Origin of the sequence: Olleya sediminilitoris (genome assembly GCF_016785945.1) — a bacterium.
GTDB classification, from domain to species: Bacteria; Bacteroidota; Bacteroidia; order Flavobacteriales; family Flavobacteriaceae; genus Olleya; species Olleya sediminilitoris.
Window position 1 is genome coordinate 1 of sequence record NZ_JAEMEF010000015.1, and the last position, 57,671, is coordinate 57,671.

General features: G+C 30.3%; 57 protein-coding genes (1 of these 57 running past the window's edge). 31 read left to right on the forward strand and 26 right to left on the reverse strand.

Features of this window, described 5'->3' with window-relative positions; genetic code table 11:
- Nucleotides 1-168: 168 nt before the first annotated feature.
- From JAO71_RS13860 to JAO71_RS13890, 7 genes are all read left to right on the forward strand, one after another.
- The gene (locus JAO71_RS13860) at nt 169-1,245 is read left to right on the forward strand and encodes a DUF5050 domain-containing protein (RefSeq protein ID WP_203001399.1); all 1,077 of its coding nucleotides are present in this window, start codon (nt 169-171) and stop codon (nt 1,243-1,245) included.
- 143 nt (nt 1,246-1,388) lie between these two features.
- A complete protein-coding gene (locus JAO71_RS13865; protein ID WP_116823265.1) occupies nt 1,389-1,904 on the forward strand; it encodes a hypothetical protein in 516 nt (171 codons plus the stop codon).
- Between the two features lie 199 nt (nt 1,905-2,103).
- A complete protein-coding gene (locus tag JAO71_RS13870; protein ID WP_116823266.1) occupies nt 2,104-2,520 on the forward strand; it encodes a hypothetical protein in 417 nt (138 codons plus the stop codon).
- Between the two features lie 199 nt (nt 2,521-2,719).
- Nucleotides 2,720-3,097 (forward strand): hypothetical protein, encoded by a 378-nt coding sequence (locus JAO71_RS13875; protein WP_203001400.1) that lies wholly within the window; start codon nt 2,720-2,722, stop codon nt 3,095-3,097.
- A gap of 27 nt (nt 3,098-3,124) precedes the next feature.
- Entirely contained in the window at nt 3,125-3,277 is a 153-nt protein-coding gene (locus JAO71_RS13880; RefSeq protein WP_162874855.1) for a hypothetical protein, read from the forward strand.
- Between the two features lie 852 nt (nt 3,278-4,129).
- Nucleotides 4,130-4,939 carry an AraC family transcriptional regulator gene (locus tag JAO71_RS13885; protein ID WP_203001401.1) on the forward strand — a complete coding sequence of 270 codons (810 nt, stop codon included), beginning with the start codon at nt 4,130-4,132 and terminating at the stop codon, nt 4,937-4,939.
- A gap of 63 nt (nt 4,940-5,002) precedes the next feature.
- Nucleotides 5,003-6,817, forward strand: coding sequence for a S41 family peptidase (locus JAO71_RS13890; RefSeq protein WP_203001402.1), 1,815 nt, complete (start codon nt 5,003-5,005; stop codon nt 6,815-6,817).
- A 121-nt stretch (nt 6,818-6,938) separates the two neighbouring features.
- Here the strand turns inward: JAO71_RS13890 and JAO71_RS13895 are convergent, their stop codons facing one another.
- Nucleotides 6,939-8,399 carry an aminoacyl-histidine dipeptidase gene (locus JAO71_RS13895; RefSeq protein ID WP_054851593.1) on the reverse strand — a complete coding sequence of 487 codons (1,461 nt, stop codon included), beginning with the start codon at nt 8,397-8,399 and terminating at the stop codon, nt 6,939-6,941.
- 343 nt (nt 8,400-8,742) lie between these two features.
- Between JAO71_RS13895 and JAO71_RS13900 the strand changes: the two genes are divergently transcribed.
- From JAO71_RS13900 to JAO71_RS13915, 4 genes are read left to right on the forward strand one after another with little or no spacing between them, the layout of a single operon-like run.
- Nucleotides 8,743-8,889 (forward strand): PAAR domain-containing protein, encoded by a 147-nt coding sequence (locus tag JAO71_RS13900; protein WP_203001403.1) that lies wholly within the window; start codon nt 8,743-8,745, stop codon nt 8,887-8,889.
- Nucleotides 8,890-8,915: 26 nt separating this feature from the next.
- Entirely contained in the window at nt 8,916-9,272 is a 357-nt protein-coding gene (locus tag JAO71_RS13905; protein ID WP_203001405.1) for a LysM peptidoglycan-binding domain-containing protein, read from the forward strand.
- Nucleotides 9,273-9,274: 2 nt separating this feature from the next.
- The gene (locus JAO71_RS13910; protein ID WP_203001407.1) at nt 9,275-9,958 is read left to right on the forward strand and encodes a DUF7738 domain-containing protein; all 684 of its coding nucleotides are present in this window, start codon (nt 9,275-9,277) and stop codon (nt 9,956-9,958) included.
- Nucleotides 9,959-9,995: 37 nt separating this feature from the next.
- Nucleotides 9,996-10,667 (forward strand): DUF7738 domain-containing protein, encoded by a 672-nt coding sequence (locus JAO71_RS13915; RefSeq protein WP_203001409.1) that lies wholly within the window; start codon nt 9,996-9,998, stop codon nt 10,665-10,667.
- A 255-nt stretch (nt 10,668-10,922) separates the two neighbouring features.
- Here JAO71_RS13915 and JAO71_RS13920 read toward each other — a convergent pair whose 3' ends face one another.
- Nucleotides 10,923-12,074 (reverse strand): AbiH family protein, encoded by a 1,152-nt coding sequence (locus JAO71_RS13920; RefSeq protein WP_203001411.1) that lies wholly within the window; start codon nt 12,072-12,074, stop codon nt 10,923-10,925.
- 320 nt (nt 12,075-12,394) lie between these two features.
- Between JAO71_RS13920 and JAO71_RS13925 the strand changes: the two genes are divergently transcribed.
- From JAO71_RS13925 to JAO71_RS13935, 3 genes are all read left to right on the forward strand, one after another.
- The gene (locus JAO71_RS13925) at nt 12,395-13,462 is read left to right on the forward strand and encodes a DUF3810 domain-containing protein (RefSeq protein WP_203001413.1); all 1,068 of its coding nucleotides are present in this window, start codon (nt 12,395-12,397) and stop codon (nt 13,460-13,462) included.
- Between the two features lie 85 nt (nt 13,463-13,547).
- Nucleotides 13,548-16,538, forward strand: coding sequence for an amidohydrolase family protein (locus JAO71_RS13930; protein WP_203001415.1), 2,991 nt, complete (start codon nt 13,548-13,550; stop codon nt 16,536-16,538).
- A gap of 61 nt (nt 16,539-16,599) precedes the next feature.
- On the forward strand, nt 16,600-17,895 hold the full coding sequence (locus JAO71_RS13935) for an amidohydrolase family protein (protein ID WP_203001417.1): 1,296 nt from the start codon (nt 16,600-16,602) through the stop codon (nt 17,893-17,895).
- Nucleotides 17,896-17,992: 97 nt separating this feature from the next.
- On the opposite strand, the gene JAO71_RS13940 is transcribed toward JAO71_RS13935, so the two are convergent.
- Nucleotides 17,993-18,796, reverse strand: a complete 804-nt coding sequence (locus JAO71_RS13940; RefSeq protein ID WP_203001419.1) for a DUF6503 family protein — start codon at nt 18,794-18,796, stop codon at nt 17,993-17,995.
- A 109-nt stretch (nt 18,797-18,905) separates the two neighbouring features.
- Nucleotides 18,906-19,724, reverse strand: a complete 819-nt coding sequence (locus JAO71_RS13945; RefSeq protein ID WP_203001421.1) for a DUF6503 family protein — start codon at nt 19,722-19,724, stop codon at nt 18,906-18,908.
- 238 nt (nt 19,725-19,962) lie between these two features.
- On the opposite strand from JAO71_RS13945, the gene JAO71_RS13950 reads away from it, so the two are divergent.
- The 4 genes from JAO71_RS13950 (at nt 19,963) to JAO71_RS13965 (ending at nt 25,670) form a co-directional block, all read left to right on the forward strand.
- The gene (locus tag JAO71_RS13950) at nt 19,963-20,760 is read left to right on the forward strand and encodes a TrmH family RNA methyltransferase (RefSeq protein ID WP_203001423.1); all 798 of its coding nucleotides are present in this window, start codon (nt 19,963-19,965) and stop codon (nt 20,758-20,760) included.
- Between the two features lie 4 nt (nt 20,761-20,764).
- Nucleotides 20,765-21,997 (forward strand): M48 family metallopeptidase, encoded by a 1,233-nt coding sequence (locus JAO71_RS13955; RefSeq protein WP_203001425.1) that lies wholly within the window; start codon nt 20,765-20,767, stop codon nt 21,995-21,997.
- Nucleotides 21,998-22,109: 112 nt separating this feature from the next.
- Nucleotides 22,110-24,479, forward strand: coding sequence for a TonB-dependent receptor (locus JAO71_RS13960; protein WP_203001427.1), 2,370 nt, complete (start codon nt 22,110-22,112; stop codon nt 24,477-24,479).
- Nucleotides 24,480-24,542: 63 nt separating this feature from the next.
- Nucleotides 24,543-25,670 carry a PepSY-associated TM helix domain-containing protein gene (locus tag JAO71_RS13965; RefSeq protein WP_203001429.1) on the forward strand — a complete coding sequence of 376 codons (1,128 nt, stop codon included), beginning with the start codon at nt 24,543-24,545 and terminating at the stop codon, nt 25,668-25,670.
- A 3-nt stretch (nt 25,671-25,673) separates the two neighbouring features.
- On the opposite strand, the gene JAO71_RS13970 is transcribed toward JAO71_RS13965, so the two are convergent.
- The 4 genes from JAO71_RS13970 to JAO71_RS13985 form a co-directional block, all read right to left on the reverse strand.
- Nucleotides 25,674-26,576 carry a TIGR01777 family oxidoreductase gene (locus JAO71_RS13970; protein WP_116823280.1) on the reverse strand — a complete coding sequence of 301 codons (903 nt, stop codon included), beginning with the start codon at nt 26,574-26,576 and terminating at the stop codon, nt 25,674-25,676.
- Nucleotides 26,577-26,671: 95 nt separating this feature from the next.
- A complete protein-coding gene (gene mnmD / locus JAO71_RS13975) occupies nt 26,672-27,361 on the reverse strand; it encodes a tRNA (5-methylaminomethyl-2-thiouridine)(34)-methyltransferase MnmD (RefSeq protein WP_203001431.1) in 690 nt (229 codons plus the stop codon).
- Nucleotides 27,362-27,366: 5 nt separating this feature from the next.
- Nucleotides 27,367-27,795 carry a hypothetical protein gene (locus JAO71_RS13980; RefSeq protein WP_116823282.1) on the reverse strand — a complete coding sequence of 143 codons (429 nt, stop codon included), beginning with the start codon at nt 27,793-27,795 and terminating at the stop codon, nt 27,367-27,369.
- Nucleotide 27,796: 1 nt separating this feature from the next.
- Entirely contained in the window at nt 27,797-28,324 is a 528-nt protein-coding gene (locus JAO71_RS13985; RefSeq protein WP_116823283.1) for a DUF4920 domain-containing protein, read from the reverse strand.
- A 107-nt stretch (nt 28,325-28,431) separates the two neighbouring features.
- Here JAO71_RS13985 and JAO71_RS13990 point away from each other — a divergent pair, with 107 nt between their 5' ends.
- A complete protein-coding gene (locus tag JAO71_RS13990; protein ID WP_028290113.1) occupies nt 28,432-29,499 on the forward strand; it encodes a branched-chain amino acid aminotransferase in 1,068 nt (355 codons plus the stop codon).
- A gap of 82 nt (nt 29,500-29,581) precedes the next feature.
- Here JAO71_RS13990 and JAO71_RS13995 read toward each other — a convergent pair whose 3' ends face one another.
- Nucleotides 29,582-29,968, reverse strand: coding sequence for a pyrophosphohydrolase domain-containing protein (locus tag JAO71_RS13995; protein WP_203001433.1), 387 nt, complete (start codon nt 29,966-29,968; stop codon nt 29,582-29,584).
- Between the two features lie 63 nt (nt 29,969-30,031).
- Here JAO71_RS13995 and JAO71_RS14000 point away from each other — a divergent pair, with 63 nt between their 5' ends.
- The gene (locus tag JAO71_RS14000; RefSeq protein WP_203001435.1) at nt 30,032-30,217 is read left to right on the forward strand and encodes a hypothetical protein; all 186 of its coding nucleotides are present in this window, start codon (nt 30,032-30,034) and stop codon (nt 30,215-30,217) included.
- 61 nt (nt 30,218-30,278) lie between these two features.
- Nucleotides 30,279-31,607 (forward strand): DUF5723 family protein, encoded by a 1,329-nt coding sequence (locus tag JAO71_RS14005; RefSeq protein ID WP_203001437.1) that lies wholly within the window; start codon nt 30,279-30,281, stop codon nt 31,605-31,607.
- A gap of 70 nt (nt 31,608-31,677) precedes the next feature.
- On the opposite strand, the gene JAO71_RS14010 is transcribed toward JAO71_RS14005, so the two are convergent.
- Nucleotides 31,678-33,726, reverse strand: a complete 2,049-nt coding sequence (locus JAO71_RS14010; protein WP_203001439.1) for a dipeptidyl-peptidase 3 family protein — start codon at nt 33,724-33,726, stop codon at nt 31,678-31,680.
- 98 nt (nt 33,727-33,824) lie between these two features.
- Between JAO71_RS14010 and JAO71_RS14015 the strand changes: the two genes are divergently transcribed.
- Complete coding sequence (locus JAO71_RS14015) at nt 33,825-34,874, forward strand: SRPBCC family protein (RefSeq protein WP_036598802.1); 1,050 nt, start codon at nt 33,825-33,827, stop codon at nt 34,872-34,874.
- 2 nt (nt 34,875-34,876) lie between these two features.
- A complete protein-coding gene (gene crcB / locus JAO71_RS14020) occupies nt 34,877-35,248 on the forward strand; it encodes a fluoride efflux transporter CrcB (RefSeq protein ID WP_028290109.1) in 372 nt (123 codons plus the stop codon).
- Here the strand turns inward: crcB and JAO71_RS14025 are convergent.
- Nucleotides 35,245-35,856 (reverse strand): DUF1684 domain-containing protein, encoded by a 612-nt coding sequence (locus JAO71_RS14025; RefSeq protein ID WP_203001441.1) that lies wholly within the window; start codon nt 35,854-35,856, stop codon nt 35,245-35,247. The two genes, crcB and JAO71_RS14025, sit on opposite strands and share 4 nt — an antisense overlap.
- A gap of 249 nt (nt 35,857-36,105) precedes the next feature.
- Here JAO71_RS14025 and JAO71_RS14030 point away from each other — a divergent pair, with 249 nt between their 5' ends.
- From JAO71_RS14030 to JAO71_RS14040, 3 genes are read left to right on the forward strand one after another with little or no spacing between them, the layout of a single operon-like run.
- A complete protein-coding gene (locus JAO71_RS14030; RefSeq protein WP_028290107.1) occupies nt 36,106-37,317 on the forward strand; it encodes an MFS transporter in 1,212 nt (403 codons plus the stop codon).
- The gene (locus tag JAO71_RS14035) at nt 37,314-37,691 is read left to right on the forward strand and encodes a VOC family protein (protein ID WP_028607627.1); all 378 of its coding nucleotides are present in this window, start codon (nt 37,314-37,316) and stop codon (nt 37,689-37,691) included. Before JAO71_RS14030 ends, JAO71_RS14035 begins: the two co-directional genes overlap by 4 nt.
- A 3-nt stretch (nt 37,692-37,694) precedes the next feature.
- Complete coding sequence (locus JAO71_RS14040) at nt 37,695-38,450, forward strand: DJ-1/PfpI family protein (protein ID WP_203001443.1); 756 nt, start codon at nt 37,695-37,697, stop codon at nt 38,448-38,450.
- Here JAO71_RS14040 and JAO71_RS14045 read toward each other — a convergent pair whose 3' ends face one another.
- Entirely contained in the window at nt 38,451-38,891 is a 441-nt protein-coding gene (locus tag JAO71_RS14045; RefSeq protein ID WP_028607629.1) for an Lrp/AsnC family transcriptional regulator, read from the reverse strand. It lies immediately after the preceding gene.
- A 115-nt stretch (nt 38,892-39,006) separates the two neighbouring features.
- On the opposite strand from JAO71_RS14045, the gene JAO71_RS14050 reads away from it, so the two are divergent.
- Nucleotides 39,007-39,402: a hypothetical protein gene (locus JAO71_RS14050; protein WP_028290103.1), complete on the forward strand. Its 396-nt coding sequence runs from the start codon at nt 39,007-39,009 to the stop codon at nt 39,400-39,402.
- A 9-nt stretch (nt 39,403-39,411) separates the two neighbouring features.
- Here JAO71_RS14050 and JAO71_RS14055 read toward each other — a convergent pair whose 3' ends face one another.
- From JAO71_RS14055 to JAO71_RS14070, 4 genes are all read right to left on the reverse strand, one after another.
- The gene (locus JAO71_RS14055; RefSeq protein WP_028607632.1) at nt 39,412-40,026 is read right to left on the reverse strand and encodes a DEAD/DEAH box helicase; all 615 of its coding nucleotides are present in this window, start codon (nt 40,024-40,026) and stop codon (nt 39,412-39,414) included.
- A gap of 58 nt (nt 40,027-40,084) precedes the next feature.
- Nucleotides 40,085-40,624, reverse strand: coding sequence for a sigma-70 family RNA polymerase sigma factor (locus JAO71_RS14060; RefSeq protein ID WP_028290101.1), 540 nt, complete (start codon nt 40,622-40,624; stop codon nt 40,085-40,087).
- Between the two features lie 263 nt (nt 40,625-40,887).
- A complete protein-coding gene (locus JAO71_RS14065; protein ID WP_203001445.1) occupies nt 40,888-41,361 on the reverse strand; it encodes an OsmC family protein in 474 nt (157 codons plus the stop codon).
- 169 nt (nt 41,362-41,530) lie between these two features.
- Nucleotides 41,531-44,968, reverse strand: coding sequence for a methylmalonyl-CoA mutase family protein (locus JAO71_RS14070; RefSeq protein ID WP_203001447.1), 3,438 nt, complete (start codon nt 44,966-44,968; stop codon nt 41,531-41,533).
- 143 nt (nt 44,969-45,111) lie between these two features.
- Between JAO71_RS14070 and purU the strand changes: the two genes are divergently transcribed.
- The 3 genes from purU to JAO71_RS14085 all read left to right on the forward strand — a co-directional run bounded on the left by purU (nt 45,112) and on the right by JAO71_RS14085 (nt 47,236).
- Entirely contained in the window at nt 45,112-45,966 is an 855-nt protein-coding gene (gene purU, locus JAO71_RS14075) for a formyltetrahydrofolate deformylase (RefSeq protein WP_203001450.1), read from the forward strand.
- A 125-nt stretch (nt 45,967-46,091) separates the two neighbouring features.
- The gene (locus JAO71_RS14080; protein WP_054851620.1) at nt 46,092-46,793 is read left to right on the forward strand and encodes a DUF4197 domain-containing protein; all 702 of its coding nucleotides are present in this window, start codon (nt 46,092-46,094) and stop codon (nt 46,791-46,793) included.
- A 245-nt stretch (nt 46,794-47,038) separates the two neighbouring features.
- Nucleotides 47,039-47,236: a Lacal_2735 family protein gene (locus JAO71_RS14085; RefSeq protein WP_028290096.1), complete on the forward strand. Its 198-nt coding sequence runs from the start codon at nt 47,039-47,041 to the stop codon at nt 47,234-47,236.
- Here JAO71_RS14085 and JAO71_RS14090 read toward each other — a convergent pair.
- The 5 genes from JAO71_RS14090 to JAO71_RS14110 form a co-directional block, all read right to left on the reverse strand.
- The gene (locus JAO71_RS14090) at nt 47,219-47,998 is read right to left on the reverse strand and encodes an ABC transporter substrate-binding protein (RefSeq protein ID WP_116823297.1); all 780 of its coding nucleotides are present in this window, start codon (nt 47,996-47,998) and stop codon (nt 47,219-47,221) included. The genes JAO71_RS14085 and JAO71_RS14090 overlap by 18 nt on opposite strands.
- A gap of 79 nt (nt 47,999-48,077) precedes the next feature.
- Entirely contained in the window at nt 48,078-48,896 is an 819-nt protein-coding gene (gene pyrF / locus JAO71_RS14095; protein ID WP_203001452.1) for an orotidine-5'-phosphate decarboxylase, read from the reverse strand.
- Nucleotides 48,897-48,899: 3 nt separating this feature from the next.
- Nucleotides 48,900-49,454 (reverse strand): hypothetical protein, encoded by a 555-nt coding sequence (locus tag JAO71_RS14100; RefSeq protein ID WP_203001454.1) that lies wholly within the window; start codon nt 49,452-49,454, stop codon nt 48,900-48,902.
- A 58-nt stretch (nt 49,455-49,512) separates the two neighbouring features.
- Nucleotides 49,513-50,589 (reverse strand): peptide chain release factor 1, encoded by a 1,077-nt coding sequence (gene prfA / locus JAO71_RS14105; protein WP_028290093.1) that lies wholly within the window; start codon nt 50,587-50,589, stop codon nt 49,513-49,515.
- A 106-nt stretch (nt 50,590-50,695) separates the two neighbouring features.
- The gene (locus JAO71_RS14110) at nt 50,696-51,166 is read right to left on the reverse strand and encodes a hypothetical protein (RefSeq protein WP_148638398.1); all 471 of its coding nucleotides are present in this window, start codon (nt 51,164-51,166) and stop codon (nt 50,696-50,698) included.
- A 620-nt stretch (nt 51,167-51,786) separates the two neighbouring features.
- Between JAO71_RS14110 and JAO71_RS14115 the strand changes: the two genes are divergently transcribed.
- On the forward strand, nt 51,787-52,446 hold the full coding sequence (locus JAO71_RS14115) for an ATP-binding cassette domain-containing protein (protein ID WP_203001456.1): 660 nt from the start codon (nt 51,787-51,789) through the stop codon (nt 52,444-52,446).
- A 1-nt stretch (nt 52,447) separates the two neighbouring features.
- Here the strand turns inward: JAO71_RS14115 and JAO71_RS14120 are convergent, their stop codons facing one another.
- The 5 genes from JAO71_RS14120 to JAO71_RS14135 all read right to left on the reverse strand — a co-directional run.
- Nucleotides 52,448-53,005: a hypothetical protein gene (locus tag JAO71_RS14120; RefSeq protein ID WP_116823301.1), complete on the reverse strand. Its 558-nt coding sequence runs from the start codon at nt 53,003-53,005 to the stop codon at nt 52,448-52,450.
- 163 nt (nt 53,006-53,168) lie between these two features.
- The gene (locus tag JAO71_RS14125) at nt 53,169-54,113 is read right to left on the reverse strand and encodes a DUF3078 domain-containing protein (RefSeq protein ID WP_028290089.1); all 945 of its coding nucleotides are present in this window, start codon (nt 54,111-54,113) and stop codon (nt 53,169-53,171) included.
- A gap of 22 nt (nt 54,114-54,135) precedes the next feature.
- A complete protein-coding gene (locus JAO71_RS14130; protein ID WP_028607645.1) occupies nt 54,136-55,314 on the reverse strand; it encodes an AIR synthase related protein in 1,179 nt (392 codons plus the stop codon).
- A gap of 90 nt (nt 55,315-55,404) precedes the next feature.
- Nucleotides 55,405-55,530: a hypothetical protein gene (locus JAO71_RS15920; RefSeq protein ID WP_262510787.1), complete on the reverse strand. Its 126-nt coding sequence runs from the start codon at nt 55,528-55,530 to the stop codon at nt 55,405-55,407.
- 94 nt (nt 55,531-55,624) lie between these two features.
- Nucleotides 55,625-57,671 carry the 3' portion of a glutamine synthetase III family protein gene (locus JAO71_RS14135; protein WP_028290087.1) on the reverse strand. Its footprint extends 140 nt past the window's final position, so 2,047 of the gene's 2,187 nt are visible here — the last part of the coding sequence; its start codon lies beyond the right edge, outside the window — the gene reads right to left on this strand; the stop codon is at nt 55,625-55,627.

The window sequence follows — 57,671 nt, forward strand, 5'->3', positions numbered from 1 at the left end:
AAAATAATGTAAATTTACCTGAACTTACAATTTAAGAACAAACCTAGTTCAAACTTTTTTTTGCATTCTAAACGGCTAAAAAAAAACTTTTGAACGTCTAAATATTAACTAAAAAGAGTCAACCTATATCAGTATAATACACTCAAGACTTAATAAAGATAATAAATTATGAGAAAATCTATTTTTTTAATTTTAACCCTTTGGGTATTTCAAATCAAAGCACAAGATAATCCTAGATTATTAATAAATCATTTTGGCGGTGCTGGTGGAGTTTATGCTTACAACTTAAGAATTAACCAATCTATATTATTTCATCATTTTAACGATACAGATACTTACATTGATATTATTGGTCTAGATGTTACAGAACAGAATCCAACATCTATGATTATAGCGCAAAATGATAATTATGGAACTTCAGGTATATATGATGTAAATAATGATTATATTTTTATTTCTCAGCTTGCATATGATAAAATAGTGAAGAAAAATCGAGTATCAGGTAGCATTAGTGATGTTTGTTTATTATCTAAAGCACGTTGGATGAGACAACATAACGATTACATATTCTTCATAGATGCAGATAATAACTTTTACAAAACCAACTATACAGATGCCAACTTAAATGATAAAGAATTAGTCTTAAATAATACCGTGAGTGAAATTGAGTTATTAACGTTTTATGGAGATGAGCTTTTTTTCTTGAATAAATCAACTAATAAAATTTCTAAAATTGACATTAATAGCACGATGCCTCAAATTGAAGATGTTATTTCTTTTTCAATTAATGGAACCTTTAGCATAAGTGAAAACTATCTATATTATTGTGATTTAATAAATAATAATTATTCATTATTGAGAATAAACTTACTTACCAATGCCCCACCTATTGTTTTGTCCACCAATTTTATAGCTAGTAGTATTGTTGTGGAAGGAGGTTATATCTATTACATAAAACAAAATGGAACAGGTCAATCTATTTATGAATCTAATTTAGGATATCTTTTGTCAACTGAAGAATATGAAAATAATAATGAAATTACATTAGAAACTACAGGAATAAATTTTATAAAAATAAATAACTTAAAAACATCCGAAAAATATATCATTTATGATTTGTCAGGTAGAGAGGTAATAAAAGGTATGATATTTCCAAAAGAAGAAATTAATATTAGAAATATATCATCTGGCTTATGGATTTTAAAATTAGAAAATGGTAGTACTTTTAAATTTTTAAAAAAATAAACGATTTGCCAACAGTGTATAAAAATAATAGCGGTTTAATAGCTAAAACGAAAGTAAGTTAATATAAAAAAGGTCTGTGTTTAACCAAAAAGTTAAAGCTTAAAATTCGTCACTATTCTTATACAACAACGTTGGCAATAATTATGAAAAAACCGTATCTAAAGAAAATATTAGTTCTGATAATGATGTTGATTTCTTTCAACTCATTTGCTTGCGACTGTGATTGCAATGGAGATTGTTCATTTAGTGTCATTTCGAATCGGAATGAATTAGTTGCTCTTGTAAAAGTTATTGAATATTCTGATTTTCTAGATTATAAAATTGACGGATATGATAAAAAAATGCCTTTTTCAATGACAGTTGAAATAATTAAAAAACACAAAGGAACTGAATCAAAAAAGCAAATTAAAATTTGGGGCGACAACGGAATTTTATGTAGACCATATATCTCGAATTTTGAGGTTGGAAAATATTACTTAATCTCACCTTTACAAATTAAAAACAGCTCTGATGAAGGAAATAAGGGAGATTATGATTTTTTCGCTTGTTGGACTGATTATCTGACTGTTGATTTTGAAAATGGAATTGCTCACGGAGAATACACAAAAAAGAAAAATAAAATATCGCTGAAAGAATTTGAAAACGGAATAAAAAAATAACTATTGCCAACACTGTGTATATTTTATTGTTAGTTCTAGCCTACTTAAGAAAGTCCTCGCGGACTTTCTATCTGTGATTTATTTGCTAAATTTGGTGCTAAAACAACGCAACTAATCTTATACAAACACTTTGGCAGTAATTTGACGCAACCATTTCGGAATTTTCACATCTATAAAGTATAATCTAAAAACGGAAAATATGAAAATTGGAAAATTAAGTCTATTAATGGTTTTGAGTTTAGTCTTTTTGACAAGCTGTAACAATGACGATGATTCAACTCAACCAGAAACATTAAACGGAATTTGGAATTTGAGCAAAGTTTGGGGCGGATTACAGGGAATAAATATTGATTATAATCAGGGTGAAGTTAAATGGGATTTTAACTTGAACAATAATACTTTGACTGTCGAGAATAATTTAGTAACAACAGGCCCTGAGTATATTTATGCTGGACTTGAAAGCGGTACATATGATATTGAAATTATACAAAGTGGAGAAACTGAAACACTCTATATTGATAATAATGAAAGAGGAGTTTTAATTTTAACGGAAAATAATTTAAAAATAGATGACGGATTGGCCGCAGATGGATTTATAAGAGAACTTAAAAGATAAAAACTACTTCCAACACCGTGTATGATTAATTGCTTGGTTCTAGACTGCTTACGAAAATTCCGCTGAAATTTTCTATTTGTGATTAGTTTGCTTACTTAGTTGCTTAACCACACAACTAATCATACACAAACTCGTTGTGGTACATTTACCAAAACGAACGCTGGAATCAAAAACTGACTTAAACCGAACTGAAATTTTAATGAATTTTTCACGACATTGTGATTTATGCGAAAACCAAATAACGAGTCTTGAAAAAGGATTGACTTGTAATTTGACCAATAAAAAACCTGATTTTAATAATACTTGCTCAAAAATTATACTTGATAAAAAATTTCAAGAAAAAATAGAAATTGCTAATCTCGAATTGGAAATAATACGCAGAAACCAAAAGTCAACACATCTGACTTTCTATGGCACAATATTTATTGGTTTTCTTTTAATACTTCTTGGGTCCTTTTTATCTGACTGGAAAATATTTAGCTTGTATATATGGTACGTGAAAATTGGAATGATTGGAGCTGGATTTTCATTTCTGGCAGCTGCTTATTCTAAACTGAATAAATATAGAAGAGAATAAAAAAAAGCGGAACTGGAAAAGAATAAAATGGATGAAGTCCTAAATAAATATGGAATTTCATATCAAGAAAACTTTGAGTTTAAAGAAAAAATTCACGGAACTCGAGAAGTAAATGTGAATATCGAATTTAAAAATTGGACAAAAATAAAAACAACAAACTCTTATAAATTTGACTATTAAAAGTAAAAAAAACGACACCAGAACAAAGTACTGTCGTAAAAAAACAAGTAAAATCTTATTAATTTTTCAATAAAACACTTCTGTAATTAGTATCATAACTTAAACCTAATTTTGCAATAGTAAAAACCCTTTTAATAGCGTATTACAGATGCTATGATCCCTTTTTGTACTTTCTTGTGACTATTAACCGATTGTAAATTGCTTTGGAAGACTTGTTGTATTTACAAGCAATAGACTTTCATTCAGACAATTAAATTTAATACCGTTTAAAACTCCTAGAAAAAGGAATAATTTCCGTCTGTTTTGACACAACATCACATCCAGTATAAACACATGTAAAACAGAGGTATAACAAATGTTTTAATACAGGTTATAGCGTGGTTATAACATGGTTATAGCGTAGTTATAGTATACTTATAGCATAAATAAAAGTAGGCGGTAAGATGTAATCTTAATAAACAAAGTCACAATTAAAGTATATAACGTTAAGAGGCATATATCTAATTTAATCGGTAATAGCCTAGTCTTAATATACCATCAAATGGTATATTAGGTTAGCAAGAACTAACTGTAATGCTTAAATCATCTAACAAACAATAAACAACCCACTATCCAGATAGAGTATAACAAAAAAAGCATAAACTTAAAACTGTGCTTTTTGTAGCATCTAATTTTAAACAAAAAACTTTTATTTTTTTACAAATATTTAAATTCAACATTAAAAATTGTACTTTTCTAAATCATTTTTAATTATTCAAACTTCAAATTAACAAACAATATGACTGTATTACTTTTTTCAATTAACTTCATTTAATTTCTAATAATTTATTAAAACATAATCATTTTCATTACATGTTGAATAAGATTAAAGAACAATCAAAAAAAGAAATGATTTTCGATACTATAGAAAGTATCACTATAGAAAACCAAACAACTGAATTCCCAAAGCATTATCACGAGACTTTTTGTTTTTCTCTTGTTTACAAAGGAGTTAATCAAATAGATTTTAAAAATCAAAGTGTTTTTAGTGAAGCTGGAAGTCTATCAATTGTTAATCCTTATCAAATACATTCAAATCCAATAATAGATAATGTATCTCATATAAAGTTTGACACAATTTATGTTCCAAAAGAAGTGCTAAAGTTTATAATGAAAGGTAAAAACATCAAGTTTACAGAACAGAGTATTAAAAGCAAAAAAGTGAAACATTTATTTTTGTCATTAAAAAGTGCCTTGCAGAAAAAAAATAACAAACTTATTGAAATTCATTTATCCAAATTCATAAATTCCTTAAAATTCTGTACTATAGAAAATGAACAAGAATATTTAGGATTAAATTTTGATAATTTTAAACAAATTAACCAATATATTGAAGCTAACATTCAAGATAAATTTTGCTTAAATCAACTATCATCACAAGCAAACATAAATAAGTTTGGTTTTAGTAAAAAATTTAAACTAACTACTGGTATGACACCTATGAATTATATTTTAATGAGAAAAGTTTTTTCAAGCAAAAAATTAATTCATACAAATTTAGAACTAACCGAAATTGCATATCTGTATAATTTTACAGACTTAGCACATTTCTCTAAAACTTTTAAACGGTTTATTGGTATTTCTCCTAAAAAGTATAAGGAAAGTATCTCAAAAAAAGCATAACGACCAAGATTATACAAATGCTTATCAAATAATAAATTTAGATTTGAAAAAAATAATTTTCAAATGAAAAAAGCAAATAACTACAAGTCTTACAAGTATAAAATACCACTACTTATTACTTCACTTATACTTTTGTTTTGTTCCTGTAAAAACAATAACAATATAATATCTATTGATGCACCTAGTCAGGAATTTAATATTTCAAATAAAGACTCAATCACCCATGATTTAAAATTAATAAAAGATAAATTTTACTCTTTTACAATATATCAAAAAGGAATAGATGTAGTCGTTTACTTAATGAATAGTAAAAATGAAATTTTACAAGAAAAAGATAGTCCAAATGGCTCTTATGGATCTGAACAATTTTATTTTTATTGTGAAAATCAAGATGAATACAAACTTTTAATTAAACCACTTAACGAAAATAAAAATACTTTAAAAGGAAAGTACACTTTAGCTGTATCTGAAGTTTCTAAAGACACTAAAATCACTTTAGACAAATCAGATTATTTAAAAGATTTTAACACTTTCAAAGCTATTTTTGAAAAAGCAAACTCTGGACTATATAGATACTATTCAAAACAAGAAGTAGATAGTGTATTTTCTGTTAACAAAAACAAGATAAATAATAAAACTACATATCAAGAATTTTACAATTTAGTATGGAATGTAATAGACTATACTGGAAGTTGTCATAATAATTTAAGGCTTCCCAAATATTTAAAAACACTATTGTATAGAAAGGATATTTTTTTTCCTATTCCTATAAAATACATCGACGGAAAACTATATTCAAATATTAATTATAATAACATTCCTGCTGGAGCAGAAATTTTAAGTGTAAATGGAATAAAAGCAACAGATTTTTCAAATCAGATTTCTAAATATAGAAGTACAGATGGTATAAATCAAACCTCCAAATATAATTTTATTCAAACCAATTGGGCGCCTTTATACATTTATCATGCTTATGGTGAAAAAAATGAATTTAATATAATCTATAAATATAATACCGAAACTACATCTGTAGTCTTAAAAAGTATCAATTTTAATAATTACTTGAAAAATTATAATAAAAGACACTCTAAAGTATATGACACAAAAGTAAATGATGCTTATCAATATCGATATATTGACAGTTTACACGTTGGAGTATTATCTATCAAATCTTTTGATCTAGGAGAAAAAGGGAATGAAAGTTTTAAAAAGTACGAATCATTTCTAGACTCTGTTTTTATCTCCCTAAAAGACAAAAAAAACTTAATTGTAGATATTCGTGGAAATGGAGGAGGCAGTGGTGATGCCCTTATGTTACTTACTAGTTATTTAAGTAATAGAAGTGTAAAAGAAAACATAGGTGCATACACTTTGTTTAACAAAATACCTTTTCCTGAGTTTTATATAGGATCAGTTCAAAACAATGAAAAAATTTTAAATGACTATGTTGATGACTTTAAAAATGGAAAATATTACCAAAATAGTAAATTCAATCCGCTTTGGAAACCAAATAAAAACAACTATAAGAAACATTTTATTTTACTAATAGATCCATTTGTTGCTTCTGCTGCTTCTCACTTTGCAGCACATATTAAAAGTGATAAAAGGGCTACTATTATTGGAGAGGAAACTGGAGGAGCATATTATGGGCATACTGGACATTTCCCAGTGTTATATATATTGCCAAACTCTAAACTTGAATTAAGTTTTTCTGTGGTAAATTTAGAGCAAGATGTCATTAAGATAGCAGAAGAAAAATTTGGAAATGGTGTTATGCCTGATATTGAAATAGTGCAAAATCACGAAGATTTTATGGAGAATAAAGACACACAGTTAAACTTTGCTTTTGATTTTGTAAAAAAGAAAACACAAAAATAAAAACGTTGCCTAACAATATATATTATCTTAGGGTAGTTACTGTTTTATAATAAAAGTTAAATAAAAAAAGCACAATCCTAAGATTGTGCTTTTTTATGTTATGTAACAGGACTTAAAAAGATTACTTTTTTGGTATCTCTTTTAATATCTCTAAAACAAACTTCCAGTATTTTTGAGCAGACGATATTTGTGCACGCTCATCAGGACTGTGTGCGCCTTTAATGTTTGGCCCAAAACTAATCATTTCCATATCTGGATAATTTTGTCCTAAAATACCACATTCTAATCCTGCGTGACAGGCAGCAATATGTGCTTTTTCTCCGTTTAGTTTTTGATATAAATTATCTAACACTTTTAATATAGAACTATCCATATTTGGTGTCCAACCTGGATAATCTCCAGAAAGCTCAACCTCACAACCTGTAAGCTCAAATGCTGCACGTAATGTATTTGCTAAATCCATTTTACTACTTTCTACAGAGCTACGCGTTAAACATCCTATTTTTACATGTCCATCTTTAACAATTACGCGTGCAATATTATTAGAAGTCTCTACCAATTCAGGAATATCTGCACTCATACGATACACGCCATTTAATGCAGCATAAATTGCACGTGTTAATCCTTCTTGTACACCAAGATCCATGATAAACTCTGGAGTTTCAGTTTTTAATACCTCAACAACCAAATCAGGTTCCATGGTTTTAAGTTCGGTTTTAATACTATCTGCTAATAGTTGCATATCATTTACAAAAGCTGCTTCATGTACTGCATCAATAGCAACTACTGCTCTACTCTCTCTTGGTATAGCATTACGTAAGCTTCCTCCATCAATCTCAGAGATACGTAAACCAAAATTTTCAAAACCATCAAATAATAAACGGTTCATTATTTTATTAGCATTACCTAAGCCTTCGTGAATTTGCATACCAGAATGACCTCCTTGTAAGCCTTTTACTTTTACTTCAAAACCTATTTTAAATTCAGGTGTTTCTTCTTGCTCATAAGTTCTTGTTGCAGTTACGTCAATACCTCCTGCGCAACCAACACCAATCTCGTCATCTTCTTCTGTATCCAAGTTTAATAAGATTCCGCCAGTTAACAAACCACCTTTTAATCCCATTGCACCTGTCATACCAGTTTCTTCATCAATAGTAAATAAAGCTTCAATAGCTGGATGTGGTATGTCTGTACTTTCTAAAAGTGCCATTATTGTTGCAACACCTAATCCGTTATCTGCACCAAGCGTTGTTCCTTTTGCTTTTACCCAGTCACCTTCAACAACCATTTGGATGCCTTGTGTGTCAAAATCAAAATCGGTATCTGCATTTTTTTGGTGTACCATATCTAAATGCGATTGCATTACAATAGTCACACGATCTTCCATACCTGCAGTTGCTGGCTTTTTAATGATGACGTTTCCTACCTCATCTTCTATAACTTCTAAACCTAAATTAGTCCCAAAGTCTTTCATAAATTTAATAACGCGCTCTTCCTTTTTTGAAGGTCTTGGTACTGCGTTTAAATCTGCGAATTTATTCCATAATGCTTTTGGCTCTAAAGCCCTAACGTCTTGACTCATTTGTGTTGTTTTTATTGAAGTACAAAAATACAAATTGCAGAGGTATTTAGAAACCTTTTCAGCTTAGAAATAATATTGGTATTGACTCAAATATCTGGTATATACGTTATGGACGCTCTGACGAAAAACTTAGTATAGATGGAGATTATAATTGTGATTTAGAGGATGTGTTTAGAAGTTTATAGCTAAAAACTTTATCCAAACCTAATATGCTGTTTTTAGAAGAAAACATTATAAGAGCTAATCAGTCAAACAATATCATTTTTTTGTTTTTTTTTAAACCAACCAAGCACTTATATCAGGAAATCCAGCTGCAACTATAGGGAGTAATCACCAATGTCCGATGTGCAGTGGCACTACACCTCATGTAGGAGGTCCCATATTAAATGGATCTCCAAATGTTATTATCAATGGAAAACTCGCAGCCCGAATGGGAGATATGTCTGCCTGTTCAGGATTGACAGAACATTTCATGCCATCGAACACATAGATGAAGCTTTACATAAAATTGATGCAATGCTTGTAAACGCTGATATTATTGAAAATATAGCTGCTTTATTCGAAAGTAAAACTGCTGCTGAAAAGGATGCCACTGCAGTAAAAAGAGGTATAAAATCAGCAATTTCAAAAAGTCGAATTCAAACTGCAAGAGTTAAAGCAATACAAGAAAAATGGGACAAAAAATTTGCAAAACCGACCAGTTGTATAAAACAAACCTACAACTACACCATTAAAAATGGTGATCAATTAGAAATAATTGCAAAAAAAGCAAATACGACTATTTCAACAATAAAAAGATTAAATCCCATGATTACAGATGAAGAAACTATCTTTACGGGAACAATAATTAAATTACCTAACCCTATAAAATAATTATGAGAGTATTTTATTCTATTATTTTAAGCTGTTTTATTCTAACATCCTGTAAAGGACAAAAAGACAATATGAAAGCAAAAAACACTCCTGAAGTCACTCAAATGTTAGAATCATATAACAAACAAGAGCATCGTATTGCTATTAATGGATGTGAAATGACGTATAATGAAAAAGCTTTTACTTTAGGTATGACCGTTAAAGAACTTATTAAGGTCTTTGGAGAATATGATGAATTTACTAGAGGTTTTTTTATTTGGAAAGATGCAGGTTTTACAGCCTCTATTAATAGTGAAATGTTAGGTGAAAAATTAAATATAAATAAAGAAACAACATATCTATACATATACTTAAATACGAAAGTTAGCGAAAAATACAAACATAGTTTAGCTCATGAGTTAAATCATAAAAAAGATTATTTTTTGCTTGAAGGTATGCCTGTAATATACAATATGAAGATTAAAGATTTTATATCTAATTCTAAATTTAATTTGGGTGATTTCGGTGTATCTAATTCTGGTTATGAATTAGACTACACTTGCAATGGAAAAAAAATTGGTTATCGCTTAAAAGCTGATAATTTATGGCTAAGTAAAGGGACTGGTCATTTAAAATTAAAAGACAAACCTAATCCTGAAAACAATACACCTTTCGAATTGATATATATCACAGAAATCAGTGAATAATATCATATCAACAATTACCCAAATTATTGAAATAATTATGAGAGTCTTTTATTTTATTATTATAAGTTTTTTTATTCAAACATCCTGTAAAGAACAGAAAGACAATATAAAAATAAAAAACACACCTCAAGTCTCTCAAATGTTAGAATCATATAACAAACAAAAACATCGTCTAGCTTTTAATGGATGTGAAATGACATATAATGAAAAGCCTTTTTCATTAGGCATGTCACTTAAAGATCTTAATAATGTATTTGGTGAATACGAAACTACTGATTTAGGTGCTATAATATTTAAAGATATCGGGATTGTTTTTGCTGGAAATGACAAAAATGTAAAACCTTCTTCAACCATAAACATTATATACTTATATATGAATACTGAAGTCAGTAAAGGCTACGAAGAAAGTTTAAGACATAAACTAAACCATATAAACAACTATTTTCTAATAGAGGGCATGCCTTTAGATAAGAATATGTTTGTTATGGATTTTATAGCTAATTCTGAATTTAAACTCAATGACTTTGCAATTTCTAATCAAGGTTATGAAATTGAATATAACTGTAACAATAAAAAAATGGGATATTTTTTAGATGCAGATGGCACATGGCTTCGAAAAGGATCTGGTCATTTAACATTTAAAGACAAACCTAATCCTGAAAATAAGAATCCTTTTGAGATGATATATATCACAGAAATTAGTGAATAGTTAAATCTCTATTTTCTTTAATTTCTTTAATTTCTTTGCTCATGACTTTGTGATTTTGGTACTTATTCGTGATGATTTTTAAATTAACCCATAAAACTCAAAACCATATACATTGCAAAACTTAGAAACATCAACACGACTAATAGTAATATAAATAGGTTTATATTTTTAAGATAAAACAATACTTTTTTCTGTAAGTAGAAGCGTTAATTCTTTTCGTTTTTTCTAGATATGTGTTCATATAGTTTGTCTAAATTAAACGGATTGTGGCATTATGTCATCCTCATTAAATTCTACAATTTTCTTTCTCATCATTTGATTATTTGTAAAATGTCTAGAAATATCCATTGTCTTATTTACAAATTCATTTTTATTATAATAATGGATTTTTATGGACTTGCAATTTTCATGTTCAAAAATTTCATTTAACATTACTCGATCTGATAAACCACAAGAATGTCCATAAATTACAACTTGATAATCTTCTGAATTTAAAAACCTTAACAAGTCTCTATACCTTCCATTTTCCGCATACTTAAAAGACTTAATTCCTTTAAAAAATTCATTATCATTTAATTCTTCTATTTTTTTATATTCTTCATTCATTTCATCTCCATACCCAAAAACTAAAGACTCTTCTTCTAAACTATTGTGGATATGGTTTACGATAATATTTTTAGAGCTCCTTAAGTTTTTGATTTTAGATGCGTTTATAACATTGTCTACTGTTTTAGTATAATTAAAATTCAAGAAAAATATAACATCAGTTTTTATATTTTGCCCTTTCCTTAATTTATCAATTATATCAGTTTCTCTTATATTTGAAGTTAATTGATTAATATATTTTTTTGATAATTCAAAGTCAAGCGATTTAGTATAGTCTAACTGGTTTAGATATTGATGAAGTAGTTTTTCTAATTGATTCAACTCTTTGTTTAATATTTTAATGTTTGTTTTCCCTTTTAAACAATCTTTCAATAATTCAAAATATGCATTTTCAATATCAACCCAACTATCTATTGAATCTTTAAAAATTTTTTCTAATAATTTTGATTTAAATTCGTAATTAAATTTGTGAGGACCACTTAAAATGTAATCTTTAATTTTTTGATAACTATCCATGTCATGAGTAAATGAAAGTATGTTTTTATCTTCAAACGAATAATTCCTTTTATTGTAAAAAGTAAATAATTCATCATCATTAAAACTAAACAACAAGTCTCCTTTTTTATTTCTCAAATTACCTCTTTTCTTTAAACTCTTAATTATAAAACTCTTAAAATACCAGAGTAAAAAATCTTCATATCGTGTTTTTAAACCCAATGACAAATCAAAGCCATTACCAACTAATACTAATTTATTAACGACTTTCTTTTTAGGTTGAAACTCTAATTTTGATTCTCTCATAAATCTAATTATTCTTTGTAATTTTATTTGTACTTAAAGTCATACTTATAAACAACTCTAAACAATGACTATAGTAATTATTCATATAATCAATAAATGTATAAATATAAATTGATTCTGCTTTACTATTCAGCTCAATAATATCTGATTTTCAAATCTTTAAACTAATTAGCATACCATTACAAATACAAAACAACCTTAGTCGCTACTCCTGATGGTAGTGGCATCCTTTTTTGCAAAAAAAGATATAACGGACAGCAGGTAGAAACCTTTTAAATAAACCTAAGTGATTGGTCCTAATTTTTAATTATTTTTGAGTTATGATTAAAAACAAAAAACTTTGGGTTGTCTTACTAATAATACCAATGTACATTGTTGTAAAATTAGCGACTAATTATCCTGAAACAGTCGAAGTTATTTACAGTAAAGGCATCTATCCTTACATTGCTAAATTGTTTAGATATACCTTAGGATGGATACCCTTTAGTATTGGTGATGTTTTTTTAGGTTTTTCTATTATTTATGCAATACGTTGGTTAATTCTAAATTTTAAACGCATCTGGAAAGACACTGTCAACTGGTTATTGGATGTAGGTGCTACTGTTAGTATTATTTTTATTGCTTTTCAGTTACTTTGGGGTTTAAATTATCATAGAGTTGCTTTACATAAAACTTTAGATCTTGAAGACGACTACTCTACACAACAACTAATAGAGGTTACCAAACAACTTATTAAAAAATCAAACGCTTTACATTTAGATATTGTTAAAAATGATAGTATTAAAGTGGTGTTACCATTTACTAGATCGGAAATTTTAGAGTTAACGCCAACAAGTTACGATGTTTTAAAAAATGATTTTCCAGAATTAGCTTATCATCCTAAGAGTTTAAAAAAATCACTATTTAGTTATCCTCAAGCTTATATGGGTTTTGCTGGTTATTTTAATCCTTTAACACATGAAGCTCAGGTTAATTACCTTATTCCTGTATACAAATACCCAACGACTTCTGCTCATGAAGTAGCACATCAATTAGGCTATGCAAAAGAAAACGAAGCTAATTTTATCGCTTTTTTAGCGACTATTAGTAATCAAAACATGTATTATAAGTATTCTGGTTACACTTTTGGATTAAGACATTGTTTGGGTGAAGTCTACAGACGTGATCCTGATTTGTATGATATATTATTAGCTGATATAAATAAAGGGATTATAAAAAACTTTCAGGAAAGTAGACAGTTTTGGCTAAAGTATATGAATCCGTTAGAACCTTTTTTTAGATCTACCTATACCACTTACCTAAAAGCTAACAATCAATCTAAAGGAATGGATAGTTATAGCTATGTGGTGGCTTTATTAGTTAATTATTTAGAAAATAAAACCTTATAGAAACGTTAAAATAGCTTTTAGCGTTTGTTTAGCATATTGGCTATTGCGTATATTTAAGGTTTAAACAACCTTAAACTATCAACCAATGATTAAAAAATGGGCAATATTAAGCCTACTACTGTGTGGTTATTTTTCTTTTGCACAGGAGTATGTACCTAAAAATGATGGTGTTAAAACTAACACTTCTAATTACACTGCATTTACAAATGCTAAAATTTATGTTACTGCAAATCAAGTTATTGAAAACGGAACGTTATTAATAAAAGACGGTAAAGTTGTCTCTAGCGGAAACAATGTTACTATCCCTAAAAACACTGTTGTTGTTGATATTTCTGGTAAAACTATCTACCCTTCTTTTATTGATATTTATTCTGATTTTGGTGTTAAAAAACCAAGCAGTACTCCTGGTAACAGAAGAAACCCTCAGTATGATGCTGGTCGTGAAGGTTATTATTGGAATGACCACATTAGACCTGACCAAAACGCTGTAGATCATTTTAAGTTTGACAGCAAAAAAGCAGAGGCTTTACGTAAAGCTGGTTTTGGTGTTGTAACCTCACATATTGATGATGGTATTATCCAAGGGACTGGAGTTTTAGTTACTCTTGCTGCTAATGGTAATGATGCTACAAGACTACTTGACCAAAAAGTGGGACAGTTTTCTAGTACTTCAAAAAGTAGAACCTCAAGACAAGCTTACCCAACGTCTTTAATGGGTACTATGGCTTTATTACGTCAAGTCAATCATGATGCCGATTGGTATGCTAAAGGTAATATTAAAGAAAAAGATAGAGCTTTAGAGGCTTATATAGCTAACAAAAATCTGGTTCAGTTTTTTGATGCTGGAAAAAAAGTCAACGCATTACGTTTTGACAAATTAGGCGACCAATTTGGTATACAATATGTATTTGTTGGTGGTGGAGATGAGTATGAACTTATTAAAGACATCAAAAATACAAATGCAAAATTTGTACTTCCTATAAATTTTCCGGTTGCTTATGATATGGAAGATCCATTATTAGCACAATCTGTTAGTTTGGAAGATTTAAAAGCATGGAACCAAAGTCCTGCTAATCCTAAAATTTTAGCAGAAAACAATATCACATTTGCTTTAACAACTCATAAGTTAAAAGACGCAAAACAATTAATGCCTAATCTATTAAAAGCTATAAAATATGGTTTAGATAAAACTACTGCATTACAAGCATTAACTTCTGTTCCTGCAAGTATAATAGGAAAATCTAAAGAATTAGGACATCTTAAATCTGGTGCTTATGCTAACTTTTTAATTACCTCAGGAGATATTTTTGATAAAGAAACTACTATTTATGAAAACTGGATTACAGGTATTAAAGACCAACTAACAGACATGAATACCACAGATTTACGTGGTAATTATACTTTTAATTTAGACAATACAGACTACCAATTAGAAATTACTGGTGATATTGAAAAACTTAAATCTAAGGTTAAAACCGAAACTAAAGCGTACGACGGAAAAATTAGTTTTGATAAAAACTGGATGCAACTAACATTTGCAACACAGGACACAACAAAAAAAGAGTTTTTTAGAGTTGTAAGTCACGTTACTAATACCAACACTTTAAATGGTAAAGTCTATTATCCAAACGGAAACGAAACAACCTTTTTTGCTACCAAACAAAACAAAGAAGATAAAAAAGGTAGTAAAAAAGATAAAAAGAATAAGAAAACAGACGCACCAAAAATATATCCTGTTACCTACCCTAACATGGCTTATGGTACAGAAAACCTTCCTAAACAAGAAACGTTATTGTTTAAAAATGTAACGGTTTGGACCAATGAAAAGGATGGCATTATAAAAAATACTGATGTTTTAATTAAAAACGGAAAAATTGCTAAAATAGGTATAAATCTAAGTGCTAGTAATGCAACTGTTATTGACGGAACAGGTAAACACTTAACAGCTGGAATTATTGATGAGCATTCGCATATTGCTACAGAAAGTGTAAACGAAGCTGGACACAACAGTACTGCAGAGGTTACTATTGAAGATGTTATTGATGCAGAAGATGTAGACATTTACCGTAACCTTGCTGGAGGTGTAACAAGTATTCAGATTTTACATGGATCTGCTAATCCAATTGGTGGACGCTCAGCAATTATTAAATTAAAATGGGGAGAAAAAGCCGATAACTTAGTGTACACAAACAGTCCTAAATTTATAAAATTTGCTTTAGGAGAAAATGTAAAACAATCAAATTGGGGAGACAATGCTAAAACACGTTTTCCGCAAACCAGAATGGGTGTAGAACAAGTTTTTACAGACTACTTCCAGCGTGCAAAAGAATATGACGCACTTAAAAAAAGCGGTAAACCTTACCGTAAAGATTTAGAACTTGAAACTATTGCAGAGATTTTAAACAAAGAACGTTTTATTTCTTGTCACTCTTACGTACAAAGCGAAATTAATATGTTAATGAAGGTGTGTGAAGCATTTGGATTTAACGTCAACACCTTTACACATATTTTAGAAGGTTATAAAGTCGCAGACAAAATGGTACAACATGGTGCTGGAGGCTCTACATTTTCTGACTGGTGGGCTTACAAATATGAAGTTAATGATGCTATCCCTTTTAATGCACCAATCATGCATAATGCAGGTGTTTTAGTAGCCATTAATAGTGATGATGCAGAGATGTCAAGACGTCTAAATCAAGAAGCTGCAAAATCTGTAAAATATGGTGACATTAGTGAAGAAGATGCTTGGAAGTTTGTCACATTAAATCCTGCAAAACTATTACATATTGACAATCGTGTTGGTAGTATTAAAGTTGGTAAAGATGCAGATGTAGTGTTGTGGACCGATAACCCTTTATCTATTTACGCTAAAGCGGAAAAAACAATCATTGAAGGTGCTGTTTATTTTGATTTAAAACGTGATGCAGAACTTAGAGAGGCTATCAAAAAAGAGAAAAACGAATTAACAATGTTAATGCTTGATGCTAAAAACAAAGGTTTAAAAACAAAACCAATTGAAAAGAAGGAGAAAGAATTACTGCATTGTGACTCTATTGATCACCAACACATCCATTAGTAAACAGAAAAACACACTCATAAATTTTCGCTTTAAGCGGAAATAAAAACGATAATAAATCATGAGAAAACTTAATATATTAATCCTTGCGTTGTTGATTTCGGTAATTAGTTTTGCCCAGCAAACACCAGGAGACAAACAATCTCAAGCCATTACAATTGAAGGTGCAACAGCACACATAGGTAATGGTCAAGTTATTGAAAATTCATTAATAATATTTGAAAACGGAAAACTAACCTTTGTTGGAAGTGCCAATACAAAAATTGCAAGAAAAGGTAATGTGATCACTGCATCAGGTAAACATGTATATCCTGGTTTTATTGCACCAAACTCGACATTAGGTTTGGTAGAAGTCGATGCTGTTAGAGCAAGTGATGACGAGGACGAAGTTGGTGCAATGAATCCACACATACGAAGCTTAATTGCTTATAATACAGAGTCAAAAATAGTTGAATCTATGAGACCAAACGGAGTCTTGATGGCACAAATTACTCCTAGAGGTGGACGCATTTCTGGTACGTCAAGTGTTGTACAACTAGATGCTTGGAACTGGGAAGATGCTGTTATTAAAGAAGACGATGCAATACATTTAAATTGGCCAAGAAATTACTCTAGAGGTCGTTGGTGGTTAGGAGAACCTAATGTTTTAAAAGAAAACAAAAACTACTCAAAAGAAGTTGAAGAACTATCCAATTACTTTGCACAAAGTAAAGCATACAATGCCAACAAAACCAGTCCTAAAGACTTACCTTTTGAAGCTTTACATGGTTTAATTGATGGTAGTAAAAAACTATTTGTACATGTAGATTATGAAAAAGGAATTACAGACGCTGTTAATTTTGCTAAAACGCAAAACGTAAAATACCTTGTAATAGTTGGTGGATATGAAGCTAATAATGTTAGTGATTTATTAAAACAACACAATGTGCCTGTATTATTACAACGTGTACACTCTAGACCTAATGGAGATGATCATGATTATGATTTACCTTATAAACTAGCAACACAATTAGTAAATAGTGGTGTTTTAGTTGGTCTAGAAAACGCTGGAGACATGGAACGTATGAATACTAGAAACTTACCATTTTTAGCTGGTACAACTGTTGCACATGGTTTAACCAAAGCGCAAGCATTAAGTTTAATTACATTAAATACTGCCAAAATTTTAGGTGTTGATGATAGTGTTGGATCATTAGAAGTTGGTAAAGATGCAACCCTTTTTATAAGTGAAGGTGATGCTTTAGATATGAGAACCAACAAACTTGACAAAGCGTTTATACAAGGTCGTGATGTAAGTTTAGAAACGCATCAAACAGAATTATACAAACGTTACTCTAACAAGTACAAGAAGCAATAAAATAGCTATTTCAATTGTATTAATTGACATAACTAATTCATAGTTAAAAAAAAAGGCGACCCATTGGGTCGCCTTTTTTTTATTACTTGTAGTAAAACTACTCTACGACTTCAGCAGTTTCTGGTTTTGCAAATGTGCTTACAGGAAGTGCTGTTTTAAATAATTTAACATCAGTAAAAGGTAAATCGTTACGCTTTTTAACAGGTAAATTATCTTCAACTACATACCATGTTAATGTATCTGGTATAACTACACCTTCAATGGTTTGCCATTTTCCGTATTTAATAAACGACCATTTTTCACTTTTAGCTTTTGTATTAAAAGTAACAGTATAAGCTAACCATTCCATTTTAAATGTTTCAGGATTGTAGTAAACAATGTACTCATCGTCAGAAGACGATCCAATACCATTATCATAACTAATTCTAATTCCTGGATACGTAACACCTTCAAATACTAATGGTTTAGCTTCTCCATAATTAATTCCGTTATCAGCTAAAACAAAAGGCATTGCATTAAAGTAAAACATTAAATTGTAGTAAAACTTAGGATTACCTTTGTACGCTTCTTCATTTTTACTGTTTAGCCAAACATTGTTACCATCAAAACCTAAAGTATGATTTGGCATAGTAATTACAGATTGTCTTGTTTTTAGGTTAACAGTTGTTACTTCTTTACCTGTTGGTTTTGTAATTGTAAATTCTAAAGCCTGTAATGCATTCCAGTTATCAATACCTCCATGAGCATCAAATACTTTAGTAATATTTTCTGGATAAGTTTTAGTCGCTACTGTTTTAGTAACCTCTTTTGGCATTAGTGAGTCTTTAGGTGTTGATTGTGTCTCATTTTTACATGATACAACAAGCAATGCAATACATAATGTGTAAAGTAAGTGTTTCATTTAATTTATTGTTTTTATAATTCTGATTATAGTCGAAATTACCTCAGATACTTTACAAAAAAAGCTTCAGTATTTAACTGAAGCTTTTAAGTATATTAATTATTGATTTTTAATCAACAAATTTTGCTTTTTCTGGTTTAACAAACATAGCTGCATCAGGAGCTGTTTTTGATAATTTTACATCAGTAAAAACGTTAGGCTTTTTTGGAGTTGTAGGTTGGTCGTTTTTAAAACCATAACCTGTAATTGTATTTGGTAAAAGTAAACCGTTTACTTCTTGCCAATCTCCATAACGTCTAAAGTGTAACTCTTTAGTATCAATTCCTGGTACAAAATTAACTGTATAACCTAACCATTCCATTGTATAAGTTTCAGCGTTATAATATAATATATAAATATCTTCAGGTGTTGCTCCTACACCACTATCATAAGAAATTTTAATTCCTGGATAAGTTACACCTTTAAAAGTTAATGCTTCAGCTTCAGAAAATGTAATTCCGTCGTCAGACAAAATAAAAGGCATTGCATAAAAATAGAACATTAAATTATATCCAAATTTAGGATCGTAACCTTTATATTCTTCATCTGTTTTATTTAATAACCAAGGTTTATCTCCATCAAAACCAATTGCGTGTTTTGGAGAGTCTAATAACGCTTTTCTGTTGTATAAATCTGTTGTAGTAACTAATTTACCATCTGGTTTTTCTTCAGTATACTCTAAAGTTCTCATAGACTTCCATACATCCAATCCTCCATGTGCATCAAAAATCTTAACCAAGTTTTCTGGATATTTTTTAGTCTCTTTAACTACTTTTTTAGTTTCTGATTTAGTCATTTCTTCAGCAACTGTAGTTGTTTCTTTTTTTGTTTCTGTTTTACAAGAAAACAATAATAACCCTAATGATAAGGTGTAAAATAAATGTTTCATTTTAAAATAAATTGGTTTAGTACTTTATACTCAGTCTAAATTAATCACAATAACTTACATAAAAAAGCTTAAAAAGTTATAATTAAATTCAGTAATCAATTATTACAAATTTCTCATTTTTCTACGCTTTTATTGATGATAACTCAGTGTAATGGAGTTCAGTTTTTAATCCAAAAAAGTGATACTATGTATACTGCAAGATTTAGCTTAAATTTGCAGTCTTCATTACAATTAATAGATGGTAAATAAACAAATAAGCAGTACACAAAATCAATTAATAAAGCATATAGTTTTGTTAAAAGAAAAATCTCGTGAACGTAAAAAAACAAAGACTTTTGTTATTGAAGGCGAACGCGAAATACAATTAGCCATTAATGGACTGTATACTATTGAAACCGTTTTATATTTTCCGGAAATTTATGATACTAATAAACTAAGTGCGCTTCCTGAAAATATAAATTGTATTGAAGTTACAAAAGAAGTCTATCAAAAAATTGCTTATCGTGCTACAACTGAAGGCATTGTAGCAATTGTAAAAAGCAGACCTCACCAATTAGACAGTATTAGTTTTACTAACAAAACACCTTTAATATTAATTGCTGAAGCACCAGAAAAACCTGGTAATATTGGAGCCATTTTACGTACTGCAGATGCAGCAAACGTAGATGCTGTAATTATTGCAAACCCTAAAACCGATTTATACAATCCAAATATAGTACGCTCTAGCGTTGGTTGTGTTTTTACCAACCAGATTGCAACAGGAAGCACCACTGATATTATTACTTTTTTAAACCAAAATAACATCCATATTTATAGTGCTATTTTACAGGAAGCTGAAGAGTATCACACACAAGATTTTACTCAAGCATCAGCCATAGTTGTTGGCACAGAAGCTATTGGATTGAGCGACGCATGGAGAGACGCCTCCAAACAAAATATAAAAATACCAATGCAAGGCGCAATTGACTCTATGAACGTGTCTGTTGCAGCAGGAATTTTGATTTTTGAAGCTAAACGTCAACGTAATTTTAAATAATATTATGACAACAAACACTCTATTTTACATCATCGTAGCCATAATAATTATTAGTTTTTTAATTGATAAAGTTTTAGATGCACTTAACGCTAAACATTACAATAACATACTTCCAACAGAATTAGAAGATGTTTACGATACTGAAGAATATAAAAAATCACAACAATACAAAGCCACAAACTATAAGTTTGGCCTGTTAACTTCTGGGTTTTCAATTATACTAACGCTTAGTTTTTTCTTTTTAGATGGTTTTGCTTTTGTAGACCAAATAGCACGTCAACTAACAAATAACTCCATTTTAGTTACTCTTATATTTTTTGGTATTATAATGTTGGGTAGTGATATTTTAACAACTCCGTTTTCTTATTACAAAACCTTTGTTATTGAAGCAGAATTTGGTTTTAATAAAACCACAAAACAAACCTTTATTTTAGATAAAATTAAAGGTTGGATAATGACCATAATTGTAGGAGGAGTAATTTTAGCTGCATTAACATGGTTTTATCAAACTACAGGATCTAATTTTTGGTTATATGCTTGGCTACTAATAACAGTATTTACGGTATTTATTAATTTATTTTACTCTAAATTAATTGTACCTATTTTTAATAAACAAAGTCCTTTAGAAGACGGTAGTCTACGTACTGCAATATCTGACTATGCTAAAACTGTTGGTTTTAATCTAGATAAAATTTTTGTTATTGATGGCTCTAAAAGAAGTACCAAAGCCAATGCCTATTTTTCTGGTTTTGGAAGCGAAAAACGTGTCACACTATACGATACTTTAATTAATGATTTAAATGAAGATGAAATTGTTGCTGTATTAGCTCATGAAGTTGGTCATTATAAAAAGAAACACATCATTTTTAATCTAGTAACTTCTGTATTACTTACTGGATTTACATTATACATTTTATCTTTATTAGTAGGAAATCCAATGTTAAGCGAAGCATTAGGTGTTTCTACACCAAGTTTTCATATAGGATTGATAGCTTTTGGTATTTTGTATTCACCTTTATCAGAAATAACAGGTTTATTAATGAATTGGTTTTCGCGTAAATTTGAATATCAAGCTGATAATTATGCTAAAAACACCTATAAGCGAGAACCTTTAATTACCTCTCTTAAAAAATTATCAAAAAACAGTTTAAGCAATCTAACACCACATCCAGCTTACGTTTTTATGCATTATTCTCATCCTACTTTATTACAACGTATCTCAAAATTAAAGGGTTAGATTAAAATCTAAAAATATTATTTAGAATTATTATAAATAATTTGGTTAATCCAAAGTACATAGATATTTTTGCACAAAATCAACTATTTATATTAAGTCTAAATAAAGATAAATGAAAAATTTATTACTATTACTAACCCTATTTTTAGTTTCATTTGTATCAATTGCACAAAGTACAGCAATCGAAGGAACTATATTGGATAATAATCAATCACCTATAATTGGTGTTAATGTGTTAATTAAAAACACAACAAAAGGTTCAACATCTGATGTAGATGGAAACTTTGAAATAAAAAATATAACCAATGGAGACTATGTAATCTCTGTTTCTTACTTGGGATATAAAACTAAAGAAATAGAAGTTTCAATTATTAATAATGAAAGCGTAGCCTTAGGAAACATAACCATGTACGAAGGAAACGAAATACTAAATGAGGTAGTTATAGATATTGACAGAAAAAATAAGTTTTCAAGAAAACAGAGTGCTTATGTTTCTAAATTACCATTAAAAAACATTGACAACTCACAAGTATATAACACAATTACAAACCAATTACTAATATCACAGTCTGTAAATACTTTTGAAGATGCTTTAAAAAATGCGGCTGGTATAACAAAATTATGGTCATCAACTGGTCGTAGTGGTGATGGTGCTGGTTATTATTCTAGTCGTGGTTTTGCAGTACAACCTCAATTGGTAAATGGTGTTGCTGGTATTACTAATGGTTTTATAAATCCTTCTAACGTTGAGCGTGTAGAGGTTATTAAAGGACCTGCTGGAACATTATTTGGAAGTTCTGTTTCTTCATACGGAGGATTAATTAATATTATTACTAAAAAGCCATACAATAAAACTGGTGGAGAAATAACTGTTTCTGGTGGATCTTTTGATTTTGCTAAGTTTAATGCAGATGTTAATGTTAGTCCAAGCGATAAATTATCGTTTAGAATAAACACAGGTTTTCAACAAGAACATAGTTTTCAAGATGCTGGATTTAAAAAATCTGTATTTGTAGCGCCTTCAATTTCTTATAAGTTAAACAATAACTTGACTTTTAACTTTTCTTATGAAGCCTCAGATAACGAACAAACAAATGAAACATTTTTATTTTTAAACAGATATGCACCTTTAGCGTTTAGCTCGATTGACGAGTTAAATTATAATACAGACTTATCTTTTACAAATGATGATATTAGTATTAAAAATATTACTCAGAATTATCGTGGTGAAATCGCTTGGAAAATATCTGACCAATGGTCTTCTCAAACATTAATTTCTGGTGGATTAGCTAAATCTTTAGGGTATTACACCTATTTATGGAATGGATCTGAAGCATTATTTAACTTATATGCTCAAGATACAGATGCAAGAACTAAAACTAGAAATTTACAACAAAACTTTACTGGTACTTTTAAGATTGGTGATATTGAAAACAAATTGTTAGTTGGAGCAGATTATCTAGATTATAATACCATTGATAATAGTTCAAATTGGGGATATTTACACACCATAAATATTGATGGAGATTTAGTTTATGGCGAGCCAGAAATTAACGAAGAAAACTTAAGCGCAGCATTAACTGGTATTGGTTATTTAGATAGTGACATACGCCAAAATATATTAGGCTTTTATGTGTCTGATGTAGTTAAGGTCTTACCTAGCTTATCTGTAATGGCTAGCTTACGTTACGACAGATTTGACTACCAAGGAGACAGACAAACAAATGCTGATGATGATACGGAATATACGGAGTCTACTTTTTCTCCAAAATTTGGTGTTGTGTACCAACCTATAGTTGATCAGTTATCAATATTTGCTAACTACCAAAATGGTTTCTCTTATGTTAACCCTCAATATATAACAGATTTTGATACTGGTATTGTAACATTACAAAGCTATGACGTAGAGCAAGCAAACCAATATGAATTTGGAGTGAAAACAAACCTATTTAATAACAAATTAGAAACGACTTTAAGTTATTACAACATAAACGTAGACAACAAATACTATTGGGCAACTCAAACTCAAGATTTAGCTATTAATAGTCAAGGTATAGAATTAGAAGTAAATGCTAATCCTATTGATGGATTAAACATCCATACTGGATTTAGTTATAATGATTCTGAAATTACAGACTCTCCTTCTGCAAGATTTTTAGAAGGCAATCGTTATGGAGAATCTGGAGCAGATATAACCTACAACTTCTGGGCAGACTATAAGTTTTTTGAAAACTTTGGTGCTGGTGTAGGATTTAATGGTCAATCAGAATATGATACAATGGTAGATTACAAATCTGTTACAGGTAGTTTTGATATACCTGCTTACACAATATTTAATGCCTCTTTATATTATGAAACTAATACATTTAGAGCTAGTATAAAAGCTAACAATATTACAGATAAAACTTATTTCTCTGGATGGAGTACGGTAACACCACAGAGACCAAGAACAATTCTGGGAAGTGTTACATTTAAATTTTAAGTTCAATTAGTCTAACTTAAAAGGACAACTTTTACTAGTTGTCCTTTTGGTATTTAAAAAAATATGTCCTTTAAAAAAATCATTTTTCAATTACATAAAATTTTAGGTTTAGCAACAGGTTTAGTTGTGTTTATAGTTGCTATAACAGGTTGTTGTTGGGCTTTCAAAGAAGAAATTGAAAGCCTATACAACGACTATAAAAAGGTAGAACCACAAGACAAGCCAATCTTAACACCTACACAAGCTAAAGACTTTGCCAAAGCGGTATTACCAGATCACCATATACATGGTACATTGTTTAAAAAAGCTGATGATGCTATTGAAGTTATATTTTATGATGCAGAACCAGAATTTTATCAGAGTGTTTTTTTAAATCCTTACTCAGGTAAAGTCATACAGGTAGACGACCATATGTCTGGTTTTTTTGCCTTTACACTCAAAGGGCATATGCGTTTATGGCTACCAAAAGCTATAGGCGAACAAGTTGTAGCTGCTTCAATTTTAATTTTTATCTTAATTATTATTTCAGGATTTGTTTTATGGATTCCTAAAAAGCGTAAAAACTTAAAACAACGATTAAAATTTGATTGGAAAAAAACGACCAGATGGAAACGTAAAAACTTTGATTTACATACGGTTATTGGATTTTACATTTGCTCCTTTGCATTAATATTAGCATTTACAGGATCTGTAATATCTTATAATTGGTTAAAATATGTAGTGTATGTATCTACTGGTGGAGATAAAGTACCTGCTTTTATTATTCCTAAAAACAATAGTGAAATTACTAAAAACGACAGCATTAAACCTATGGATTACTTAATTGAAAAACTATTGAAGGAGTCTCCTGATGCAGAAAGTTATGAACTACATTATCCTACCAATGATGAAGAAAGTATTTATGTTGAAGTCTCAAATAGTAAAGGCTTGTATTATGATTCTGATTACAGATTTTTTGATCAAAACACATTAGAAGAAATAGAAACTCCTGCCATATACGGTAAATACAAAGACGCTAAATTTGCAGATAAAATACTGCGTATGAATTATGATATACACATTGGTGCAATTGGTGGTATAGCAGGAAAAATTCTTGCGTTCTTAATTAGTTTACTTACAGCAACTTTACCTATAACAGGTATATTATTATGGTATGGAAGAACTTACAAGAAAAAGAAACCTAAAGTATAAAGTTTAATACTCTTCCTCTAAAGCGCTTTGCACATTATAGTGTTTAAAATGAAACCCTGTATCTTCTATTTTTTTAGAACTTACACGTTGACTTTCGAATAGTAAAATGTGCATTTCGCCTAAAACCAATCGCATCGCAAATCTAGGAATATTTGGTAAAATTAAAGGTCGTTTTAACTGTTTTGCTATAGCTTTTGTTAACTCTTTATTAGTTTCTGGATTTGGTGCTACACCATTATAAATACCTTCTAATCTATTGGTCAATACGTGTAAAAACAGACTTGAAAGATCCTGTACATGAATCCATGATTGCCATTGTTTACCAGAGCCAAAAGCTGCTCCAGCTCCAAATTTAATAGGTTTAGCCATTTCTGGTAAAGCGCCTCCTTTGGAAGACAATACCAAGCCTATTCTTATTTTTGAAACTGCAATATCTAAAACAGAAAAAGCATTTACTGCTTGTTCCCATTGTTTAACCACTTGTCCTAAAAATGAAGTACTAACTTTATTAAAATCTTCTGTATAATAATTGGTCAAAGAGTGAGGATAAATACCAATTGCACTTGCTGAGACAATATGCTTAACTTGATGTGCTGTATTTTTTAAGGTATTAAATAATAACTGAGAGGTTTGAATACGACTTAAAACAATTGTTTTTTTATAAGCTTCTGTCCAACGCTTAGAAATACTTGCTCCTACTAAATGTATAATTGCTTCAACATCTTTTAAACACTCTTCATCAATTTCATTTTTAGAGGGATTCCATAAAAACCCTTTATAATGATCTGCATTTGATAACTTAGATTTACTTGTTGTAAGATAGTTTACATCAATGTTTTGGTTATGACATTGCTTGACTATTTCAGTTCCAATTAATCCTGTTGCACCAGTTATAAGTATACGCATTCTTTTTTTATTAAAAATACAATTTTAAACACGCATTATGTAGGTGTTTAAGTAAGGTTTAACGTTTATTTAAAATCAGAAAAAGAAACAAGTAATTAACAACTTTTAATGGCTCTTAAAATATGACGTTTACTTGGTGGTCCTGGTAATCTGGTTACTGTAAAACCAGCACTTTGCATAGCTCGTCTGGCTGCACCTTGTGCGCAATACGTCATTAAAACGCCATTAGGTTGTAATGCCTCAAACATTCTTTTGAAAACAGATTCTGTCCAAAGTTCTGGCTGTTCAGCAGGTCCAAAAGCATCAAAATAAATAACATTATATTCATTTTTAACCTTTAAATCCATGATGTCTTGCTTGCGTTTTTCTAATACAAATTGTTTAGTAATCTGATTGGGTTGCTCCCAAATAGTTTGGTGCATCGTTTTAAAAACTTCAGTTTTATGACTTGCTAAGAGTTGTTCTGGATAATTTAATTGCGATATAATATCCATTGGTACAGGATCTGTTTCTATACCTAAATAATGGATGTTTAACGGTAAATCTTCCGTTTTTAAAAGTGTATTAAAAGCATTAAGTCCTGTACCAAAACCTAATTCTAAAACAGAACAGGACTGTTTTAAATTCTGCCCACTTTCAGTTGACAAAAAATATAACAATCCTGTGTTTATATAAACAAAATCTGACTCTTCGATTGCTCCAAAAGTGGAATGATAATGTGCATTATATTTGTGATGCACTAAGGTGGAAGAACCGTCTTTTGTAATTTCTATTTTTGGTTTCAACGTTATTATTTAATTAAAAGTTTTTTTATTTTGGGTATTGGACCTGTACATATTTTACTGTGACAAGCAATACATGTATTGATCGTGTTGTTAAATCTATCTTTTAAATTTAAAGTAGATGTTGTATTGTAAATCTCCTTTTGAGCTGTTATAAATAGATTTGAAAAACTTTTAAATTGTTGATCTCTAATTTGAAAATCTGACAACTGAGCTGAATGAATATTTAAGAAATGGTTTGGAAATTGTGTTGGGCTTTGGCCATTAATAATTTGCTGTTTAAGCTCTAAATTATGCGTATACATGTCCAACATTAATTTTGACATTTCTGAAGGCACATACATATCATACACCTTTTTAGCTTTAACTGGAGTTTCTGTTTTAGAATTGCATGACGTTAAAACCACAAATAAAATTATCCAAACACGTTGTTTCATTTTATTGTTTTTCAACTAATAAAACACCATCTGCTTGAAATGAGAATGTACGTTTAGGTTCTGTTATTTTTTCAATATCGGCTTTAGCTGCACCTTTATCTTCAAGATAATGACGTTGGTCATCTACAGATACTTCTTCTATATATGCTAAACCATTTACAATCACCTCTTCTCCTGCTATATTTTTAGGCATAAAAAAACCATAGTCTTTAAACTTAACCATAACTTCTTTACCATCTCCTAAATCTGCTGTCATCCAACATCCTTTAGCTTGGCATACTTCTTTTACTTTTAAAGTGACTTTAGCTGGAATACTATCTCCTGCTTTTAAACTCATGTAATGGTCTACCATTGATGCAGATGCTATAGCGTCATCAGATATAATTTCTTTTCCAAAAGTTTTATAAGTTACAGCTTCTGTTTTAGCAGTAACATCTTCTTTTTTAACAGTTTCTGTTTCGGTTTTAGTTTCGGTTTTACAAGCAACTATTGTGATCAATAATGCTATAAGTATTACATAATTTTTCATGTTATAATTTGTTAGATTCGTATTTCCAAAGATAGTATTTTAAGGTTAATTGCTTACTTTCTAAGTAATAATTCTGTATTTTTGTAAAAGAAATTCAACCACAATATATGGCTACTTTAACCAAAAACGATATAAAAATTACTAGAACAGAAACGTCTAAAATAAGCTCGATTGATTTTAACAATTTAGCGTTTGGACAAGTGTTTTCTGATCATATGTTAACCTGCGATTATAAAGATGGCAAATGGCATAAGCCAGAAGTTGTGCCTTATGGTCCAATTACATTAGACCCATCGTCTAAGATTTTTCATTATGGACAATCTATTTTTGAAGGTATGAAAGCCTACAAAGACAACAATGGTGACCGTTTTTTATTTAGACCAATGGACAATGTTAAGCGATTAAACTTGTCTGCAAAGCGTCTAGCTATTCCAGAATTACCTGAAGATTATTTTATGGAAGGTTTAAAAGCCTTGTTAGATGTAGACCAAGATTGGATACCTACAAACGAAGGTAGCTCGTTATACATTAGACCATATGTTTTTGCAACAGGTAACGGATTTCATGCTTCACCTGCAGATGCTTATAAATTTATTATTGCTACAGCACCTTCTGGAGCTTATTTTTCTGGAAAAGTTAATGTTTTAATAGAAGAACAATACTCACGTAGTGCTAATGGTGGTGTTGGTTTTGCTAAAGCTGGTGGTAATTATGCTGGACAATTTTATCCAACACAATTAGCTAAAGATAAAGGTTACCAACAAGTTATTTGGACAGATGATACCACACATGAATATATTGAAGAAGCTGGAGCGATGAATGTATTTGTACGTATTAATGATACCCTTTTAACGTCTCCTGTTAGTGACCGTATTTTAGATGGAATTACAAGAAAAAGTATTTTACAATTAGCGGAAGCTGAAGGTATAAAAACTGAAGTTAGAAAAGTTAAAGTAAGTGAATTGGTTGAAGCCTCTAAAAACGGAAGTTTAAAAGAAATGTTTGGAGCTGGTACAGCTGCAGTTATTTCTCCAATTTCTGGTTTTGGTTTTAGAGGAGATGATTTTGAAATCCCTGAACAAGACCAATCTTTTGCTTCACAATTGAAAAATCGTATTGTAGCTATACAAACTAATAAAGCTGAAGATCCTTTTGGATGGAGAGTTAAGCTTTAAGTTCAAAACTCTAATTTATATATAAAAAAGCAACCATAATGGTTGCTTTTTTTATGATCCATAATTTTAAAACAGTACTAGACTACTTATCTAAAATAGCTTTGATATCAGGTTTAAAATAATTAGGCCCTTTTAAAACTTTACCATCTTCACGATAAATTGGCTCTCCATTTTCACCCAATTTACTCATGTTACTTTTTTGTATTTCGTTAAAGACTTCTTCTATTTTATGCTGCATACCATGTTCAATAATAGTACCACATAAAATGTAAAGCATATCTCCTAAAGCATCTGCTACTTCTACCAAATCATTATTTTCTGCTGCTTGAAGGTACTCAGCATTTTCTTCGCGCATTAACTCGTGACGAAGCTTGTTTTTTTCCGTACCTAAATTAGCTTTTGGAGTTTCTAAATGTCCAATTTTAAATGCTGTATGAAAGGCTTTTACTGCTTCTATTTTATCTTGCATATTATTATTATTTATTCCTTGACGTTAGTCCTTAGTTTTAGTAATTTTGCTTAAAAATAAATTATGTTTAGTAAAGGACAAATCGTTTTTGGAATTTTATTCGCTATTGCTTTTATTTTAGTTTTAATAAGAATGTACAGAAAAGATTTAAACTTACATAAAGTCCATTACAAAGGTGTATTATGGATATTACTAGCCTTTCTTGGTTTTATAGGTATGATTGTGGCTATAAAAGTTATTTTCAAGTAAAAAATAGTTAGTCAGATTACTTAATATTAGTTTTATTTGCAATAAAACTAATATATTAATCATGAATTATTTTAAGTCACTAACCACGATTACATTTTTCTTATTTTCTTATTTAGGTCTATCTCAAAGTTACGTAGGGCACTCTATTGACAACTATTCTGGAATAATAGGTGTTATAGATAATCCTTCTAACATTGTTGATTCTAGATTTAAAACCGATATAAACCTTATGTCTGCAAGTACCTTTATAGGTAGTGATTATTACGCTATAGATTTTGGAGAATTATTTGGTGAAGATGTAGATATTGATAACACAGCACAAATATCTGCTTCTGAAAAAAACAACTTTTTTTCTAATGCAGATATTATAGGGCCTTCATTTATGTTTAATATTAATGCTAATAACAGTATTGGTGTTATTACTAGATTAAGAGTATTTGCCAACATCAATAATATTAATGGCTCATTATTTGAGAGTTTAAACGAATCGTTTGATGAAACTAATGATTTTGATTTTGATTCTAGTAACTTAGTTTCTACAACTCATGCTTGGGCAGAACTTGGTATAAGTTATGGTCGTATTTTGTATGATGATTATGATCACTTTTTAAAAGGAGGTATTACTTTAAAACTATTACAAGGTGCTGGTGTATCGTTTTTTAATAGTCCAGGATTTTCAGGAAATTATGATGCATCTGCACAAACTATAGCAACTGCTGGTAGTATTAATTATGGGAGTAGAAACGATATTTATGAAGATGATCCTATAGATTTTGAGGACTTAAAAACTGGTTTTGGTGCTGATTTAGGTTTTACATATGAGTGGAGAAGAAATAATACGACGGATGGCAAAGGGCATAATAAATACTTATTAAAAGTAGGATTAGCAGTTACAGATATAGGATCAATTACTTATGATGATGTAACACAATATAACTATGACTTAAACAACCAAACTGAAAGTACCATAAATTATAATGATACTGAAGAGTTTTTAAATGAAAACTATAGTTTTACTGAAATTACAAAAAAAATTAAAGTTAATTTACCCACTGCATTACGTCTTAGTGCGGATTACCATATTGACCGATCTATATATTTAAGCTTACAAGGTGCTTTCTCATTAATTAAAAACAACACTCAATTTACTAACAAAATTAACAATGCGGTTACAATATCACCACGCATTGAGACTAAATGGTTTAGCTTTTACACTCCTGTTAGTTTTAGACAATATGATGATACTGCTTGGGGAGCAGGTTTTAGATTAGGACCTTTAACACTTGGATCTAGTTCTATTTTATCAAATGTTATCTCAGATAATTCAAAATCAACTGACCTTTATGTAGGATTAAAAATACCAATTTACCAAAGTAAAAAATACAATTAATATCAAAAAAAAAGCCTTAATCTAATTGGATTAAGGCTTTTTAATTTCCGCTACAGCGGTATTATTTTTTTTAATTTTCTTCTGGTAAGAAGTTGTAGTTTTTACTGTAAAATAACATTTGACCTTCAAAACTTTCTGGTTGTGTTACTTTAATAGCTTTAATGTTTCCGTCTGCATCAGTTTCTGGTACTAAAACAGGATTAACAAAACCACTGTAAGGAGGAGATTTAAATTGCTTGTTACGCTCTAAAACCTCAGCATGAATTGCTTGATCTACTTTTACACCATAACCTTCTACTAAATCTTCTACAGCCTTATAATCTCCTTCTGACTTAATACGTTGTGTTTCGCGTAATAATTGTCCAAATAAGTCATGTAATTTTTCGTAATCGTTGATGTTAAAATATGTTTTACCATCACGAGTCACTTTTTCAATAACATTGTCTGCTTGTCCTTTTTCAAAAACCCAAGCACTAACCCATTGTCTGTTTCGCATGTGAGCTTCTTCTACGTCATCACCAAGTTTAAGTCTAATTAATTGAGACATTAATCCGTTACGAATGTAGCCATCATAAGCAGCCATACCTACTTTTTTCCAATCTTCAACTAAACCTAATTCTTGTAATTTAGGGTTGTATAAATAATATAATCCAACTAAATCTGCACGACCTTCTTCAAGTGTTGAAGCATAGTTTTTAAGTGTTTCTTTAGTTTCTCCAACACCTGGATTTAATTGTCCTGAAGCATGACCAATAACTTCGTGTAAAGCTGTATGTAATTTATCTGCTAATTGTCCATAATTTTCTTCTAGTTCATACTCTTCATCATCATGTACAAACTCTTTTAAACGACCTGTACTTCCTGCATTATTATAGGCATGAATAATGTTTCCTAAAGACACAGATTTACTTCCAACTGCTGCACGAATCCAGTTAGCATTTGGTAAGTTTACACCAATTGGTGTACTTGGTGAGGCATCTCCAGCTTCTCCTGCCACGTTAACAACTTTGTACGTTACACCAACAACGTTTTCTTTTTTATGTTCTTTCATTAAAGGAGAATTATCTTCAAACCATTGTGCATTTTCAGATAAAACAGCCATTTTTGCTGACATATCAAAATCGTTTATTTGTACAATAGTTTCATAAGACCCTCTATAACCTAATGGGTCATTATAAACTTCAATAAAACTATTTATATAGTCTACATTTCCTGCAGTTGCAGCAGTCCATGCTACATTATAGTCATCCCATGTTTGTAGGTCTCCTGTTTTGTAATATTTAATTAATAAACTTAGGGCATTACCTTGAGCTTCGTTTTCTGCTACTCCTTGAGCTAATTCTAACCATTTTACAATTTCATCAATTGCACTACCATATAAACCTCCTGATTTATAAACACGTTCTTTTAAAGTTCCGTTTTCTTTAACCAACTGAGAGTTTAAACCATAAGACAATGGTTTTTTAGGATCCGGAGATTTCATTTTACCATAAAAAGACTCGACATCTGCATTAGTCACATCAGGACCATAAAAGTTAACAGCACTTTCTAACACATTATCTACACCTTTAGCTTGGTTTACTTTTTTTGTGTCTTGTGTATTAAAAATAACATCAAAAGCTTCACCTTCTAAAACTGTATTAGTCTCAGCTAAAATACTTTTTAAATAATCTTGAGAAAATTCTGGAGTTAATTTATCATTTGAATAATGGTGATGTATCCCATTACTAAACCAAACACGCTTTAAATAAGTAGTAAAAGCAGACCAATTGCCTGAGCTTTTATCTCCTTTAAATTTTGTATAAACATTTTCTAGAGCTGTTCTAATTTTTAAATTATGTCTGTAATTTTGGTCCCACATTATGTCGCGACCAGCTAATCCTGCTTGTGTTAAATAATACACTAGCTTTTGCTCTTTTAAAGTTAGTTTATCCCATCCTGGAATTTGATAACGTAATATTTTAATGTCTGCAAATTCTTCGACATTAAAGTTAAAAGCAGTCTCAACACTCTGCTTTTTTTCTGTTTTAGGTGTTTCCTCCTGTTTGGTCTTTTCGTTTCCGCAAGACACTAAAAGTGTAGCTACAAAAGCTGCACTTAATATTGATTTTAATTTCATGTTAGTTTGTTTTTAATAGTGCCTAAAGATAAGATTATTTGACATATTATAATTTGATTATCTTTGAAATAATAAACCTTTCAATACTCCCAAAACCAATGAAATACTTTAAATACATATTATTTTTATTGCTAATTGCTATCATCGCAATTGCTATTTATGTTGCTGTACAACCAAATGATTACAGTGTTTCAAGAACCAAGACTATACAAGCTCCTACTAGTTTAATTTATAAAGAAGTTATTGATTTTAAAAATTGGGAAGATTGGAATGCTTGGGTTGAAGAAAAACCAGACATGACTATTACATATCCTGATAAAACGGAAGGGATTGATGGCTCATACTCTTGGATTGATAATACAGAAACTGGCACAATGACTACTACAGATACCAATCCAAATAAAACCATAACACAAACTATGCAATTTGGAGAATATCCTAGCTCTGAAGTGACTTGGTTATTTGAAGATAATAAAGATGGTAGTACTGATGTAACTTGGACAATTTCTGGTAATAATCTTCCTTTTGGATTTAAAGCATACAATGCTTTTAATGGTGGAATGGATAAGCAAATTGGACCTTATTATGAGCGTAGTTTAGAGTTATTAGATAAAAAAGTGGTTGAAAGCATGAAACAATACAGCGTAAAAGTAAATGGTGTTACAGAACATGGTGGAGGGTTTTACTTGTACAATACCACATCTGCTAAAATGGATAATTTTAAAGATAAGATAAAAGAAATGTTACCTAAAGTTGGACAGTATTTTACAAAAAACAACATTATTCCATCTGGAGCACCTTTTGTAATTTATCATAAATGGGATTTAGAAAACAACTCAGTCATGTTTTCTTGTGCTATGCCAACTGCTGATAAAGTTATAACTACTGAGGATGATATATTAACAGGTCAACTGCTACCTTTTAAAGCTTTAAAAACCACTTTAAAAGGAAATTACTCAAATCTTGAAGAAGCATGGAACACTGCTATGGCTTATCAAAAAGACAACAATTTAATTACAGATCAAACTGGTGTTGCTTTAGAAGTCTACTTAACAGACCCAACAAATACTGCTAATCCTGCGGAATGGATTACCGAAATTTATTTACCATTAGCACCTAATAATAATAACACACTACAAAGTCATTAAAAATGAAACAACTTGTATTAGTTTTTATTGGTGGTGGATTTGGAAGTGTACTACGTTATATTATTGGAAAGACTTTAAACAACTCGGAAAACGGAATACCATATGGTACCTTTTTAGCCAATATTATAGGGAGTTTATTAATTGGTTTAATTTTAGGTTTAGCGCTTAAAAATAATACACTTAGTAATAATCAAACCTTATTATTAGCTACAGGGTTTTGTGGTGGTTTTACAACGTTTTCAACCTTTGCCTATGAAAATCATATGTTTTTAAAATCTGGAGACTTCACCAGCTTTGCTATATATACCATAGCTAGTTTTATTCTAGGCTTTTTAGCTGTTTTTTTAGGCATTTGGTTAGCCAAGCAGTTTTAAGGAATAACTTTGGTGTATTTTTTTACGCCAGCCTCAATACGAACATATAAAATATTGTCATTGGGTACAATAGGACAAGAATACATACTATTGTATGCGCAATATGGATTGTAAGCTGTATTAAAATCGATAAACATTTGATTATTTTTAGGCAACTTCACATCTATATAACGACCTCCTTTATAAGTTTCGACTCCATTGGTATTATCCATAAACGGTAAAAACAAAGCTTCCTCCTCTCCTAATTCTGCAGCCATTTCAATATCTTGATATACATTTAATTTAAGTGTTTTATTATTTAAATTAAAAGTTACTTCGCCATACTTTTTATAATCCACTACTCTATCTGTAGTCGTTTTCATTTTAAAAGACGGTTGGTTTGGAGTGCTTTTAAAATTAGCAGTAACAACATATAAGCTATCAAATTTAAAAAAATCAAGCGTAGAAAACACTTTACGATCTCTATCTGTTAATGGAGATTTTGCTGCATCTTTAAAATCTGCATTCATTTTACGTTGGAAAGCGGTATCACCTAACAATGGTTTTTTGTCCTGACCACAACCAATAGTAACAAAAACTATTAAAAAGAAAGTTAAATATCGTACCATTACTTTTGAAAAACTATTTTAAAAATTTGTTTCAAAAATACAACTTATTCAAAATTTTGATTAGCTTTGACTTAACAAATTGAAGAAAAATGAATTTAGTCATTACATATTTAAGTAAACAAACCTCTTGTAGAGATACAAGTAGTTGGACTTGCTATATGTTATTATGATATAAATATCAATTAATACAATACAAAAAAGTCCAACCTAACGGTTGGACTTTTTACATTTATAACAACAACCAAACCAATGAAAAAACTATTAAAAAATTACATTAGTACTTTTGACGGACTGTCAAAAGAAGTATGGTGGCTATCTTTAATTACCTTAATTAATAGAGCAGGTACTATGGTTATTCCTTTTTTATCGTTGTACTTAACCGAAGACTTAGGTTTTACATTATCTAACGTTGGGACAATCATGACCGCTTTTGGATTAGGATCTGTGTTAGGGTCTTGGTTAGGCGGAAAACTAACAGACAAAATTGGCTATTACAAAATCATGGTTTTTAGCTTGTTTGTTTCAGGCTTCATGTTTATTGCCTTACAGTTTTTAAAAGATATATTTAGTTTATCTCTAGGTATTTTTATACTAATGATAGTTGCAGATATGTTTAGACCTGCCATGTTTGTAGCCTTAAGTGCTTACAGTAAACCCGAAAACAAAACACGAAGCGTTACTTTAATTAGACTGGCTATTAACCTTGGGTTTTCAGCTGGACCAGCTGTTGGTGGATTAATAATTGTTGGATTGGGTTATGGTGGTTTGTTTTGGGTAGATGGTATTACTTGCATTGCAGCAACATTACTTTTAATTAAAGTTTTAAATCCTAAAAAAACACGCATTCAAGATAACATAATTGTAGACAATCCATACTCTGCTTACAAAGACAAACCGTTTATTATATTCTTGTTTGCATTGTTTTTATTTGGATTTATATTTTTACAGTACTTTTCTACAATGCCTTTATATTATAGAGAAATTCATGTTTTAAGTGAGCTTCAAATAGGATTATTACTTGGTGCCAATGGTTTTTTTATATTCCTTTTAGAAATGCCATTAATTAAATATTTAGAAAGTACTCGTTTTACAAAAACTACTTTAATATTGTTTGGTGCCTACTTAACAGCCATTAGCTTTTTAATATTAAACTTTACTAGTTGGACTGGAATATTAATTTTCGGAATGTTTTTAATGACAGTTGGAGAGATGATTGCCTTCCCTTTTGCCAACGCGTTTGCATTGCAGCAAGCCAAGAAAGGAAATCAAGGCGAATATATGGCTTTGTATTCTATAGCCTTTTCTTTTGCTCATATTTTTGGACATAAATCAGGTATGGAACTAGTGGAAGGCTATGGTTATGACAACACGTGGTACATCATGACAAGTCTAGGTGTATTATGCATGTTATTACTATTTATATTAAAACAATACATGAAAGCAAAACCAAATGTAGCATGAATTTAAACCAAGTGACTGTTTCGTCAAGAAACCTAAAAAAAGCTGTTGCCTTTTACAAACAATTAGGCCTTAAACTTATTGTTGACGCTTTACCACGTTACGCAAGGTTTTTATGTCCTGATGGTGATGCTACATTTTCTATTCATTTAAATGAAAGTATGCAAAATAACGACAATACTACAATTTACTTTGAAGATGATAATTTAGAATCATTAGTTATTCAACTACAACAAAAAGGAATTACTTTTACATCTCAACCTGAAGATAAATCTTGGCTTTGGAAAGAAGCCAAATTATTAGATCCTGACGGAAATCAAATTATATTATTTAAAGCTGGTAATAACAGAATACATCCACCTTGGCGCATTGATTAAATTATGAAAAACACATTATATATTTTGACTCTAATATTATTAGTAAGCTGTAATAATATTGAAAACAAAAAAGTAGATCTTAATAATACCAACAAAAAAGACGTTGTTAAAACTAAACAATTTCCTGACTTAAAACCCAACAGGTATAATGTAGCGTTTTTAATTATGGATGGTACTTTTAATACTGAATTGACTGCTCCTTTTGATATTTTTCAGCACACTATTTTTAGAGAGAATATTAAAGCTATGAATGTCTTTACTGTAGCTAATACAGACCAAGCTATTACCACTTTTGAAGGCATGCGTTTGTTACCAGACTATAATTATGTAACAGATAGCTTACCTAAAATTGATATTTTAGTAGTACCAAGTGCAGAGCACCATTTAGACACAGACCTTGAAGACAAAGCTATGATTGACTTTGTAAAACAAATTGACAAGGAAGCCCAATTTGTAACCTCACATTGTGATGGTGCTTTTGTCTTAGCCGAAGCAGGACTTTTAAATAATAAAGTGTCCACAACGTTTCCGAGTGATATAGATAAAATGCGCCAACGTTATCCAGATTTAGACATTAAAAAAGACGTTCTATTTGTTCATGATGGTAAATATATCACGTCTGCTGGAGGCGCAAAAAGTTTTGAGGCTGCTTTGTATTTATGCGAATATCTATACGGTAAAGAAATCACACAATCTTTAGCAGGAGGTTTAGTTATTGATTGGGATTTAAATACGATTCCGCATTTAATTGTAGATTAGTTAATGCTTTGTAATCGCATTATTTTTAACCACATGTGACAAAATAATTTGTGTTTTACATTCGCCATAAATAATTAACTGATCAATAAAAGCTTCTAAATGTTTGTGGTTTTTTAATATGACTTCCATTACAATATTTTCATTACCTGTAATACGATAGCAATTTACCACCTCGTCAAAAGTTTTTACCTTTTCTAAAAACGGTTTGAGTTTACCCATAAAAGCTTGCAGAGTAATCAAAGCTTTTAATTGGTAACCGACTTCATAAGGTGAAATTAAAGTAATATGATTTTGGATAATTCCTAAATCTTCCATTTTTTTAATACGCTCTGAAACAGCAGGAGAGGTTATTCCTACCTGTCTGCCAATTTCGGCATTAGACTGTCTTGCATTTTGCTGCAAACACTTTAAAATTTTCCAATTCAGACTATCAACACTCATATTAAAGTAAAACTAATAAATAATTTAATAACTAAAGCAAATATAGCTTTTTGATTTAAAATCGAAAGCAAAATATGTTGTCTTGTGATTATTTTTGATAAAAAGAAAAATTTAAATGTCTGTACAACCACCTTCGCATCTTTCGGATTTGCCAATTTATAAGCAAGCTATGCAGATTTTTGTGCTATCTAGAAGTATTTCTAGTTATTTAAGTCAAGACTTATCTTACTTATATGACGACGGAACAGAAGATGCTAATATTTATTTTTCTGGCGACCTAGTACAACATTCAGAATCTCTTGCTCCAGAAATTATTAATGCCGAATTAGAGCATTGTCAAGACAAGAAGCATAGACATATTGCTTCTGTAGTTAGATTAACTAACAGACTTTATAAAAACTGTAATCGTTTAGAAACTTGCAATAGTAACGGTAAAGATTATGTCCCAATATTAAAAAGAGAAATCAGAAAGTTTAGAAAACTTCAGACTACCTGGATGCTAACTCTTTAAGTATTAAACTTAACTAAAATCAACAACTCTTGCGTTGTACATAAATGAATCTTGAAATGCTTTAAGTTTTGGATTAAAAGTTTCAGAAAAGATTGCAAATTTAGCTTTCGGTACACTTTCACTTAATCTTAAAACATAGTTATGTAAATTGTTTCGTGCAATAAAATCTGCATCATGAATCATAAACAACTGCAGTTCTCCTAAATGCAAACTATTTAAATGGTATAATTTACTTAGTCGTTTTGGTGTTGAAATTAAAACATCAACGCCATAATACACTTCCTCACGTTGTTTTTCTAAATCATATTCCTCGTAAGCACAATACACACGTAAGTCTGTTCTTTTAGTAAAAACATCAAAACGCTCTTTTAAATCTAAAGCTGCCTGTTTGTCTTTAACTACAACCAAAGCTCTTGGAGAGTCTTCAAATGCTTCGGCTCCTAATTTTTGAATAGCACTAATAATCATAGCTGTTGTTTTACCACAACCTTTTGGTCCTATTGCATACACATCATTACCTCCTTTAATTAAAGGCATAACTTGTTTTTGAAATGCATTTGTAGTTTCTAAACCTGCTTTTTCAATATTTTCTTTAAGTGAAGGATGGTATTTTTTAAAAGACATGTCTTGTATAATATTATAAGTAAAATATGGTAAAAACCATAGTTTACAAAGATACTAATTAATGACACATTTTGCAGTCTGCTTTGTCTTTAACTTCTCCAACCAAAAATCCTTGGTCATTAATTACAAAATCACAACAGTCTACAAAACCTTGAACAATCATTTTTCGACCACGTTGTATTTGAGACTTAACCGTTGGCAAAGCTAAATTTAATTGGTTTGCTATTTGCTGTTGTTTTAATCCTTTTATGTCGCTTAAAAATAAAGGATCTCTGTATTTTTTTGGTAAGCTTTTAATAATACCTGGTAAGCAATCGGCTTCAGTATGTTCTAACTTTTGTTCTTCAAAAACAAAGTCTTCTTCTGTAGTTTCATACACTATTTTTTTACTTCTAAAATAATCTAAAACCGTATATCTAGCAATCGAGAACACCCAAGATTTAAGCTTATCTTCCTCTTTTAGCGTGTTTAATTTAGTGTGTACCTTTATAAAGGTTTCTTGTAACAAATCTTCTGTAATTACTTCATCTTTCACTTTACTAAAAATAAAATATTTGATATCGTCAGCATGTAATTTCCAAATGTCTTGAGTATCCATAATTATGTATTAAAAGAAACGCTAATCTTAGTATAAAATTACTAAAACTAGCGTTATTAATATCTGTTTTAAGTCTTACTTAACAATTACAAGTCGTACAAGTACAATTCTCGCAAGTGCAGTTTTGACAATTTCCTTTAGCGCAACCATCACAGTTACATGTGCATTCTATATTTTTCATATTATTTGTTTTTAATGTTCATATAATAGACGGAAGAAACACTAAAAAGATGCAAAAATTCAGAACTTTTTTTAAAATGAAATTATTCCACTTGTATTATAGCGTCATGTAAGATTGGAAAATTACAAGAATTAGCAATAAAACACAGTTGATTAGCTTTACTATGAAGGCTTTGTGCTAACTCTTTTTGAGTTTCATTTTTTATAGTCACTACAGGTTTTAATCGTACTATTTTAAAACTTCCGCTTCCTGAAGCCAATACTTCTAGATCACCTTCAGCGTCATCTGTATAGCTTAAAACTTCAATATTATGTTGTGCACAGATATATAAATAAGACATCATATGACAAGAAGCTAAAGCCGACAATAATAAATCTTCAGGGTTGTATAACGTATCATCTCCTCTAAAAATTTTTGCTGCAGACACGGATAAATCCGAAACTTTATTAGCAATCGTTACTTTATGATTTCTACTAAAAGTCCTTGGGTTACTTGTACTTTCTCCTTTGTTAATTGTCCAATTTACTTCTGCTTTAAAGGTGTGTTTCATTGACATATTTTTATTGAAAGTAAAAAAAGCGTTTCAATTTGAAACGCTTTTTTGTTTAATGTATTGCTATTCTTTGCTATACTCAAAATAACAAAAGTTATAATGAGATCCCAAAACAAATTTGGGATAAGTGATTCACGCTCTTTTTTCAAGAAAGAAAAAAGAGGTTCTCTGCTTACATGTTTCTGCGATACTGACCACCAACTTCAAACAACGCTGAAGTAATTTCACCTAAACTACACACTTTACAGACATCCATTAGGGCTTCAAAAATATTCTCGTTATTAATGGCTTTGTGCTGTAAATCTTTAAGCATCGCTTTAGTATCATTTGCTTTATGCAAATTCTCTAAAGTTTTTATCTGGAATTGCTTCTCTTCTTCTGTTGCTCTAATGACTTCCGCAGGAATTACTGTTGGCGAACCTTTAGAACTTAAAAACGTATTTACTCCAACAATTGGGAATTTTCCGTTATGTTTTAACGTTTCATAATATAAACTCTCTTCTTGAATTTTACTACGTTGGTACATGGTTTCCATAGCTCCTAAAACACCACCACGTTCTGTAATTCTGTCAAATTCTTGTAAAACTGCTTCTTCAACTAAATCGGTTAATTCTTCAATAATAAAAGAACCTTGAATTGGATTTTCGTTTTTATTCAGTCCTAATTCTTTATTTATAATTAATTGAATAGCCATTGCACGTCTAACCGATTCTTCAGTTGGTGTTGTAATAGCTTCGTCGTACGCATTGGTGTGTAATGAGTTACAATTATCGTAAATAGCATACAAAGCTTGTAGCGTTGTACGTATATCATTAAAGTCAATTTCTTGAGCGTGTAAACTACGTCCAGACGTTTGAATATGGTATTTAAGCATTTGTGCTCTTGCATTTGCACCATACTTGTGCTTCATTGCTTTTGCCCAAATTTTTCTGGCAACGCGACCAATTACTGCATATTCTGGATCAATTCCGTTTGAGAAAAAGAACGATAAGTTTGGTCCAAATTTATTGATGTCCATACCACGACTTAAATAATATTCCACGTAAGTGAAACCATTAGATAACGTCAATGCTAATTGTGTAATTGGGTTGGCTCCTGCTTCTGCAATGTGATATCCAGAGATAGAAACCGAATAGAAATTACGCACATTATTCTCAATAAAATACTCTTGTACATCTCCCATTAATCGTAATGCGAATTCAGTAGAGAAAATACATGTGTTTTGTGCTTGATCTTCTTTTAAAATATCTGCTTGAACGGTTCCTCTTACTTGTGCAATGGTATTCTTTTTAATCTCTGCATACACATCTGCTGGTAGTACTTGATCACCAGTAACACCTAAAAGCATCAATCCTAAACCGTTGTTTCCTTCAGGTAAATCGCCATTATAAGTAGGACGTTCTTTATCTTTATAAAGCTTCGCTATTTTTGCTTCAACTTCTTTTTCAAGACTATTTTCTTTAATGTAAAATTCACATTGTTGATCTATGGCAGCATTCATAAAGAAACCTAACAACATTGGTGCTGGTCCATTAATAGTCATACTTACCGACGTCATTACATTGGCTAAATCGAAACCAGAATATAATTTTTTAGCATCGTCTAAACAGCAAATTGAAACTCCTGCATTACCAATTTTACCGTAGATATCTGGACGTAAATCTGGATCGTTTCCGTATAATGTTACACTATCAAAAGCAGTCGATAAACGTTTTGCTGGTAAACCTGCACTTACGTAGTGAAAACGTCTATTAGTACGCTCTGGTCCACCTTCTCCTGCAAACATACGTGCTGGATCTTCACCTGTACGTTTAAATGGATATAATCCTGAAGTATATGGGAATTCTCCTGGTACATTTTCTTGCAACGTCCAACGTAATAAATCTCCCCAAGCTTGGTATTTTGGTAAAGCTACACGCGGAATTTGTAAGTGAGATAATGACTCAGAATGTGTTTCAATTTTAATCTCTTTATCTCTTACTTTAAACGTATAAATTGGATTTTTATATTTGTTTACCTTTTCATCCCAACCAGTAATAACTTCCCAATTGTATGGATCCAAGTTTAATTTAACACGGTCAAATTCTGCAATAAGTAACTTTATAAAGTCTTTATTGTCATCCTGAACTTGCTTCAGGATCTCATCTTGATCCAGTCCTTGCTTACCAATAAGAGACATTTCGACTGCGCTCGATGTGACATCCATTACTGAACAAATAGTTTTATAAATTCCGTAAAGTTTTTGAGCAACTTCAACCTGAGTGTTAGCAGTTTTATCATAAGCACGATTATTTTCCGCAATTTCAGATAAATAACGTGTTCTACTTGGAGGTATTACAAAAATCTTCTCGCTCATTTCATCAGAAATATGGAAGGTAGATTTTAAGTCTGAATCTGCTTTTTCAACCAACTTATCCATGATGGCTTTGTATAGCGTATTCATTCCTGGATCGTTAAATTGCGACGCAATGGTACCGTAAACAGGTAATTCTTCTTGAGGTGTATCCCAAAGATTATTGTTACGCATGTATTGTTTTTTTACATCACGTAAAGCATCTAAAGATCCTCGTTTATCAAACTTATTAATGGCTACTAGATCTGCAAAATCTAGCATATCAATTTTTTCTAATTGTGTTGCAGCACCAAATTCTGGTGTCATAACATAAAGAGAAACATCAGAATGCTCAATAATTTCGGTATCCGATTGTCCAATTCCTGAAGTTTCTAGGATGATTAAATCGTATTCGGCAGCTTTTAAAACCTCAACCGCTTCATTAACATATTTAGATAATGCTAAGTTAGATTGACGCGTCGCCAAACTACGCATATATACTCTTGGAGAATTGATAGCATTCATACGAATACGATCTCCTAAAAGTGCACCTCCTGTTTTACGTTTAGAAGGATCTACAGACACTAAACCAATGGTTTTTTCTGGAAAATCTATTAAAAAACGACGAACTAATTCGTCAACCAAACTAGATTTTCCTGCGCCTCCAGTTCCTGTAATTCCTAAGACTGGTGTTTTTGAAGCTTTATTTTTATTGTGAATTTTATCTAAAGTGTCTTTTGCAACTTCTGGGAAATTTTCGGCAGAAGAAATCACTCTAGCAATTGCTTTTGGATTTTTGGTTGGTAAAATATCTAATTCGCCATTTAAAGCATCTCCAATAGCAAAATCAGACTGTTCTACCAAATCATTAATCATACCTTGTAATCCCATTGCACGACCATCGTCTGGAGAATAGATTCTAGCAATACCATAATCCATAAGTTCTTTAATTTCGGAAGGAAGGATTACTCCTCCTCCACCTCCAAAAATCTTTATATGCTCTGCACCTCTTTCTTTTAAAAGATCGTACATATATTTAAAATACTCGTTATGACCACCTTGATATGAAGTCAAACAAATTGCATTTGCATCTTCTTGAATAGCTGTATTTACAACCTCATCTACACTTCTATCATGTCCTAAATGGATCACCTCTACTCCTGTAGATTGAATGATACGACGCATGATATTTATCGAGGCATCGTGACCATCAAATAATGCTGCTGCAGTTACAATTCTAACTTTATGTTTTGGCTTATATGGTGTTGCTTGTGTCATTCTTAAAATATAATCTGTTTTAGACTTGCAATTTACGGAATATTCAAAAATATTGCTATATAATCTGTAATTATCTAAAAGTTAAAAGCAAAAATAATAGCCTTGTAATTTTAGACTAAATTAGTAGTCAATATGTTATCAAAATGAAAAAACTTACTATACTTATAAATTGTGATGATCAATCAGGAATTATTGCAACAGTGACCAATTTTATTGCTAATAACAACGGTAACATTGTATATATAGATCAACATGTAGACAGAGAACAAGACATATTTTTTATGCGTTTGGAAGGTGAATTTGAAACCGATCATTTTGATATAGATGCGTTTAAAAACAACTTTAAAATAAATCTAGCTGAACATTTTAAAATGAAATGGCGCATTTATGAAGCTAATAACAAACCTAAAATGGCATTGTTTGTATCCAAATACGACCACTGCTTGTATGATATATTAGGTCGTTATAATTCTGGTGAGTTAGATTTAGAAATTCCGTTTATTGTTAGTAACCATAATACTTTAAGACCTATTGCAGATAGCTTTAACATTCCGTTTTACCATATTCCTGTTACAAAAGATACTAAAGCTGAAGCTGAGGATGCGCAATTAAAATTATGCAAAACTTTTGATATAGATTTTATAGTACTTGCACGTTACATGCAAATTGTATCTAGCAAAATTATAGACCAATATCCAAACAAGGTAATAAACATACATCACTCGTTTTTACCTGCTTTTGTTGGTGCCAAACCTTATCATTCTGCTTACAAAAGAGGTGTGAAAATTATTGGAGCAACAAGTCATTATGTGACCGAGGAATTAGATGCTGGCCCAATTATTGAACAAGATGTAACACGAGTATCACATACACACGCCATAGAAGATTTAATTGCCAAAGGACGTGATCTGGAAAAAATAGTGTTGGCTAATGCCATAAAGCTTCATCTTAAACGAAAAGTAATGGTGTTTAATAATAAGACTGTAATTTTTTCTTAAAACAATAAATGATACTTATTAGCAAGTATTTTCATTTAAATTAAATTATAGTTAACATAAAACGCAGTTTTTGCATAAAAAAAACATCATAAGATTAAGTATATTTACACCATAAATTATAGAACATGAAAAAAATATTGACCTTTATTATTATTTTAAATTTTACTGCTTGTGCAGAATTACAACAGGTTGTTAACCAATTACCACAATCTGGAAGTGTTAGCGATTTAGATATTGCAGGCGGACTAAGACAAGCTTTGGACCTAGGTATTGACAAGCAAGTGACTAAACTAACCCAAACTGATGGTTTTTTTAAAAACGAATTAGTTAAAATTTTACTTCCTGAAGAATTACAAAAAGTAGACAAAGCTTTACGTGATATTGGATTAAGTAATTTAGCTGATGAAGGATTAAAAGTGTTAAACAGAGCTGCAGAAGATGCAGTAGGTGAAGCTACACCAATATTTGTAAATGCTGTTAAAGAGATTACATTTACTGATGCTAAAAACATATTATTAGGTAATAATGATGCTGCAACACAATACCTAACAAGTAAAACACAAACTGCTTTATATGACAAATTTAATCCTGTGATTAAAGCCTCTTTTGACAAGGTTGGAGCAGATCAAATCTGGTCTAATCTAATTAACAAATACAACGCTATACCTTTTACAAGTAATGTAAATCCTGACTTAACAGATTATGTTACAAGTGAGGCTTTAAAAGGTGTTTACACAATGATAGCTGTTGAAGAGCAAGAAATAAGAACTAAAGTTGGATCTAGAACCACAGCTTTATTACAGAAAGTATTTGCTTTACAAGATTAATCTTTAAGTTAATCTTAGAATAATATTTACTTAACATTTAAACTAAACTTATGTAAGATATTTGCAGCGTAAAAGAAAACTTCTCACAACTTTCTTTTACTGAGTTAGTTTAGTTAGTTAATAGAGTCTGTTTTTTTGAGAAAGGAATAGACTCTTTTATTTTTTACGATATTTTATAATGAATTATTTTTTTTATTTAAATAAAAAAAGTAATTTAATTATCTGAAAATCAAACAACTAAACTAATGACTCGTAGAGACTTACTACAACAACATCAAAACAAGCTAAACAAACGCTATAAACAGTTAGTTGAGCAAGCTTACAACTTACGTCAAACAGATCACGAAGCCAGTGATGTGTTTGCTTATAAAGCTATTAAAATTTTAGACAAACTAAATAGACTTAGTTATTTAGCCAGAGATGTTTCACAAACTGCCTCTTAATTGTTTAAAATAATTAAACGCCAAAATCAATCTTGATCCATACCACGAAAAATATTCGCCATCTACTAAAATTGTTTTTGTGTTTTTAAATTCGGTTTTATGCTTATCACTAAAAGGATAAGGCTCACTTGATAATAAAACTAAATCGGTTGACAGATTGTTATTTAACTCTTCTATACTAACCTCTGGATAACGACTAAGGTTAGCATAAACGTTTTCAAATTTATTTAATTCTAATAAATAATTAATAAAAGTGCTATTTGCTGCAACCATCCAAGGATCTTTCCATATAAAGTAAGCCACTTTTAGCGTAGGTTTATCTTTTATATAGTTATTAAAATCTAATACATTAGCCTCTATTTTAGTTACAATAACTTTTGCTTGATCTATTTTATTGAATATTTGACCATACTGATTGACTACCTCAACACAATCTTTAATTGTAAAAATATCTGAAACATGAACTTGACAAATGGATTGACAATCTTTAACAATGGCTTGCGTATTCTCTTCTTTATTACATAAAATCAAATCTGGTTTTAAAGCTTTAATTTTATCTAAATTAATCTGCTTTGTTCCGCCTACAATTTGTTTTTCTTTTTTTAAATGAATAGGATGCACACAAAACTTAGTCAAACCTACGATACTATCTTCTAAACCTAAATCATATAACAATTCGGTTTGAGAAGGCACTAACGATATGATGCGTATTGGTGTAGCATCTATGTTAAGTGTATTACCTATTTGGTCTGTAAGTAGCATTTAGTTTTGGCTTAAAATAATAGTGATTTTTTAATATGAGATATTAAAATAAATTTAGCATGACAAAACATGCAATTGTTTATTTACTATTTAAAATAACTTCCATTTGCTGTTGTAATTCTTTTGCTTTAGCTGCTGCTGCCTCAGCAAAATCATTATTATTAGAAGCATATATAATTCCTCTAGAAGAATTTATTAATAAGCCTACATTATCACTAATACCATATTTACAAACGTCTTGAAGATTTCCGCCTTGAGCTCCAACACCTGGAACTAACAAAAAACTATTAGGACTAATTTTTCTAATATCAGTAAAGTATTCGGCTTTTGTAGCGCCAACTACGTACATTAGGTTTTCGCTATTTTCCCAAGATTTGGACGTTTCTAAAACGTGTTTGTACAACTCTTTTCCTTCAACCGTTTTAGTCTGAAAATCAAAAGCACCTTGATTAGACGTTAGTGCTAACATAATAGTATGTTTGTCTTTAAAAGCTAAAAACGGTTCTACCGAATCTTTACCCATATAAGGAGCTACAGTTACACTATCAAATGCTAAATCTTCAAAAAAAGCTTTGGCATACATTGTACTTGTATTACCAATATCACCACGTTTAGCATCTGCAATTGTAAAAATATCCGGATGGTTTGTGTTTAGATAATTAATCGTTTTCTCTAATGCTTTCCAACCTTTTAAACCATAGGCTTCATAAAAAGCTGTATTTGGTTTATAGGCAACACATAAATGGTGAGTGGCATCTATTATTGCTTTATTAAACTCGAAAATAGGATCTTCGGTTTGTAATAAATGTTCCGGAATTTTATTTAAGTCGACGTCTAATCCAATACATAAAAAAGACTTCTTTTTAATAATTTGTGCTGTTAGTTGTTGTGTTGTCATTGCTTAATTTAAATAAAAAGAAATACTAAAAATAGTAGATTCTTTTTCTGTTTCGTAATCAAAAGTATACATTTCATATATTTTAGAATCCATAAAATTACCATATAAACCATTTTCGGTTTTTGTAAACGTCATCTTATCTTCTATTATACATTTTTTAATAACCTCATTTTCAAAATCTTCATTTAATATTGAAGTGATCCAAATTATTTTATCTAATATGTATTCTTTATTTGCTTCAAATTTCAACTTTCTGTCATATCTGAATTCAGCAGATAATAAAAAATGATCGCATCCACCTCTAGTTATGGTCAAAAACCAATGTTCGTTTAAAATTATTTCAGCTGATTTAGTTTCATCATGCCATACATAATCCTCTAACTCTTTTTTATCTTTTAAAAAAGCATCCGTTTGTGTAGTCTGGTCAAAAACACATTCTTGATCTACTATACTATTATGAGCTATAAATTGTGTACCTATTTTAAAATCATTAATCACATTCTCTTTTTTACAAGAAAACATAAAAATTAGAAACATGAATATAAATAGCTTTTTCATTTTAAAAATTTTAGGATAAACTAGCCTTTAAAAAAAGCCTCAATTAAGAGGCTTGTTATTAAATATGTTCGTCGCTAGCTTTTAACTTTTCGGTATTATCAGCTAATTGTAATTCGTCAATAATTTTTTGGATATCTCCATTTACAATATTGGATAGATCATACAGTGTTAATCCAATTCTGTGATCGGTTACACGACCTTGTGGATAATTGTATGTTCTAATTTTTGCACTTCTATCTCCAGAGGTAACCATTGTACCACGTAAAGCTGCATCTTCTTCCATTTTTTTAGCCAACTCTAAATCATACAATCTAGAACGTAATACTTTAAAGGCTTTTTCTTTGTTTTTATGCTGAGATTTTTGGTCTTGACATTGTGCTACCAAACCTGTCGGAACGTGTGTTAAACGTACTGCTGAGTAGGTTGTGTTTACCGACTGTCCTCCAGGTCCTGATGAACAGAAAAAATCTATACGTACATCTTTTGGATTGATTTCTACATCAAACTCTTCTGCTTCCGGAAATACCATAACGGTTGCTGCACTTGTGTGCACACGACCTTGAGTTTCGGTTTGAGGGACACGCTGTACACGATGCACACCTGCTTCAAATTTTAAAGTACCATAAACATCTTCACCTGAAACTTCAAATTGGATTTCTTTAAAACCACCATTTGTACCTTCACTATAATCTACGGTATCTACTTTCCAGCCTCTACCTTCACAGTATTTGGTATACATTCTAAATAAATCTCCTGCAAAGATACTAGCTTCATCACCACCTGTTCCAGCACGAAGCTCGACTACCGCATTTTTAGAATCTTGTGGATCTTTAGGGATTAACAACACTCTAATTTCTTCTTCTAATTTAGGAATACCTTCTTTAGCTTCGTCATATTGCATTTTAGCCATATCTACCATTTCGGCATCACTACCATCTGCAATAATTTCTTCTGCTTCTTTAAGGTTATCTGTAAACTCGATATATTGCTCACGCTTATCCATTAAAAGTCGTAAGTCTTTGTATTCTTTATTTAGCTCGACATAACGCTTTTGATCCATGATAATATCTGGTTGGATAATTAAATCACTAACCTCGTCAAAACGTTGTTTTACTATTTGTAATTTCTCTAACATCTTCTTCTTAAAATTGTGAAACAAAAATACGATAATTAATGAACTAGCAATACTTTTATATACAAACTATAAGCATCTTAATAAAAATTATTGAGGATAAAAGCTATTATTTTTTTGAAGTTTTAATAACTTTAGTTGTGCATTTTTCGGCATATTTAATAAGAAAAATCAATCCAAAAACATAAAAAGTTCTGTCTATATATTGAAACAGAGAAAAATCAAAATAATAACCCACTAAAGCACATAAATCTGCAAATGCTAAAGCAAAAATAAAGAAAGCTCCAAATAAGGATTTACCAGTAGTCTGATTAAAATTATTGTTTCCTGCATAAAAACAAGCTGCAATAAGCACTAGACCATGGACATAAACATTATACTCTTTTATAACTGTAAAACTTGAAGTATTATAAACGTAATTGGTTACTAAATGCAATCCAAATAAATTAATTAAACCTAAGATTACAAAAACAGCTACTGCAATTTTATCTGACGCTTTATGATCATACAACTTCTTGAAGTGATTTAACACTAGTAAATAACCTGCAACTCTTGACAAACTTGTTAATAGTTCATACAAAGGGGTTTCGTAAAAAAACAAAAACACATCTGCCAATAAAAAAAACAAGAATATATACAACACAAACCTGTTAGCTTTATTTCTAATATTTAAGTAAAATCCAAAACAAATTAAAGTGATAATTATTCTAATAATCCTACTATAAAACAGTGGATACATAAAAATAATACAGTAATTTACTAATAGTATAGCAGCTAATAAATAGAATTGTTTTTTACCCAAATGACAACTAACTTTATTTAAAATTTTAACAACTGTTAAATTATATATTCATAAGCAATTATACTATAAATATATCATTATTCGTTATTGATAAGCATATGATAAGTCAATTATTCGCTATACTACACTATTATCGCACGTTTGCCACGTGGTCTATTGCTATTAATATTTTATTATTAGTTTTTGGAAGTCTAAATATATTAGTCGCTTTAATAACTAAATTATTTTTGATAGTCTTACTTTGGTATATTGTTAACCAGACTGAAGCCAAGCAAAAACTGACCTTTTATAAAAATTTAGGAGTATCTGACTTTAAATTATTTGGTATTGTATATTGTATTGACGCCATTATTACAGTAGTATTTTTAAGTTTAATTAACCAATTTATTTAAACCATTTTGATTTTTGAAATCGATAGTGTAGAACTTTATTTTAAAGAAAAAACAATCCTTAACGGGATTTATTTAAAAACTGAGACAGGTAAAACCACTAGCCTTTTAGGTCGAAATGGCTCTGGCAAAAGCTGTGTTTTAAATATTGCTTTTGGTACGCTTATCGCGAAATACAGCCACATTAGACTAAACAACAAACCATTAAAAAAACCTTTATACCAAACCCAGTTAGCTAGTTTTTTACCACAATACCATTTTACACCAAACCAAGTAAAAGTTAGTGTTTTGTTTAAATTATTTAATGTTAAATGGAAGGATTTTATAGTAGAATTTCCTGAACTTACTAAATACAAACAGTATAAAATAAACACATTATCAGGAGGAGAAAGACGTCTTATTGAAATTTATTTAATATTAAAAAAGAATGCCAAAATTATATTATTAGACGAACCATTTAATGGCATCTCTCCTTTATATATTGATAAAATTAAATTATTGATTGAAATTAAAAAAAAACATAAAGCCATTATTTTAACAGACCATAGATATCAAGATGTTATTGCTATTTCTGATACAATTTACTTAATTAAAAACGGCTGTTCTAAACTAATTAATAATCTTACAGAATTAGAAGATTATAACTATTTACTTCAAGGAAGCTTATAGCTTAAGAGACTTTAATTCTATCTTTTATTTGATCAAAAAACAGGTATTGACTTAAAAAGAAAAAACCTAATAAATACAGTAGTCTTTCTCCGTAATAAAAACTAGGCACCTCTATAAAATTAGCTATAAACCCACATAAGTCTGTAAACACAAACAAAAAGGTAAAAATTATAATATAAACTGCTTTAGAAGACTCTGTACAAAAATAATATTTAGCAGCTAGAGCTGCAGCCACAACACAAAAAAACCAATATACTTGAATAGAGAGAAGTTGACTAGCAGTCATTCCTCCAGATACACCAGAAACTGTGATATAACCAATAAGTAAATTTATAATCATAACAATTATAAATAAAACAGATAATGAATTACCTAATTTTTTAGTCTTCATTTTTTTATAAAGACTAAAACAAAGCAAACCAAATGCTAGTGTTTTAACAACAGAATACGCTTCTATAATATATGGTGAGTTATAGTACAAATCTAAAGCATCTGCTATAAATAATAGACTGGTAAATGCAATAAACAACTTGTCTTTAACATCAAAATTAAAAAACATAAACAAAAATAAACCACTTGAAATTAACCTTACTATTTGACTATTAAAAAACTCAAGACAAATTAGTGCTACTATGTTTATAATAGCAAGCGTAAGCGTAAAGATTTTTATGTTTTGTTGTTTATACAAGATTATTGATCAAGGCTTCTTATAAATATAAGAATTAAAAATCTACTACTACACCTATACCCAAAAGTTGTTTCCATTGTATAGAGGCTCCTTTTTCTACAAATTCGTCTTCAACTTCAGTTTCTTCAATTATTTTAATGTCATTATCGTATTTTAGATGAGATCCTAACGTTGCTTTTACAAAATCATTGACTTTAAAATCAAACACGACTTCCCAATCGACATCAATGTTTCCGAAACTATTTAAATAATCTGTATAAAAGCTTAATCTGTTTTTTATGTAAATATTTTCAAGCACTTCTGTTTCGTATGAATTGGTTAAAAGTATACCCATTTCGGTACGTGTATTTTCACCATCCTTAATTTTATTTCCTAAGGCATCATACACAGCTGGTTCTACTCCAAAAGAACCATCATCTGCTAAATCTTGATCTAGAACAAAAGTTGCTTTAAAGGTTAAAGGTGACATGTAAAATGACAATTTTTCGATGTTTTTACCATATTCTGCTCCACCTCCTAAAAACAAATAACCAGGAGTCATAAAACTTGAAATTGAATTATCTCTATTTGGATAATTAAAACCGTTAGTATACTGTGTTTTAAAATTAAAACGTCCAGAAAAATACCAATTAGTTAATGTGTCTTTTCTAAATCCTAAAGTAGAAATTAGCTCAAGCTCGTCTTCTGTTTTTCTTAATCTTTGGTTTTCTTGCTTGTTAACACCATATCGTGTTCTAAGCTCATTAAACCATATTAGATTATTTTTTTTGTAGCGTAAACTAGACTGAATAGCTAGTAATGCTGAAATTGAATTTGCTCCTCCTGCATTCCAATTAACAAAAGTTACCTCGTTAATATCTACGCCTAATTTATTTGCTTGTTTCCATGCAGTTGTGTCAACCACTTTTACTTTTGTTACAATTTGTGCTGTCGTAACCTTGATAAAACACATAAAGCACATTATAAAAATGTATCTCATAGTATAAAATTTAGTTTAGCATTTAATATACAAACGTACCATACTGACTTTCTATTGTCAGTTTTTTTGTTTCCGAAGCTTCAACTTTACCAATCACCTGAGCATTAACTCCATATGACTTAGAAATTTCAATGATTTGTTCTGCAACTTCAGGAGAGACATATAATTCCATTCTGTGTCCACAATTAAACACTTGGTACATTTCTTTCCAATCTGTTTTTGATTGCTCTTGGATTAACTTAAATAAAGGTGGAATTGGAAATAAGTTATCTTTTACAACATGTAAGTTATCTACAAAGTGTAAAATTTTGGTTTGTGCTCCTCCACTACAATGCACCATACCATGTATGTCTTGGCTATTGTACTTTGACAAAATCTCTTTTATAATTGGCGCATAAGTCCTTGTTGGAGATAATACTAATTGGCCTGCATCAATAGGAGAATTTTCTACTTTGTCTGTTAATTTAATGTTACCAGAATAAACTAAATCTTCAGGTACTGAAGCATCAAAACTTTCAGGATATTTCTTAGCTAAGTAATTATCAAACACATCGTGACGTGCAGACGTTAAACCGTTACTACCCATTCCTCCGTTATAGCTTTTCTCGTAAGTAGCTTGTCCAAAACTTTCTAACCCAACAATAACATCTCCTGCTTTTATGTTAGCATTATCAATAACATCACTACGTTTTATTCTTGCTGTAACTGTAGAGTCTACAATTATTGTTCTAACCAAATCACCAACATCTGCAGTTTCGCCTCCTGTACTATGTATAGTAACTCCAAAACTTTTTAAGTCTTCAATTAATTCTTCGGTACCATTGATTATAGCAGAAATAACTTCTCCTGGAATTAGATTTTTATTACGACCAATGGTTGAAGACAACATGATATTATCTGTAGCACCAACACAAAGTAAGTCGTCAATATTCATTATTAATGCATCCTGAGCAATACCTTTCCAAACAGAGACGTCTCCTGTTTCTTTCCAATACATGTATGCTAAAGAAGATTTTGTTCCTGCTCCATCTGCATGCATAATTAAGCAGTATTGATCATCATTAGTTAAATAATCTGGTACAATCTTGCAAAAAGCCTTAGGAAATAAGCCTTTGTCAATATTTTTAATTGCATTATGTACATCTTCTTTAGATGCAGATACACCTCTTTGGCTGTAACGTTTTGAAATTTCTGAACTCATTGTGTTGTGTTAAGCAACAAAGATATTTATAAATAAAAAGCACACAAATAATATGTGCGCTTTTATAATTAATTTGATGTTTAGGTACATTTATTTCCAATCTGGTATTTTACCATTACTAATTAATAGTGTTCTATTTTCATCTAAATCAAGCGTCATTTTGTAAATATTGTTTTGAGATATACTATCGTAAAGCAATCCTTCATTTTTTTCCACTTATTACACCCAAGAATATTATTGTTTAACTAGATTTAAATACAAATCACAAAAAAAGCCTCAAATGAGGCTTTTTTAATTCTTTTATTTTTCTTTATTTAGTAAACAGTAACTCTCTGTATTTTGTTAAAGGCCAAAGCTCGTCATCAACTAGCAGCTCTAACTTATCACAGTGGTACCTAATATCTTCAAACAAAGACTTGACATTATTACAGTAAGCCATTGCTTTTTTATCCAAATCTTTACTATTATTAGAAGCTTTTCTTGCTGCTGTCATTTTTGTGACATTTGAATTTATTGAAGCAATATGCTCAGAGATTTCTTCAATTAAATTTAATTGCTCTTGTGCAAACTTTTTAAAGTCTTTACCATAAATCTCTTTTAATCCTTTTACATTTTTGATTAAAATGTTTTGATATCTAACTGCTGTTGGTACTACATGGTTACGTGCTATATCACCTAACACACGACTTTCAATTTGAATACGCAAAACATATTCTTCTATTTCAATCTCATATCTAGCTTCAGATTCAATTGTATTCATCACACCTAGCTCTTCAAAAAGCTGTAATGTTTGTTTCGATATTTTTGCTTTTAAAGCCTCTGGTGTTGTTTTATTATTACTAAGTCCGCGTTTTTTTGCTTCTTTTTCCCAAGCTTCACCATAACCATTTCCTTCAAATAAAATATTTTTGGACTTCTTGATATACTCTCTTAAGACATTAAATATAGCATCATCTTTTTTCATATCCTTTTTATCAATCAAGGCATCAACCTCAACTTTAAAGTCTATTAATTGTTTAGCGACAATACTATTTAAAACTGTCATTGGGTTAGCACAATTAGCTGTAGATCCTACTGCTCTAAATTCAAATTTATTTCCTGTAAAAGCAAAAGGAGACGTCCTGTTTCTATCTGTATTGTCCAACAACACATCAGGAATTTTACCAACAACGTTTAGTTTTAAATCTGTTTTTTCTTCAGGAGACAATTTACCATTAGTCACGTTTTCTAACTCATTTAAAGTCTTAGTTAATTGCTGACCTATGAATACAGAAATAATTGCTGGAGGTGCCTCGTTTGCTCCTAATCTATGATCATTACTCGCTGAAGCTATAGCTGCACGAAGCAACTCTTCATTATCATTAACTGCTTTTATTGTATTTATAAAAAAGGTTAAAAACTGAAGATTACTCATTGGTGTTTTTCCTGGTCCTAATAAGTTGACACCTGTATCTGTACTTAAACTCCAGTTATTATGTTTACCAGAACCATTAACGCCTGCAAATGGTTTTTCATGAAATAGCACTTTAAAATTATGTCTATCTGCAATTTTATCCATCACATCCATTAGTAATGAATTATGATCTACCGCTAAATTAGCTTCGTCAAAAATTGGCGCTAATTCAAATTGATTTGGAGCGACCTCGTTATGTCTTGTTTTAACAGGAATACCTAACAACATACATTCGGTTTCAAGGTCACGCATGTAAGCCATAGCACGATTAGGGATAGTTCCAAAATAATGATCATCAAGCTGTTGTCCTTTTGCAGGTGCATGACCTAACAATGTACGTCCTGTTTGTACAATATCTGGTCTAGACATTGCTAAATCACGATCTATTAAAAAGTATTCTTGCTCCCATCCTAAAGACGCATTCACTTTTTTTACATTTTTATCAAAGTATTTACAGACTGCTACAGCTGCGCTATCTACAGCTTGTAGAGCTCTTAATAAAGGGGTTTTATAATCTAACGCTTCACCTGTGTATGACACAAAAACGGTTGGTATACATAATGTTGTACCATAAATAAATGCTGGAGATGTTGGATCCCAAGCGGTATACCCTCTAGCTTCAAAAGTGTTTCTTATTCCTCCATTTGGAAAACTAGACGCATCAGGTTCTTGCTGTACTAATTGTCCTCCTCCAAATTTTTCGATAGCTAATCCACCTCCAATTGTTTCAAAAAAAGCATCATGCTTTTCAGCTGTTGCTCCTGTTAAAGGTTGAAACCAATGTGTATAATGCGTCGCTCCTTTAGAGATTGCCCATTCTTTCATTCCTGTAGAAATATGATCAGCTACAACTCGGTCAATTTTTTTACCTAACTGTATAGCATCTCTAACGCTTTCAAAAGCT

Coding starts and splice junctions, on each gene's coding strand:
- JAO71_RS13860 (WP_203001399.1), top strand. CDS start 169: ATGAGAAAATCTATTTTTTTAATTTTAACCCTTTGGGTATTTCAAATC.
- JAO71_RS13865 (WP_116823265.1), top strand. CDS start 1,389: ATGAAAAAACCGTATCTAAAGAAAATATTAGTTCTGATAATGATGTTG.
- JAO71_RS13870 (WP_116823266.1), top strand. CDS start 2,104: ATGAAAATTGGAAAATTAAGTCTATTAATGGTTTTGAGTTTAGTCTTT.
- JAO71_RS13875 (WP_203001400.1), top strand. CDS start 2,720: ATGAATTTTTCACGACATTGTGATTTATGCGAAAACCAAATAACGAGT.
- JAO71_RS13880 (WP_162874855.1), top strand. CDS start 3,125: ATGGATGAAGTCCTAAATAAATATGGAATTTCATATCAAGAAAACTTT.
- JAO71_RS13885 (WP_203001401.1), top strand. CDS start 4,130: ATGTTGAATAAGATTAAAGAACAATCAAAAAAAGAAATGATTTTCGAT.
- JAO71_RS13890 (WP_203001402.1), top strand. CDS start 5,003: ATGAAAAAAGCAAATAACTACAAGTCTTACAAGTATAAAATACCACTA.
- JAO71_RS13895 (WP_054851593.1), bottom strand. CDS start 8,399: ATGAGTCAAGACGTTAGGGCTTTAGAGCCAAAAGCATTATGGAATAAA.
- JAO71_RS13900 (WP_203001403.1), top strand. CDS start 8,743: ATGTGCAGTGGCACTACACCTCATGTAGGAGGTCCCATATTAAATGGA.
- JAO71_RS13905 (WP_203001405.1), top strand. CDS start 8,916: ATGCTTGTAAACGCTGATATTATTGAAAATATAGCTGCTTTATTCGAA.
- JAO71_RS13910 (WP_203001407.1), top strand. CDS start 9,275: ATGAGAGTATTTTATTCTATTATTTTAAGCTGTTTTATTCTAACATCC.
- JAO71_RS13915 (WP_203001409.1), top strand. CDS start 9,996: ATGAGAGTCTTTTATTTTATTATTATAAGTTTTTTTATTCAAACATCC.
- JAO71_RS13920 (WP_203001411.1), bottom strand. CDS start 12,074: ATGAGAGAATCAAAATTAGAGTTTCAACCTAAAAAGAAAGTCGTTAAT.
- JAO71_RS13925 (WP_203001413.1), top strand. CDS start 12,395: ATGATTAAAAACAAAAAACTTTGGGTTGTCTTACTAATAATACCAATG.
- JAO71_RS13930 (WP_203001415.1), top strand. CDS start 13,548: ATGATTAAAAAATGGGCAATATTAAGCCTACTACTGTGTGGTTATTTT.
- JAO71_RS13935 (WP_203001417.1), top strand. CDS start 16,600: ATGAGAAAACTTAATATATTAATCCTTGCGTTGTTGATTTCGGTAATT.
- JAO71_RS13940 (WP_203001419.1), bottom strand. CDS start 18,796: ATGAAACACTTACTTTACACATTATGTATTGCATTGCTTGTTGTATCA.
- JAO71_RS13945 (WP_203001421.1), bottom strand. CDS start 19,724: ATGAAACATTTATTTTACACCTTATCATTAGGGTTATTATTGTTTTCT.
- JAO71_RS13950 (WP_203001423.1), top strand. CDS start 19,963: ATGGTAAATAAACAAATAAGCAGTACACAAAATCAATTAATAAAGCAT.
- JAO71_RS13955 (WP_203001425.1), top strand. CDS start 20,765: ATGACAACAAACACTCTATTTTACATCATCGTAGCCATAATAATTATT.
- JAO71_RS13960 (WP_203001427.1), top strand. CDS start 22,110: ATGAAAAATTTATTACTATTACTAACCCTATTTTTAGTTTCATTTGTA.
- JAO71_RS13965 (WP_203001429.1), top strand. CDS start 24,543: ATGTCCTTTAAAAAAATCATTTTTCAATTACATAAAATTTTAGGTTTA.
- JAO71_RS13970 (WP_116823280.1), bottom strand. CDS start 26,576: ATGCGTATACTTATAACTGGTGCAACAGGATTAATTGGAACTGAAATA.
- JAO71_RS13980 (WP_116823282.1), bottom strand. CDS start 27,795: ATGAAACAACGTGTTTGGATAATTTTATTTGTGGTTTTAACGTCATGC.
- JAO71_RS13985 (WP_116823283.1), bottom strand. CDS start 28,324: ATGAAAAATTATGTAATACTTATAGCATTATTGATCACAATAGTTGCT.
- JAO71_RS13990 (WP_028290113.1), top strand. CDS start 28,432: ATGGCTACTTTAACCAAAAACGATATAAAAATTACTAGAACAGAAACG.
- JAO71_RS13995 (WP_203001433.1), bottom strand. CDS start 29,968: ATGCAAGATAAAATAGAAGCAGTAAAAGCCTTTCATACAGCATTTAAA.
- JAO71_RS14000 (WP_203001435.1), top strand. CDS start 30,032: ATGTTTAGTAAAGGACAAATCGTTTTTGGAATTTTATTCGCTATTGCT.
- JAO71_RS14005 (WP_203001437.1), top strand. CDS start 30,279: ATGAATTATTTTAAGTCACTAACCACGATTACATTTTTCTTATTTTCT.
- JAO71_RS14010 (WP_203001439.1), bottom strand. CDS start 33,726: ATGAAATTAAAATCAATATTAAGTGCAGCTTTTGTAGCTACACTTTTA.
- JAO71_RS14015 (WP_036598802.1), top strand. CDS start 33,825: ATGAAATACTTTAAATACATATTATTTTTATTGCTAATTGCTATCATC.
- crcB (WP_028290109.1), top strand. CDS start 34,877: ATGAAACAACTTGTATTAGTTTTTATTGGTGGTGGATTTGGAAGTGTA.
- JAO71_RS14025 (WP_203001441.1), bottom strand. CDS start 35,856: ATGGTACGATATTTAACTTTCTTTTTAATAGTTTTTGTTACTATTGGT.
- JAO71_RS14030 (WP_028290107.1), top strand. CDS start 36,106: ATGAAAAAACTATTAAAAAATTACATTAGTACTTTTGACGGACTGTCA.
- JAO71_RS14035 (WP_028607627.1), top strand. CDS start 37,314: ATGAATTTAAACCAAGTGACTGTTTCGTCAAGAAACCTAAAAAAAGCT.
- JAO71_RS14040 (WP_203001443.1), top strand. CDS start 37,695: ATGAAAAACACATTATATATTTTGACTCTAATATTATTAGTAAGCTGT.
- JAO71_RS14045 (WP_028607629.1), bottom strand. CDS start 38,891: ATGAGTGTTGATAGTCTGAATTGGAAAATTTTAAAGTGTTTGCAGCAA.
- JAO71_RS14050 (WP_028290103.1), top strand. CDS start 39,007: ATGTCTGTACAACCACCTTCGCATCTTTCGGATTTGCCAATTTATAAG.
- JAO71_RS14055 (WP_028607632.1), bottom strand. CDS start 40,026: ATGTCTTTTAAAAAATACCATCCTTCACTTAAAGAAAATATTGAAAAA.
- JAO71_RS14060 (WP_028290101.1), bottom strand. CDS start 40,624: ATGGATACTCAAGACATTTGGAAATTACATGCTGACGATATCAAATAT.
- JAO71_RS14065 (WP_203001445.1), bottom strand. CDS start 41,361: ATGTCAATGAAACACACCTTTAAAGCAGAAGTAAATTGGACAATTAAC.
- JAO71_RS14070 (WP_203001447.1), bottom strand. CDS start 44,968: ATGACACAAGCAACACCATATAAGCCAAAACATAAAGTTAGAATTGTA.
- purU (WP_203001450.1), top strand. CDS start 45,112: ATGAAAAAACTTACTATACTTATAAATTGTGATGATCAATCAGGAATT.
- JAO71_RS14080 (WP_054851620.1), top strand. CDS start 46,092: ATGAAAAAAATATTGACCTTTATTATTATTTTAAATTTTACTGCTTGT.
- JAO71_RS14085 (WP_028290096.1), top strand. CDS start 47,039: ATGACTCGTAGAGACTTACTACAACAACATCAAAACAAGCTAAACAAA.
- JAO71_RS14090 (WP_116823297.1), bottom strand. CDS start 47,998: ATGCTACTTACAGACCAAATAGGTAATACACTTAACATAGATGCTACA.
- pyrF (WP_203001452.1), bottom strand. CDS start 48,896: ATGACAACACAACAACTAACAGCACAAATTATTAAAAAGAAGTCTTTT.
- JAO71_RS14100 (WP_203001454.1), bottom strand. CDS start 49,454: ATGAAAAAGCTATTTATATTCATGTTTCTAATTTTTATGTTTTCTTGT.
- prfA (WP_028290093.1), bottom strand. CDS start 50,589: ATGTTAGAGAAATTACAAATAGTAAAACAACGTTTTGACGAGGTTAGT.
- JAO71_RS14120 (WP_116823301.1), bottom strand. CDS start 53,005: ATGTTTTTTAATTTTGATGTTAAAGACAAGTTGTTTATTGCATTTACC.
- JAO71_RS14125 (WP_028290089.1), bottom strand. CDS start 54,113: ATGAGATACATTTTTATAATGTGCTTTATGTGTTTTATCAAGGTTACG.
- JAO71_RS14130 (WP_028607645.1), bottom strand. CDS start 55,314: ATGAGTTCAGAAATTTCAAAACGTTACAGCCAAAGAGGTGTATCTGCA.